General features: G+C 70.8%; 48 protein-coding genes, 1 tRNA gene and 1 riboswitch (2 of these 50 cut by a window edge). Of the genes, 23 read left to right on the plus strand and 26 right to left on the minus strand.

Annotation, left to right across the window (positions count from 1 at the left end):
- Together AOP78_RS00530 and AOP78_RS00535 are read left to right on the plus strand one after the other, a co-directional pair.
- Positions 1-383, plus strand: partial view of a YesL family protein gene (locus AOP78_RS00530; RefSeq protein WP_062200392.1) — the 3' portion only. It extends 334 nt beyond the left edge of the window; the window shows 383 of its 717 coding nt (coding positions 335-717); the start codon falls outside the window, past its left edge; its stop codon occupies positions 381-383.
- Positions 384-494: 111 nt separating this feature from the next.
- A complete protein-coding gene (locus tag AOP78_RS00535; protein ID WP_062200396.1) occupies positions 495-710 on the plus strand; it encodes a hypothetical protein in 216 nt (71 codons plus the stop codon).
- A gap of 30 nt (positions 711-740) precedes the next feature.
- Here the strand turns inward: AOP78_RS00535 and AOP78_RS00540 are convergent, their stop codons facing one another.
- From AOP78_RS00540 to AOP78_RS00565, 6 genes are all read right to left on the minus strand, one after another.
- A complete protein-coding gene (locus tag AOP78_RS00540; protein ID WP_083979625.1) occupies positions 741-1,766 on the minus strand; it encodes a LacI family DNA-binding transcriptional regulator in 1,026 nt (341 codons plus the stop codon).
- Complete coding sequence (locus AOP78_RS00545) at positions 1,766-3,691, minus strand: glycoside hydrolase family 127 protein (protein ID WP_062200400.1); 1,926 nt, start codon at positions 3,689-3,691, stop codon at positions 1,766-1,768. The genes AOP78_RS00540 and AOP78_RS00545 overlap by 1 nt, the downstream gene beginning before the upstream one ends.
- A gap of 69 nt (positions 3,692-3,760) precedes the next feature.
- Positions 3,761-4,846 (minus strand): FUSC family protein, encoded by a 1,086-nt coding sequence (locus AOP78_RS00550; protein WP_062200402.1) that lies wholly within the window; start codon positions 4,844-4,846, stop codon positions 3,761-3,763.
- Between the two features lie 147 nt (positions 4,847-4,993).
- Positions 4,994-6,067 carry a DUF998 domain-containing protein gene (locus tag AOP78_RS00555; RefSeq protein WP_062200405.1) on the minus strand — a complete coding sequence of 358 codons (1,074 nt, stop codon included), beginning with the start codon at positions 6,065-6,067 and terminating at the stop codon, positions 4,994-4,996.
- A gap of 159 nt (positions 6,068-6,226) precedes the next feature.
- Positions 6,227-6,317: transfer RNA gene (locus tag AOP78_RS00560), tRNA-Ser, on the minus strand.
- A 53-nt stretch (positions 6,318-6,370) separates the two neighbouring features.
- The gene (locus tag AOP78_RS00565) at positions 6,371-7,402 is read right to left on the minus strand and encodes a LacI family DNA-binding transcriptional regulator (RefSeq protein WP_160297573.1); all 1,032 of its coding nucleotides are present in this window, start codon (positions 7,400-7,402) and stop codon (positions 6,371-6,373) included.
- Between the two features lie 404 nt (positions 7,403-7,806).
- Between AOP78_RS00565 and yicI the strand changes: the two genes are divergently transcribed.
- Genes yicI through AOP78_RS00580 form a run of 3 tightly spaced genes read left to right on the plus strand, consistent with a single transcriptional unit; the run spans position 7,807 to position 14,107 of the window.
- The gene (yicI, locus tag AOP78_RS00570) at positions 7,807-10,086 is read left to right on the plus strand and encodes an alpha-xylosidase (RefSeq protein WP_062200413.1); all 2,280 of its coding nucleotides are present in this window, start codon (positions 7,807-7,809) and stop codon (positions 10,084-10,086) included.
- 2 nt (positions 10,087-10,088) lie between these two features.
- Entirely contained in the window at positions 10,089-12,182 is a 2,094-nt protein-coding gene (locus tag AOP78_RS00575; protein ID WP_062200416.1) for a glycoside hydrolase family 36 protein, read from the plus strand.
- The gene (locus AOP78_RS00580) at positions 12,179-14,107 is read left to right on the plus strand and encodes a glycoside hydrolase family 127 protein (protein ID WP_160297574.1); all 1,929 of its coding nucleotides are present in this window, start codon (positions 12,179-12,181) and stop codon (positions 14,105-14,107) included. Before AOP78_RS00575 ends, AOP78_RS00580 begins: the two co-directional genes overlap by 4 nt.
- On the opposite strand, the gene AOP78_RS00585 is transcribed toward AOP78_RS00580, so the two are convergent.
- Positions 14,104-15,246, minus strand: coding sequence for an FUSC family protein (locus AOP78_RS00585; RefSeq protein ID WP_062200419.1), 1,143 nt, complete (start codon positions 15,244-15,246; stop codon positions 14,104-14,106). The two genes, AOP78_RS00580 and AOP78_RS00585, sit on opposite strands and share 4 nt — an antisense overlap.
- Positions 15,243-15,710, minus strand: coding sequence for a nucleoside deaminase (locus AOP78_RS00590; RefSeq protein ID WP_236685249.1), 468 nt, complete (start codon positions 15,708-15,710; stop codon positions 15,243-15,245). Before AOP78_RS00590 ends, AOP78_RS00585 begins: the two co-directional genes overlap by 4 nt.
- Positions 15,711-15,762: 52 nt before the next feature.
- Here AOP78_RS00590 and upp point away from each other — a divergent pair, with 52 nt between their 5' ends.
- The 3 genes from upp to AOP78_RS00605 all read left to right on the plus strand — a co-directional run bounded on the left by upp (position 15,763) and on the right by AOP78_RS00605 (position 18,641).
- Entirely contained in the window at positions 15,763-16,404 is a 642-nt protein-coding gene (upp, locus tag AOP78_RS00595) for a uracil phosphoribosyltransferase (protein ID WP_062200422.1), read from the plus strand.
- 229 nt (positions 16,405-16,633) lie between these two features.
- Positions 16,634-17,935, plus strand: coding sequence for a multidrug effflux MFS transporter (locus tag AOP78_RS00600; protein ID WP_083979629.1), 1,302 nt, complete (start codon positions 16,634-16,636; stop codon positions 17,933-17,935).
- A 100-nt stretch (positions 17,936-18,035) separates the two neighbouring features.
- On the plus strand, positions 18,036-18,641 hold the full coding sequence (locus AOP78_RS00605) for a GlxA family transcriptional regulator (protein WP_062200426.1): 606 nt from the start codon (positions 18,036-18,038) through the stop codon (positions 18,639-18,641).
- Between the two features lie 47 nt (positions 18,642-18,688).
- On the opposite strand, the gene AOP78_RS00610 is transcribed toward AOP78_RS00605, so the two are convergent.
- Complete coding sequence (locus tag AOP78_RS00610; RefSeq protein WP_062200430.1) at positions 18,689-21,799, minus strand: sigma-70 family RNA polymerase sigma factor; 3,111 nt, start codon at positions 21,797-21,799, stop codon at positions 18,689-18,691.
- A 257-nt stretch (positions 21,800-22,056) separates the two neighbouring features.
- Here AOP78_RS00610 and AOP78_RS00615 point away from each other — a divergent pair, with 257 nt between their 5' ends.
- On the plus strand, positions 22,057-22,827 hold the full coding sequence (locus AOP78_RS00615) for a hypothetical protein (RefSeq protein ID WP_152659343.1): 771 nt from the start codon (positions 22,057-22,059) through the stop codon (positions 22,825-22,827).
- Positions 22,828-22,954: 127 nt separating this feature from the next.
- Complete coding sequence (locus AOP78_RS00620) at positions 22,955-25,288, plus strand: putative bifunctional diguanylate cyclase/phosphodiesterase (RefSeq protein WP_062200439.1); 2,334 nt, start codon at positions 22,955-22,957, stop codon at positions 25,286-25,288.
- A 23-nt stretch (positions 25,289-25,311) separates the two neighbouring features.
- On the opposite strand, the gene AOP78_RS00625 is transcribed toward AOP78_RS00620, so the two are convergent.
- The 4 genes from AOP78_RS00625 to dnaK form a co-directional block, all read right to left on the minus strand.
- Positions 25,312-25,722: a heat shock protein transcriptional repressor HspR gene (locus AOP78_RS00625; RefSeq protein ID WP_062200443.1), complete on the minus strand. Its 411-nt coding sequence runs from the start codon at positions 25,720-25,722 to the stop codon at positions 25,312-25,314.
- A gap of 17 nt (positions 25,723-25,739) precedes the next feature.
- Positions 25,740-26,681, minus strand: coding sequence for a DnaJ C-terminal domain-containing protein (locus AOP78_RS00630; protein ID WP_062200446.1), 942 nt, complete (start codon positions 26,679-26,681; stop codon positions 25,740-25,742).
- Between the two features lie 31 nt (positions 26,682-26,712).
- Complete coding sequence (gene grpE / locus AOP78_RS00635) at positions 26,713-27,312, minus strand: nucleotide exchange factor GrpE (RefSeq protein WP_062200449.1); 600 nt, start codon at positions 27,310-27,312, stop codon at positions 26,713-26,715.
- A 76-nt stretch (positions 27,313-27,388) separates the two neighbouring features.
- Positions 27,389-29,260 (minus strand): molecular chaperone DnaK, encoded by a 1,872-nt coding sequence (gene dnaK, locus AOP78_RS00640; RefSeq protein ID WP_062200452.1) that lies wholly within the window; start codon positions 29,258-29,260, stop codon positions 27,389-27,391.
- 469 nt (positions 29,261-29,729) lie between these two features.
- Between dnaK and AOP78_RS15445 the strand changes: the two genes are divergently transcribed.
- From AOP78_RS15445 to AOP78_RS00655, 3 genes are all read left to right on the plus strand, one after another.
- Complete coding sequence (locus tag AOP78_RS15445) at positions 29,730-31,418, plus strand: M15 family metallopeptidase (protein ID WP_062200455.1); 1,689 nt, start codon at positions 29,730-29,732, stop codon at positions 31,416-31,418.
- A gap of 67 nt (positions 31,419-31,485) precedes the next feature.
- Positions 31,486-32,007, plus strand: a complete 522-nt coding sequence (locus tag AOP78_RS00650) for a rhodanese-like domain-containing protein (RefSeq protein ID WP_062200458.1) — start codon at positions 31,486-31,488, stop codon at positions 32,005-32,007.
- Positions 32,008-32,126: 119 nt separating this feature from the next.
- Positions 32,127-33,128 (plus strand): TIGR03557 family F420-dependent LLM class oxidoreductase, encoded by a 1,002-nt coding sequence (locus AOP78_RS00655; RefSeq protein ID WP_062200462.1) that lies wholly within the window; start codon positions 32,127-32,129, stop codon positions 33,126-33,128.
- Here AOP78_RS00655 and AOP78_RS00660 read toward each other — a convergent pair.
- From AOP78_RS00660 to AOP78_RS00675, 4 genes are all read right to left on the minus strand, one after another.
- Positions 33,125-33,913, minus strand: coding sequence for an ABC transporter ATP-binding protein (locus AOP78_RS00660; protein ID WP_062201621.1), 789 nt, complete (start codon positions 33,911-33,913; stop codon positions 33,125-33,127). The two genes, AOP78_RS00655 and AOP78_RS00660, sit on opposite strands and share 4 nt — an antisense overlap.
- Positions 33,904-34,950 carry an iron chelate uptake ABC transporter family permease subunit gene (locus AOP78_RS00665; protein ID WP_062200464.1) on the minus strand — a complete coding sequence of 349 codons (1,047 nt, stop codon included), beginning with the start codon at positions 34,948-34,950 and terminating at the stop codon, positions 33,904-33,906. Before AOP78_RS00665 ends, AOP78_RS00660 begins: the two co-directional genes overlap by 10 nt.
- Before the next feature lie 3 nt (positions 34,951-34,953).
- Positions 34,954-36,000 carry a putative F420-0 ABC transporter substrate-binding protein gene (locus tag AOP78_RS00670; protein ID WP_062200467.1) on the minus strand — a complete coding sequence of 349 codons (1,047 nt, stop codon included), beginning with the start codon at positions 35,998-36,000 and terminating at the stop codon, positions 34,954-34,956.
- A 135-nt stretch (positions 36,001-36,135) separates the two neighbouring features.
- Entirely contained in the window at positions 36,136-37,524 is a 1,389-nt protein-coding gene (locus AOP78_RS00675; protein ID WP_062200471.1) for an aminotransferase-like domain-containing protein, read from the minus strand.
- A gap of 151 nt (positions 37,525-37,675) precedes the next feature.
- Between AOP78_RS00675 and AOP78_RS00680 the strand changes: the two genes are divergently transcribed.
- The 7 genes from AOP78_RS00680 to AOP78_RS00710 all read left to right on the plus strand — a co-directional run bounded on the left by AOP78_RS00680 (position 37,676) and on the right by AOP78_RS00710 (position 44,897).
- Complete coding sequence (locus AOP78_RS00680) at positions 37,676-38,524, plus strand: nitrilase-related carbon-nitrogen hydrolase (protein ID WP_062200474.1); 849 nt, start codon at positions 37,676-37,678, stop codon at positions 38,522-38,524.
- Between the two features lie 45 nt (positions 38,525-38,569).
- A complete protein-coding gene (hydA, locus tag AOP78_RS00685; protein ID WP_062200477.1) occupies positions 38,570-40,006 on the plus strand; it encodes a dihydropyrimidinase in 1,437 nt (478 codons plus the stop codon).
- 172 nt (positions 40,007-40,178) lie between these two features.
- Positions 40,179-41,195, plus strand: coding sequence for a TIGR03842 family LLM class F420-dependent oxidoreductase (locus AOP78_RS00690; RefSeq protein WP_062200482.1), 1,017 nt, complete (start codon positions 40,179-40,181; stop codon positions 41,193-41,195).
- Between the two features lie 8 nt (positions 41,196-41,203).
- Positions 41,204-42,082 carry an ABC transporter permease gene (locus AOP78_RS00695; protein WP_062200485.1) on the plus strand — a complete coding sequence of 293 codons (879 nt, stop codon included), beginning with the start codon at positions 41,204-41,206 and terminating at the stop codon, positions 42,080-42,082.
- Positions 42,079-42,885 carry an ABC transporter ATP-binding protein gene (locus tag AOP78_RS00700; RefSeq protein WP_062200488.1) on the plus strand — a complete coding sequence of 269 codons (807 nt, stop codon included), beginning with the start codon at positions 42,079-42,081 and terminating at the stop codon, positions 42,883-42,885. Before AOP78_RS00695 ends, AOP78_RS00700 begins: the two co-directional genes overlap by 4 nt.
- On the plus strand, positions 42,882-43,649 hold the full coding sequence (locus AOP78_RS00705; protein ID WP_062200492.1) for an ABC transporter permease: 768 nt from the start codon (positions 42,882-42,884) through the stop codon (positions 43,647-43,649). Before AOP78_RS00700 ends, AOP78_RS00705 begins: the two co-directional genes overlap by 4 nt.
- 48 nt (positions 43,650-43,697) lie before the next feature.
- Positions 43,698-44,897 carry an ABC transporter substrate-binding protein gene (locus AOP78_RS00710; RefSeq protein WP_236685250.1) on the plus strand — a complete coding sequence of 400 codons (1,200 nt, stop codon included), beginning with the start codon at positions 43,698-43,700 and terminating at the stop codon, positions 44,895-44,897.
- A gap of 302 nt (positions 44,898-45,199) precedes the next feature.
- Here the strand turns inward: AOP78_RS00710 and AOP78_RS00715 are convergent, their stop codons facing one another.
- The 4 genes from AOP78_RS00715 to AOP78_RS00730 form a co-directional block, all read right to left on the minus strand.
- On the minus strand, positions 45,200-45,904 hold the full coding sequence (locus AOP78_RS00715) for a GNAT family N-acetyltransferase (protein WP_201774736.1): 705 nt from the start codon (positions 45,902-45,904) through the stop codon (positions 45,200-45,202).
- Between the two features lie 168 nt (positions 45,905-46,072).
- A complete protein-coding gene (locus AOP78_RS00720) occupies positions 46,073-46,753 on the minus strand; it encodes an ABC transporter ATP-binding protein (protein ID WP_236685251.1) in 681 nt (226 codons plus the stop codon).
- A 37-nt stretch (positions 46,754-46,790) separates the two neighbouring features.
- Positions 46,791-48,425, minus strand: a complete 1,635-nt coding sequence (locus AOP78_RS00725) for an ABC transporter permease (RefSeq protein WP_062200501.1) — start codon at positions 48,423-48,425, stop codon at positions 46,791-46,793.
- Between the two features lie 40 nt (positions 48,426-48,465).
- Entirely contained in the window at positions 48,466-49,578 is a 1,113-nt protein-coding gene (locus AOP78_RS00730) for a thiamine ABC transporter substrate-binding protein (RefSeq protein WP_062200503.1), read from the minus strand.
- A 21-nt stretch (positions 49,579-49,599) separates the two neighbouring features.
- Positions 49,600-49,721, minus strand: a riboswitch (TPP riboswitch).
- 125 nt (positions 49,722-49,846) lie between these two features.
- On the opposite strand from AOP78_RS00730, the gene AOP78_RS00735 reads away from it, so the two are divergent.
- Positions 49,847-50,140, plus strand: a complete 294-nt coding sequence (locus AOP78_RS00735) for a hypothetical protein (RefSeq protein WP_152659344.1) — start codon at positions 49,847-49,849, stop codon at positions 50,138-50,140.
- 41 nt (positions 50,141-50,181) lie between these two features.
- On the opposite strand, the gene dcd is transcribed toward AOP78_RS00735, so the two are convergent.
- The gene (gene dcd, locus AOP78_RS00740) at positions 50,182-50,757 is read right to left on the minus strand and encodes a dCTP deaminase (protein WP_062200508.1); all 576 of its coding nucleotides are present in this window, start codon (positions 50,755-50,757) and stop codon (positions 50,182-50,184) included.
- A gap of 256 nt (positions 50,758-51,013) precedes the next feature.
- On the opposite strand from dcd, the gene AOP78_RS00745 reads away from it, so the two are divergent.
- Positions 51,014-53,437 carry a glycoside hydrolase family 94 protein gene (locus tag AOP78_RS00745; RefSeq protein WP_062200510.1) on the plus strand — a complete coding sequence of 808 codons (2,424 nt, stop codon included), beginning with the start codon at positions 51,014-51,016 and terminating at the stop codon, positions 53,435-53,437.
- A 51-nt stretch (positions 53,438-53,488) separates the two neighbouring features.
- Here the strand turns inward: AOP78_RS00745 and AOP78_RS00750 are convergent, their stop codons facing one another.
- Entirely contained in the window at positions 53,489-54,313 is an 825-nt protein-coding gene (locus AOP78_RS00750; protein ID WP_062200513.1) for an alpha/beta fold hydrolase, read from the minus strand.
- Positions 54,314-54,682: 369 nt separating this feature from the next.
- On the opposite strand from AOP78_RS00750, the gene AOP78_RS00755 reads away from it, so the two are divergent.
- Entirely contained in the window at positions 54,683-55,315 is a 633-nt protein-coding gene (locus tag AOP78_RS00755) for a phosphoribosyltransferase (protein ID WP_062200515.1), read from the plus strand.
- Here the strand turns inward: AOP78_RS00755 and AOP78_RS00760 are convergent.
- The 3 genes from AOP78_RS00760 to AOP78_RS00770 form a co-directional block, all read right to left on the minus strand.
- Positions 55,273-55,842: a hypothetical protein gene (locus AOP78_RS00760; protein WP_062200517.1), complete on the minus strand. Its 570-nt coding sequence runs from the start codon at positions 55,840-55,842 to the stop codon at positions 55,273-55,275. The two genes, AOP78_RS00755 and AOP78_RS00760, sit on opposite strands and share 43 nt — an antisense overlap.
- Before the next feature lie 121 nt (positions 55,843-55,963).
- Positions 55,964-56,590, minus strand: coding sequence for a hypothetical protein (locus tag AOP78_RS00765; RefSeq protein WP_062200521.1), 627 nt, complete (start codon positions 56,588-56,590; stop codon positions 55,964-55,966).
- Between the two features lie 63 nt (positions 56,591-56,653).
- Positions 56,654-56,958, minus strand: partial view of a DUF4349 domain-containing protein gene (locus tag AOP78_RS00770; protein WP_160297575.1) — the 3' end only. The gene runs 691 nt beyond the window's last position; 305 of the gene's 996 nt are visible here — the last part of the coding sequence; the start codon falls outside the window, past its right edge — the gene reads right to left on this strand; its stop codon occupies positions 56,654-56,656.

The raw sequence follows: 56,958 nt of genomic DNA on the forward strand, positions 1-56,958 counted from the left end.
CGCCGTTCATCCTCGTGATCGGCCTCTCGTGGTACGAGGTGCTGATCCTCCTGACGAACTCGGCCGGGACGATCGGAGCGATCCTCATCGGCGCGGTGCTCGCGGTCGGCGGCTACGCGGTCGCGTGCCTCGCCTACGCCCCGCACGTGCTGCGTCGGTACACGGATCCCGTGGGACCGTCGCTGCGCTTCGTGTCCGTGTCGGCGCTGCTGTCGCCGCTGACCGCCATCGGCTGCATCGTCACCACGGTGGCGTTGACGGTCATCGGCTTCAAGCTCCTGCCCGTCCTCGTGCTCGCCGGCCTGTCGATCCCGCTCCTGATGACCGGGCTCCTCGTGGACAGGTGGCTCGACAAGGTCGACGCGCGCGGGTCCGTGGCCTAGCGGGCCGAGGCCGTTCCCGCGTCGTAGAACTCCCTCCTACCTCCCCCTTTTCATCCGGTTTGCGAACCGCTAGGGTCGGAGCGAGCGGCGATTGCGTCCAAGGGAGGGCCGATGTTCGTGCGATGGGGCTGGGTTGCGGTCGCGTTGGGAACGCTGGCCCTCGGAGTGCTGCTCTTCTTCACACGGACCGCTCAATCGTGCGCGTCGGGAGGGTCCGACTCGTGCGGCGCGACGCCGGTCGACCAGCTCGGGACGGCCGTCATCGCGGTCGCGGTGTCTGCGGTGGTCCTGTACTCGCTCGGCCGGGCGTTCCGGGACCCGGACTGACGGCGCGCTACCAGCGCGCTCCCGCCGGCGTCACGCCTCGGTGGACTCGCGCGCGATCACCGAGTAGTCGGTGATGACGCGGCGGAACGGCTCGTCGTCACCCGCGATGCGCGACAGCAGCAGGTCCACGGCGGTCTCCGCGATCTGCTCACGACCGGGGGAGATCGTCGACAGCGAAGGCGCCGAGTACTGCGAGTCCTCGATGTCGTCGAAGCCGATCACCGCGATCTGGCCGGGGACGTCGATGCCGCGCGCGTGAAGCGTGCGCAGCGCGCCGAGCGCCATCGCGTCGTTGAGGCCGAAGATCGCGTCGACCTCGACGCCCGAGTCCAGCAGGGCCGCGGTGGAGTCCGCGCCGGTCTGGCGGTGCCACAGCCCGCCCTCGATGATGAGGTCGGTGTCGAGCGGGATCCCGTTGGCGGCGAGAGCCGCCTGGTAGCCGAGCATGCGCAGCGCGGCGGAGCCCATGGACTCGCCGTGGTGCGCACCGATCACGGCGATGCGTCGTCGTCCCTGGTCGATGAGGTGCTGCGTGGCCGCGCGCGCGGCGTCGACGTTGTTCATCGTGACGTGGTCCCAGTCGCCTCCGAAGATGCGCTCACCGAGGACGACGAGCGGGTAGTCGACCTTGAGAGCCTGGGCGTCGTCGGGGCCGAGCTCGAGGGGCGAGAAGATCAGGCCGTCCGTGAGCTGGCGACGGTCGGAGGTGAGGACGTCGAGCTCGTGCTGGCGGCCGCCGCTCGTCTGCTCGATGAGGACGACGATGCCGCGGGCCTCGGCCGCGCGGATGACCGAGTCGGCGAGCTCCGCGAAGTAGGGGAGCGAGAGCTCGGGCAGCGCGAGACCGATGATGCCGGTGCGGCCCTGGCGCAGGTGGCGGGCCGAGAAGTTCATGCGGTAGCCGAGCTTGTCGATCGCCTCCTCGACCTTGGCGCGCGTGGACGGACGGATATGCGGGTAGTCGTTGACCACGTTGGACACGGTCTTGATGCTGACGCCCGCCTCGAGCGCGACGTCGTTCATCGTGACGGTGCCGTTGGTGCCGGTGCCGGCCATCAGCGGCCCTCGTCCACGGGGATCCAGACACGCATCGCGCCCTGGCCGCGGTTCGCCCACCGCGCGTAGGGCACCGCGCGCAGGTCGAACTGCACCGGGTCCGGGTCCTTCGCCGCGACGTCCGTCAGTCGCAGGGACGTGCCCAGCGGCACGTGGGTGGCGGGCCTCACGACGCCGGTCGCGATCACGGTGGCACCGGCCCGGATGTCCTCCAGGGCGGGACCCACGCGGGGGGCCTCGGACGCGTCGATGCGCACGTCCTCGAGCACCACTCCCTCGGGGGCGTCGACGGTCTCGATGCAGTGCACGACGGGTCCGCGCTGGATCGCGACCGTGCCGCGGACGGCGTCGACGCGGGGGTGCGGCACCATCAGCTCGGCCGGCATGGGAAGGTCCAGCACGACGGTCGAGCCGTCGTGCACCGAGGCGCGCACGTAGCCGTCCTCGTCGGCGGTCGCGGCCGAGGTTGAGCCGTCGACCGTGAGCGTCGCATCGTGCGACCAGGCGGGGACGCGAAGCGCGAGAGACTCGAGCGGGCCCGAGACCTCGACGGTGATGCGTCCGTCCCACGGGTAGTCGGTCGTGACCTTCAGCGTCGTCGCGCCGAGGCGGACCTCGCCCGCCGCGTACAGGTGCAGGCGCGCGTCGGTCTCGGTGCCGGTCGCGACGTAGGCGCCGAGCGACGCCACCAGGCGCGCGAGGTTCGGCGGGCAGCATGCGCATGCGAACCAGTCGAGGCGCTCGGAGGGCTGGTACTCGCTCGAGCCGTCGTGGTCGGAGCGCAGCTGGAGCGGGTTCGAGTAGAGGAAGCGCGTGCCGTCGAGCGAGGTGGACGACGCGATGCCGTTGTACAGCGCGCGCTCCATCGCGTCGGCGTGCTTGGCCCGGCCGGTGGCCAGCAGCATGCGCCAGTTCCAGTGCAGCGAGCTGATCGAGGCGCACGTCTCGGCGTAGGAGCGGTCCGGCGGGAGCTCGAACGGGTCGCCGAAGGACTCGTCCTTGTGGCGCGAGCCCATGCCGCCGGTGATGTACTCCTTGGTGCCGTGCGCCGAGGCCCACAGGTCCTCGAGGACGTCGGCGAGCTCCGCATCGTCCGTCTCCGCGGCGACGTCGGCGATGCCGGCGGCCAGGTACAGCTGGCGGACGGCGTGGCCCGCGGCCTCGCGAGCCTCGCGCACGGGCAGGTGATCCTGGTGGTAGACGGACTCGAACGGTCCCTGGCCGAGCGCGCCGTGGCCGCGACGCTCGAGCATCGCCACGGTCGCGTCCAGGTACTTCTTCTCACCGGTGTGACGGTAGAGCTCGACGAGCGCGGTCTCGATCTCGGGGTGGCCGCCGTAGCCGTCGGGGCGCTCGCAGTCGGGGCCGAAGAGCTCGACCGCGAGGTCGGCGAAGCGGCGCGCGACCTCGAGCAGGTCGTCGTTGCCGGTCGCGCGCGAGCGGGCGACGGCGGCCTGGACAAGGTGGCCGAGCACGTAGAGCTCGTGGCCCCAGCGCATGTCCTCCCACGGTCCCTGGAACTTGCCGGACTGGACGTGGGAGTAGAGGTAGCCGTTCGGCTCCTGGACCTTGTTCAGCAGCGCGATGGCGTCGCGGGTGAACTGCTCCCAGGGCTGGTCGTCGGGGACGCGCGCGGCCTCCCAGGCGATGGCCTCGAGGGTCTTGTGCAGGTCGGAGTCGGCGAAGTTGAAGCCGCGGTAGTCCGCGTCGGACTCGCCCACGAGGCGGCGGAGGTTGTCCATGACGCCCGAGGTCTCGAGGCGCTCCACGACGTGCGGGATGGTCGCCTCGCGATTGAGGCGCTGCCAGGCTCCCAGCTCGCCTGTCGCGTCGAGCGTGGTCGCGCCGATGGCGAGCGGGGTGAGGTCTGCGGCGGAGGCCGCACGCGCGGCGGGTGCCACCAGGGGTGCTGAAGCGGTGTCCATGACGTCCTTGTCCTGACTCGAACCGTGACTTTCTATCGATGTAAATCTACAGCACGAACGCCGATCCGCCTATTCACGGGCGACCCGCGGGTCCGGGAGGAGCGCGGCGAGGACCCCGAGCCCGGCACCGACCACGGTGTCCACCAGGCGCTCCGGGGCGATCACGGAGCCCGACAGCCCGCTCGCTGACGACACGAGCAGCAGGACGAGCGGGGTGATCAGAGTCAGCGCGAGAGCGTAGTGCCGCACCACGATCAGCTCGATGGCCATCTGGAGCGCCCCGAGCAGGAGCGCGATGCCCACGGGGCCGAGCGGCAGGAGCGACAGGAGCGCGAAGACGCCCACGCCGACGACGGTGCCGACCACGCGGTGGAGACCGCGGGACAGGACGGCGTGCCGGCGCGCTCGGATGCCGACGACGGCGACGCCAGCGCACACGGTCCAGTAGGCGTGCTCGGGGTTGAGCAGCGCGAAGCCCAGGATCGTGCCGACGAGTCCGACGGCCGCGACGCGGATCGCGACCCCGGCGGCCTCAGGCGTCCACACCGGACCGGGCACGAGCTCGCGGTACGGGGTGGGGCGGATCCTGTGGCGGCGTTTGACGAGCGGGAAGGACGCGGCGCCCCACGCGAAGAGCACGCCCGTCGCCATGCATGCGAGATACAGGCCCGGCTCGACGTTGCGGACCCCGTCGACCTCCGCGGTGATGTGCGACGCGGCGCCGTAGACGAGCACGAAGAAGATCGGGCCGGGCGGTCCCAGGGCGAAGGCCTGGGTGCCGATGCCGGCGAGCGCCGTGACCGCGATGAGCCCGATCGCCGTCGCGAGCGGGGCCGCCGCCGTCGCGGTGCCCAGCGCGGCCGAGGCGAGCAGCATCGCGCCGATCACGGGCACGAACCTGGCCCGGTCGATGTGCTTCGCGCCCGCGAGGTACAGCGCCGCGAAGGCGCCCGTGCCGGCGAGGAAGCCGAGCTGGGGGTCCCCGAGCGCGGTCGCGATGAGGATCGGCGCCGCGAGCGTGAAGCCGGCCTGGAGGCCGAGCGGCCAGCGACGATGCGGGGCCTGGTTCACGTCGCCGAGGCTGCGGATCGCGCGGGTCGCAGCGGCCGTCAGCCTGCGGTGCGGCGCGTCCGGGTTGCCGCCTGCGATCGTCATCCGAGCCCTTCCCTCAGCCGCCGTACGGAATTCTCGCCGTACGCAACCATGGTGCCCGATCCGCGAAGCCACTCGGTGCCATCCCCGGCGTCGTGCGGCGACGGCGACCGCCGCGTCGTCCTGCCGACCGTCGCGTCGTCCTGGCGACTACCGCATCGTCCTGTCGGCGCGAAGAGCGCCCACGTTGCGCTGGAACAGGATGATCCACGTGTAGACGAGCACCCCCGCCACGAGCTCGACCGTGGTGAGCGGGTACACGCCGATCGCGAACAGCGCCGCCTGCAGGAAGATGAACGCGACGAACCCCCACCCGATGGGCAGGAATGCGCGAGAGATGCCGGGCACCCACGCGCGGAGCCGGATCGTGAGGACCGCGAACGCGATCGCCATGCCGCTCGCGACGAACGTGTGGATCCAGAAGTGCGTGTCGACGTGGAAGACGCCGACCAGGCCGAGGAACACGCCGACGACGATCATCGTGATCCTCACGCGGAGCGTGCCGCCGGGGCCCGCCGTCGGGATGTCGCGGGTCGCGACGCGCGCGAGCACCGACAGCAGGAATCCCGAGACGAGGATCGTGAGGTTGAAGGCGAGCGCGGAGACGTCGTGCGTGATGCCGAGCGAGCTCAGGTTCAGCTTCCACCAGTCAGGGTCGCTCGCCGTGAGCGCGCTCGCGAGCACGCCCAGGACCAGGAACACCGCGAGCACGATCGCGAGCAGCTGCGGGTCCATGTTGACGGCGGACAGGAACGCGACGTACGCCGACACCGCCCCGGTCGCGCCGGCGAGCACGATCGCCGCGAGCGGGTAGACGGTCGCGTCGATGAAGGCGTGCGACATGAGGACCGCGACCAGCGTCCAGCTGAGCAGCGCGATGACGCCGTGAGCGATCGCGAGGGCGACGACGTCGAGCACGTCGAGCACACTGTCGATGCGCGGTCGCCCCTGCAGGTGCAGGACGTAGCGACCGCCAGCGAAGGCGAGCATCGCGGTGACGGCTGAGGACATCGCGGCGCACTGGCCGACGGAGCCCGGGCCTGAGATCGGAGACGCGCTGAACCCGAGGATGAGGAGCGCCGCGACCGCGACCGCGCCGAACGCCACCGCGCCCAGCCAGGTCGCGGCGAGCTCGAGCGACGTGTTGACCCGGTCGTGGAGCGGGGACAGCGGGGCGGCCGCGTCGGCGCCGCCGTCCTGCGCGTCGGAGGAGCGGTCCGTCATGCGTCCTCCTCGCTCACAGTCCCTCGCTTCGGAGCGTACAGGGGAGGGCGGGGGATGTGCAGGGACGATGCGGTGGTCACGAGCCTCGACGCGGACGATGCGCGGTCGCCGGGGAACGACGAAGCCCGCCTCGCGAACTCGCGAGGCGGGCTTCCTCAGTGGCGGTGACGGTGGGATTTGAACCCACGGTACGGGGGTACCGTACACAGCATTTCGAGTGCTGCACCTTCGGCCGCTCGGACACGTCACCGCGAAAGAGGATACCGGTCGTTCACCTGAAAGACCTAATCGGGAGCTCGCGGCCTAGGCGGGCCCTCCTGTCGAGGCCCGGATCCGGAGCGTGGGCGGCACCAGGATCTCCTCGCCTTCGCTTTCGCGCGTGCCCTCGATGCGCTCGAGGAGCAGTCGGATCGCGGTGTCGACGATCTGGCGCATCCCGGGGTCGATCGTGGTGAGGGGCGGGGAGAGGTGGCTCGCCATCGCGATGTCGTCGAAGCCCGCGACCGCCACGTCGTCGGGCACCGCCGCGCCGCGGTCCTGAAGGGCGTGCAGCACCCCGACCGCGAGGAGGTCGTTCATCGCGAACACCGCGTCGAATGGCGCTCCGCGGCGGTCCAGCTCCTGCACGGCCTCGTAGCCGGAGCCCTGCGTCCACTCGAGGGTCCCGACGGCGAGTCCGTCGTCGGGCGTGACGCCGGCGGCGGCGTGCGCGCGCAGGTAGCCCTGGTACCTCGCCTCCCCGGTGAGGCCGTGGCGGGCGAATCCCGGTGCGGAGCCGATGACGGCGATGCGTCGCCTGCCGAGGCCGAGGAGGTGCTCGGTGGCCAGCTCGCTGCCCCTCGCATCGTCCATGGCGACGTGGTCGAACCCGGCGTCGACGCTGCGGGCGGTGAGCGCGACCATCGGGACCGGGCAGTCGTCGGCGGCGAGCGTGGTGCCGTCGAGGAAGGTGGGGCTGACGAGGATCCCGTCGGTCGACACGGCGAGGTCGCCGACGACGTCCGCGATCGCGTCCTCGCCGTCGGGCCCGAGCGTCTCGATGAGCACCTTGTACCCCGCGGTGCGCGCCGACGCGAACACGGCGTCGGCGAGCTCGGCGTAGTAGGGCTGCGAGAACTCGGGGAGGACGAGGCCGAGGGTGCGTGTGGAGCCCGATCGGAGGCTGCGCGCGCTGCGGTTGGGGCGGTAGCCGAGCACGGCGATCGCCTCCTCGACCTTCTCCCGCGTCGCGGTGCTCACGTAGTGGAAGTCGTTCACGACGTTCGACACGGTCCGCACCGAGACGCCCGCCTCGCGCGCGACGTCGCGCAGGGTCACTTGGCGGCGCGAGGGCATGGGCGTCCTTCCCGAGGGTGGCTCGTGCTCATGATGGTAGCGATCGTGCAACGAAGGCAAGCCGGGGTCCTCAGGGCATGTTGCAACGAACGCAAATCGGGCTTGCGGATTGTTGCAACGAATGCAAGTATCGAGACTGCCGAAGGTCGGTTCGGGTCGAGGCGGACCCGTCCAGGCGCCCGTGGTGACGCGCGGACGCACCCGTACCAGAGGCGAGGACCAGGCCCCGGCGCGGAGGTTGCGACCGAGGCCAAGGCGCCCGCGAATCCCCACCGTCGATGACGGCGGAGGATCCATGGGGCCATGTTGCAACGTTGCAACACCGCGAGTGGACGACGGCCCCGGACCGTCGTGGCCTCCCACGCGCTGCTCCAGTGCTCAACCCGGAAAGGAAGCGATCGACGATGAAGTTCACCGAAGGCTATTGGCGGGTCCGCGAGGGCTTCACCGCCCTGCACCCCCGGGTGATCCACGACGTCAGGGTCGCTCCCGACGGCCGGTCGATGACCGTCTTCGCGCCGACGAACCCGATCGAGCACCGGGGCATGACCCTGTCGAACCCCGAGTTCACGCTCTCGCTCGCCGCTCCCGCGGACGACGTGATCGCGGTGACGGTCGAGCACTTCACAGGACGACGCAGGGTCGGCCCGGACTTCGAGCTCGACGAGCCGGGCGCCTCCCGGGTCAGGGCGGACATGGACGATGCGTCCGTCACGTTCGCGTCCGGAGACCTCGAGCTCGTGCTCGACAGGGCGACGGCGCAGTTCGAGTTCCGTGGTCCCGACGGGCGCGTGCTCACGGGCTCGGGCTTCAAGGGGATCGGCTCGCTCGTCGGACCCGAGGGCGAGGAGTTCATCCACCAGCAGCTCTCGCTCGGCGTCGGCGAGACCGTGATCGGCCTCGGCGAGCGCTTCGGGCCCGTCGCGAAGAACGGCCAGGTCGTCGACATGTGGAACGACGACTCCGGCACCTCGTCGGATCGCTCCTACAAGAACATCCCCTTCTACCTCACGGAGAAGGGCTACGGGGTGTTCGTCGACCACCCGGAGGAGGCGTCCTTCGAGGTCGGCTCGGAGAAGGTCGGCCGCGTCCAGTTCAGCGTCCCGGGCCAGCGGCTCACCTACTACGTGATCCTGGGGCCCACCCCCAAGGAGGTGCTGACCCGCTACACGGCCCTCACCGGCCGCCCGCCGCGCCTCCCGCACTGGTCGTTCGGGCTCTGGCTCACCACGTCCTTCCTCACCGACTACGACGCCGAGACCGTGTCGGCCTTCATCGACGGCATGGCCGAGCGCGACATCCCGCTCGCGGCCTTCCACTACGACTGCTTCTGGATGCGCGAGTTCCAGTGGTGCGACTTCGAGTGGGACAGCCGCTACTTCCCGGACCCGGTCGCGCGCATCGCCGACCACCACGACAAGGGTGTGCGGGTGTGCCTGTGGATCAACCCCTACATCGGTGCGCGCTCCCCGCTGTTCGCCGAGGGGCAGGAGAAGGGCTACCTCCTGAGGCTCGCCGACGGCGGCGTCTACCAGACCGACTTCTGGCAGTCGGGCATGGGGCTCGTCGACTTCACGAACCCCGAGGCTCGCGAGTGGTACGCCGGCTACCTGGACAAGCTGCTCGATCAGGGCGTCGACGCGTTCAAGACCGACTTCGGCGAATCGGTGCCGACCAACGTCGTCTACCACGACGGCTCCGACCCGCAGCGGATGCACAACTACTACACGCACCTGTACAACCGCACCGTCCACGAGCTCATGGAGAGGCGCAAGGGCAAGGGAAACGCGGTCCTGTTCGCCCGGTCGGCCACCGCAGGCGGGCAGACGATGCCCGTCCACTGGGGCGGCGACTGCGAGGCCACCCACGTGGCCATGGCGGAGACCGTCCGCGGCGGCGTCTCCCTCGCATCGTCAGGCTTCGGCTACTGGGCCCACGACATCGGCGGCTTCGAGGGCAAGCCCTCGAACGACCTCTACAAGCGGTGGGTCGCCTTCGGTCTGCTGTCGAGCCACTCGAGGCTCCACGGCTCGCACTCGGTGCGCGTGCCGTGGGCCTTCGACGAGGAGGCCGTGGACGTGCTGCGCGAGTTCACGCACCTCAAGCTCAGCCTGCTTCCGACGCTCGCCATGATCGCGGAGGAGACCGTCACCCAGGGCGTGCCGATGATGCGGCACGCGATGCTCGAGTTCCCCGACGACCCGGGCGTCGCGCGCCTGGACCACCAGTACATGCTCGGCCCCGACCTGATGGTCGCGCCCGTGCTCACGCCCGACGGCAGCGTCGACTACTACCTGCCCGACGGCGGGTGGACGAACCTGCTGACCGGGGCGCGCGCGGAGCGTGGCTGGCAGCGCGAGGTCCACGACGTCCACTCGCTGCCGCTCATGGCGCGCGACGGAGCGGTGCTCGCCTTCCAGGACGGACGACGCGACACCGAGGGGAGCCTGCTCGAGGGGCTGCGCCTCAAGGTCTTCCCCGGATCCGACGGCACGCGCGTGCTCACGCTGCGCTCGGGCTTCGAGGAGGGCGCCGACGAGGCGGACGTCACGGTGACAGTCGACGGCGACACGATCACCGTTGCCGCGCCGAGCCTGCCCGCCGGCTGGACGCTCGACGTGGACGGCGTGGTCGTCGACTCCGCCGACGGCCGCGCGACCCTGACCCGAGCCGCGAGGGCCTGACGATGTACACGTTCACCTGGGGCTATGCGGGCGCCGAGCTCCGCATCGTCATCGCCGACGATGCGCCCGTCGCGATCGGCGTCTCCGACACCGTCGCCGGCCCGGCCGAGGCGAAGGCTCAGGCGCTCGTCGAGCTCGTCACCACCGACTCGGGCGTCATCTGCGCGAGCTCGAGCCACCGTCGCGGCGCGACGGGCGAGAGGCTCCGGTACATCGCGCACGAGGCGACCGAGGCGGAGCTCAGGATCGTGCAGCGCGAGGAGGGCGCGGGGCTCGAGGTCGCGACGGAGATCGTCGCGACGACGGGGTCGGGCACCTATCGCTGCCGCACCACGGTGACCAACCGCGGGGAGGCGCCGAGGATCCTCGAGGCGGTCTCATCGATCGGCCTGAGTGGGATCACGGGGCATCTCGGCACGATCGAGGCCACCCAGGTGTGGACCGCGCGGAACGAGCAGATGGCGGAGAACAGGTGGAGCGCGGAGGCGATGGCCGACCTGTTGCCGTACATCAACCCGCCGATCCACAGGCAGCCCGCGAGGGGCGTCGTCGAGCGCACCGGCGAGACCACCTGGCCGACGGGACGCTTCCAGCCGGCGGGGGTCCTCGAGGGTCCCGACGGCGCGCTCGCGTGGGAGATCGAGCACAACGGCCCGTGGCGCTGGGAGATCGGCTCGCTGTTCGAGCGCGAGGACTGGATGGGTCTGATCCTCATGGGTCCGACGGCGCTCCAGCACGGATGGTCTCAGGAGCTCGCTCCGGGTGAGTCGTTCGCGACCGTGCTCGCCACGTTCGCGCTCGGCTCCGATCTGACCGACGCGATCGGGCGCCTGACCGCGCACCGGCGGGCGGTCCACGGATCCCAGCCCGCCGACGCCTCGACCGCGCTCATCTACAACGACTACATGAACACGCTCATGGGCGACCCGACGACCGAGAAGCTCGAGCCGCTCATCGACGCGGTCGCCGCGGTCGGCGCGGACGTCTTCTGCATCGATGCCGGCTGGTACGACGAGGGCGGCGACTGGTGGCCGTCGGTCGGCCGCTGGGAGCCCTCGGTCAGCCGCTTCGGCGAGGGCGGCCTCGCGCGGCTCCTGGACCGCATCCGCGACCGTGGCATGCGGCCGGGGCTGTGGCTCGAGCCGGAGGCGGTCGGCGTGCGCTCGCCCGTCGCCGCCGAGCTGCCCGACAGCGCCTTCATGACGCGCGGGGGAGTGCGGATCGCCTCGCACGACCGCTACTTCCTCGACCTCACGGACGATGCGGCACGCGCCCACGTCGACGCGACGCTCGACAGGGTGATCGGCGAGTACGGGGCCGAGTACATCAAGTGGGACTACAACGTCACCCCGGGCGCCGGTCCCGACGCCGACGGCGTCTCGCCGGGAGCGGGACTGCTCGCGCACCATCGTGCGCTCCAGGACCTCGTCGCGCGCGCGAGGGAGCGTCATCCGCACGTGATCCTCGAGTCGTGCGCGTCGGGCGCGATGCGGCAGGACCGGGCGACCCTGGCGTTGTACGACCTGCAGTCGACCTCGGACCAGCAGGACGCGAGCCTCTATCCGCCGATCGCCGCGGGCGCGGGCATGGCCATGCCCCTCGAGCAGGCGGGCAACTGGGCGTATCCGCACTGGGAGATGACGGCCGAGGAGGTCGCCTTCACGCTCGTGACCGGGCTCGCGGGGCGGATGTACCTGTCGGGCTACCTCGACAGGTTCCCCGAGCGGTCGCGCGAGCTCGTCGCGCAGGCCGCAGCGGTCTACCGGGGCGTGATCAGACACCACGGCGAGTCGGTGCCGGTCTGGCCGCTCGGGCTGCCCGGATGGTCGGACGACGTGGTCGCGTCGGGGAGCCTCGCGTCCTCCGATGGCGTGACGCTCGTGTCCGTGTGGAGCCGCGCCGGCTCGAGCGCGGCGGACCTGTCGCTCCCGCACCTCGCGGGAGCCGACATCGAGGTGGTGCAGGCGTTCCCCGCGCCCGCGCCCGACATCAGCGCATGGACGACGACGTGGGACCCCGAGGCGGGCACGCTCGCGGTCTCAGGTATGGGAAGCATGGAGGCGCGGCTCTACGCGCTCAGGAAGGCAGGGGAATGATGACCGGACAGCTCGAGGTGTCCCGCGCGCGGAGCATCGCCGGGCCGGTGCGCCTGCGCGACGCCTTCGCGTACCGGCAGCGCCCGGTCGACCTCTCGGCCATCGCGCTCGACGCGTCGGACGAGCTCGGCCGGTGGCAGGACCTCAACGCGTCGGCGACCCTGCCGCACGTCGTCGCCCAGATGGAGACCAGCGGGGTGCTCGACAACCTCCGCAAGGCGATCGCGGGCGAGGGCGAGTTCGTCGGCCCGCCGTTCGCGGACTCCGACCTCTACAAGACGCTCGAGGCGGTCGCCTGGGAGACGGCGCGCTCGGGCGCGAACCCGTTCCCCGACTTCCTCAAGACCTCGATCGACCTGCTGTCGCGTGCCCAGCGCGAGGACGGCTACCTCAACAGCCACTTCCAGCTGCCCTCGACGCCGGAGCGGTGGAGCGACCTCAGGATGGGCCACGAGCTCTACTGCGCGGGGCACCTGATCCAGGCCGCGGTCGCGTGGAACCGCGCGAACGGCGACGACCGGCTGCTCACGATCGCCCGCCGCGTCGTCGACCACATCCTCGACGTGCTCGGCCCCGACGGACGCGTGGGCTTCCCCGGGCATCCCGAGATCGAGACGGCGCTCATGGAGCTCTACCGGGAGACCGGGGACGAGCGGTACCGCGAGCTCGCGGCCCTGTTCCTGGACCGACGCTCGCACCTGCCGATGAGTGGGCCCGCGGGGTTCTCCTCGGCGTACTACCAGAACGACGTCCCCGTGCTCGAGGCGACGACCGCGGTCGGCCACGCGGTGCGTCAGCTGTACCTGAGCACCGGCGTCGCGGACCTCGGCCTCGAGACCGGCGACCAGCGCACCCTGGACGCCGCGGTCCGCGTGTGGACGGACGCGATCGAGAACAAGACGTACCTCACGGGAGGCCAGGGGTCGCGTCACCGCGACGAGTCCTTCGGCGACGCCTACGAGCTGCCCCCGGAGCGTGCCTATGCGGAGACCTGCGCGGGCATCGCGAGCTTCATGCTGTCGTACCGGCTCCTGCTCGCGACGGACGATGCGCGCTACGCGTTCGAGATGGAGCGGGTCCTTCGCAACGGAGTCCTGTCGGGCGTCTCGCTCGACGGCGAGCACTTCTTCTACTCGAACCCCCTGCAGATGCGCACCGGCCACCAGGCGGACGCGGAGGACTCCCCGGCGGAGCGACTGTCCTGGTACGGGTGCGCGTGCTGCCCGCCCAATCTCGCGCGACTCGGCTCGTCGCTTGCGGCCTACGTCGCGACGCGCGACGAGCGCGGGCTCACCGTGCAGATCCCCGTCGCCGCGTCCTTCGACGTGAGCGGCGAGGGCTTCTCCGCACGCGTGTGCACCGAGACCGACGCGCCCTACGGCGGTCGCCTCGGAGCCGTGATCCAGGAGAGCTCCGGCACGTGGCGCCTGCGGCTGCGCGTGCCCGCAGGCGCCTCAGCGGTGGCCGCCACGGTGAACGGCGAGGCGGTTCCCGCCGACATCACGGGCTATGTGGAGATCGAACGCGAGTGGGTGCCAGGCGACAGCGTGATCGTGGAGGCGACGGTCCCCGTCCGTGCGGTCCACCCGCACCCGTACGTGGACGCCGTGCGCGGCACCCTCGCGATCACGAAGGGCCCGCTCGTGTACTGCCTCGAGACCGCCTCGGCGGAGCGAGAGGCGATCCTCGAGGACCTTCGCGTGACGGCCGATGGCGTCAGGGCCGCCGTGCCCGCGCCCGTGCCCGAGCTCGAGACGACGGGGCTGGTCCTGACGGCGCACGAGGTGAAGGCAGGCGACCTGCCGATGTACGGCGAGGAGCCCGCGCCGACCGCGAGCGAGCCCGTCCGGGTGACCGCGATCCCGTACGCCCGGTGGGCGAACCGCGGCCCGACGGCCATGAGGGTGTGGGTGCCCGAGCTCTAGGTGTCCGAGCTCGAGGCGTCTGAGCTCGAGGAGCCCGCCACCGCATCGTCCGGGAGCGGCGGAGGGTTGACGCTCGGACGGCCCGCCGGGCCGGGCGGGTGGATCAGCGCGGTGAGCACGGCGACGCCCGAGCCGACGAGCGTGTCGAGGATGCGCTCCCCGACGACGGCGGGCGTCCCGAAGTCGCCGACGGACGTGGTGACGATGATCAGCGCGAGGGGCGTGACCGCCGCGACCGCGATCGCGTAGTGCCGCGTGATGGTGAGCTCGGTGATGAACTGGAGCGCGCCGAGGATGAGGGCGAGCACCCACGGGTTCGGAGGAAGCGCGCCGACGCCCATGTAGATGAGCGCACCCACGACGGTTCCCACGGTGCGGTGGAGGCCCCGGTGCACCGCGATTCCACGCCCGGGGATGATGCCCACCACGACGACGCCGGCGGCCACGGTCCAGTACGCGCGTTCGGGGTCCGTGTAGAGCAGGCTCACGCCGGTGCACACCGTCGCCGTGATCGCGGTGCGGATCGCGAGGTCGCGCGCGCCACGATCCCACTCGGGCGGGGCGAGCAGCACCTTGAGGGGGCGGGGCGTGACCTGCCAGTGCACGCGCCGCACGAGCGGGACGATGCTCGCGACGACCGCGAACGCGCAGCCGGCGGCGACCCAGCCGACGAGATGGACGGCGTTCGCCCCCTCGGCCGTCGCGTGCGCGGACATGCCGTAGACGATGACGGGGAACAGCGGCCCCGGCGGGCCCAGGCGGTAGCCGTGGACGGCGGCGCCGACGGCGCTCGCGACCGCGATCAGCCCCAGCCCTGCGGCGAGGGGGTAGGGGCCGAGCAGGGCGCCGAGCACGGACGACGTCACGAGCACGAGCCCCGCGAGCGGGCGCAGGCGCAGCCGCTCGAGCCGGGGCAGGGCCGCGAAGTAGGGCACCGTGAACGCGCCGACGCACGCGAGCAGCCCCGCCTGGAAGTTGTCGGTGGCCGCGCCGATGAGCAGCGGCACCGTCATGACGACGGTCGCCTGGAGGGCGATCGGCCAGCGCGGCTGCCCGGGCGGGGCGACGGTGCCGAGCGTCGCGACCGCGCGCCGCATCCCGTCGGCCCAGATGTCGCGCCGACGCGCAGTCGCGTTCACCTGCGGGACTCGAAGAAGTCGCGCAGCACGTCGGCGCACTCGTCCCCGCGTACCCCCGCGACGACCTCGACCTTCGCGCCGACCCGCGCGTCGCGGACCACATCCCACTGGGAGCCCGTCGCGCCCGCCTTCTCGTCCCACGCGCCGAGGACGACGCGGGGGACGCGGGACTGGAGGACGGCTCCCGCGCACATGAGGCAGGGCTCGAGCGTGACGACGAGCGTGCAGCCGTCGAGCCGCCACGACCCACGCGAGGCAGCGGCCTCCCGCAGCGCGAGGATCTCCGCGTGCGCGCTGGGGTCGGCATCGGCCTCGCGACGGTTGCGGCCGACGCCGATCACCGCGCCGGTCTCGTCGAGCACGACGGCGCCCACGGGGACATCGCCCTGAGCGGCCGCCTCGCGCGCGAGCGACAGGGCGGCGTCCATCGCCGTTCCGTAGGCGTCGTCCTGAAGGCTGCTCATGGCGGCCACGGTAGCGCCCCACGCGCGGTCCGCGCTGGGTAGGCTGTCCCCCATGGAGCTGCACGTCGCGAATCACCCGCTCATCGACCACAAGGTCACGATCCTGCGGGACAAGGACACGACGTCGCCCGTGTTCCGGCTGCTCGTCGACGAGCTCGTGACGCTGCTCGCGTACGAGGCGACGCGCCACGTGCGCGTCGAGGAGCGCGAGGTCGAGACACCGCTGACGAAGACTGTCGGCATCCGGATCTCGGACCCGCAGCCCATCATCGTCCCGATCCTGCGCGCGGGGCTCGGCATGCTCGACGGCATGACGCGGCTCATGCCGAACGCCGAGGTCGGCTTCCTGGGCCTCAAGCGCGACGAGGAGACGCTCGAGGCGATCACCTACGCGAACCGCCTGCCCGACGACCTCACCGGTCGGCAGGTCTTCCTCATCGACCCGATGCTCGCCACCGGCGGATCGCTCATCATGGCGATCGACTACGTGCTCGAGCGCGGCGCCAAGGATGTCACCTGCGTGTGCCTGCTCGCCGCGCCCGAGGGCATCGAGAACGTGCGCGAGGCCGTGGGTGACCGCGCCAACGTCAACGTGGTCGTCGCGAAGGTCGATGAGAAGCTCAACGAGGTCGGCTACATCGTCCCTGGCCTCGGCGACGCGGGCGACCGCCTCTACGGCATCGTCGACCACTAGACCGGTCCTCCCGCCGGCTCTGACCGGCGTGTGAATCTGCCCACTTGCGGGGTTTCTTTTCACGACACGTGGAATACACTGAACGGGACGACCGTTGGTGTGCCCTGGAGGGGCCCGCGCGCACCGGGGCCGCCGGTCGCCCCCGCGACCGAAGTCCGCACCGTCCCCGCCCCGCCGCCACGACGACGTGGAACCACACACTCATCTTCTTCAGGAGTACTGCGTCCGCATGACCACCGACCTCAACGCGCCCCAGTGCGAGCCAGCCGTCGCATCGTCCACCGTCGCCTCGTCCACGGCCGGGCACGCTCACGATGAGCACCCCGGCGACGCGCTGTCGCGCGGGCGGCGCGGGATGCTCATCATCCTGCTGGGCGCGGCCGTCGCGCTCGGTCCCTTCACCGTCGACATGTACCTGCCGGCGTTCCCCGACGTCGCGGCGTCGCTCCACACCAGCGACGCGGCGATCCAGCTCACGCTGACCGCGACCATGATCGGCTTCGGTCTCGGTCAGCTCATCATCGGCCCGCTGTCCGACGCGGTCGGGCGCCGCTGGCCGCTGCTCATCGCGACCACCGTGCACGTGCTCGCGTCGATCTTCGTGATCTTCGCCAACGACGTCACGGGCGTCATGATCGGGCGCATCTTCCAGGGCCTCGGAGCGTCCGGCGCCGCCGTCGTGGCGATGGCGACCGTCCGCGACCTGTTCTCCGGGCAGAAGCTCATCCGCACGCTCGCCCGCATGGCGCTCGTCACGGGTCTCGCGCCCGTGCTCGCCCCCGTCGTCGGCGCTCAGGTGCTCCAGTTCGTCGAGTGGCGCGGCGTGTTCGCGGTCCTCGCCTGCTACGGCCTGATCGTCACCGTCGCCTCGGCCATCCTCCTGTGGGAGACCCTGCCCACCGAGGACCGCGGCACCTTCGACCGCCGCATCGTCCTGCGCCGCTACCGCGTCCTGCTGTCCGACGCCAAGTTCGTGGGCGTCCTCGTCGTGGGAGGCATGACCTTCGCCGCGCTGTTCTCGTACCTGTCCTCGGCGTCGTTCGTGCTGCAGGACCTCTACGGGCTCAGCTCGCAGCAGTTCGCGCTCGTGTTCGGCTCGAACTCCGTGGGACTTGTCTTCCTCAACCAGGTGGGCGCGCGCATGATGCGCCGCCACCCTCCCCGCACGGTGCTCACCGTCGGCGTGACCCTGCAGTCGTTCGGCGCGCTCGCGCTGCTCGCGACCGGTCTGATGGACCTCGGCCTCACCGGAGTGCTGGTGGGCCTGTTCCTCGCGGTCGCCCCGGTCGGACTGAACGGCCCCGCGATCCAGGTGCTCGCGCTCGCCGATCACCCGCACGAGGCCGGAACCGCGGCCTCCATGCTCGGGGCCTCCAACTTCGCCATCGCCGGGATGATCTCGCCGATCGTGGGGCTGCTCGGCATCTCGGTCGTGGCGATGGCCGCGGTGATGGTCGCGACGCTCATCGTCGCGCACGTGTGCCTGTGGCTCATCGTGCGTCCTGGTGTCAGTCGCGAGGTGCTCGTCTAGCCGCAGCGCACCGGGAGCCCGTGCGCGCCGGGGCCCCGCCCGCGTCAGCAGGTTCCAGATTCGCCTTACTGGCGACGTGTCACCGGGTTACCTTGGGGCCATGCGGCGCATCGGCATCCTGCTCTACGAGAACTTCGACCTCATCGACGCGGGTGGACCCTACGAGGTGTTCCTCACGGCCTCCCGCCTCGCCATCCGTGACGGAGAGGCTCCTCTCTACGACGTGGTCCTCATCAGCGCGGGAGGGGACGACGTCGAGGCCTTCGGCGGCATGACGCTCACGGGACTCGTGCCCGTGGCCGAGGCCGGCGACCTCGATGTCGTGCTCGTCCCCGGGCTCGTGGATCTCGCCGCCGCGCGCGCCGACTCGCGCATCGCGGAGGCCGTCACGGAGCTCGCTGAGCGCAGCAGCCTCGTGACCTCCGTCTGCACAGGCGCCTTCCTGCTCGGCGACGCCGGGCTGCTGAAGGGCCGGCCCGCGACGACCCACTGGGAGGACGTGCCCGAGCTCGGCGCGCACGACGGCGTCGGGGAGGCCGTGGCTGGGGTCCGCTGGGTGGACGACGGCGACGTGGTCACCTCAGGCGGGCTGACCTCGGGGATCCACATGGCGCTGCACCTGGTCGCGCGCGACCAGGGAGTGGAGATGGCTCAGCGCACCGCGCGGCAGCTCGACCTCGACTGGAGCCCCACGCCCGAGCGCTGAGAGGCGCGGCGGTAGCGGAGGCGGACAGCCCCCGAGGAGGTCGTCCGCTAGCCGCGGACGGCGGTGATCGTCACCGTGCTGAGCAGGTAGCTGTCCTCATCGGTGCGCGCCGTGAGGGTGTGCAGCCCCGAGTCGACGGTCTTCGCACGGAACGGCTTGGCGTCCACGCCGAGCGTGTTGGGCAGCGCGTAGCCGAACGCGGTCGAGTCCATCGCGTTGCCGGAGTCGCCCGTCGACACGGTGCCGTTCTTCCAGTGCAGCGGGGCGAGGGTGTCGCCGTCGACGTCGATCCGGTCGCCGACGCGGCCGCGGTCGCCTCCGAAGCCCACGACGCCGATCGTCACGTCGGAGCGCCGTGCCGCGAAGAGGTCGAAGGACGACGAGTCATGACCGGACAGCCACTGCTGTCCCGCGTAGACGGCGACGGAGGCCTCCGGGAGCGACGCGTCCTCGTAGACGACCGTGAGCGCGAAGCCCGCGAAGTAGTCGCGAACGTCGCCCGAGTCGTCGTAGGAGTCGGCAAGCGCGATGCCGCCCAGCCCGTACTCGCCCGAGCCTGCCGCGGCCACGAGGTCGGTGACGTCGATGCGTGCCTGGTAGACCGTGTGGCCGGAGCCGTCATCCGAGGTCTCGACGCTGTCCGCGGTGATGTCGACCGCGTCTGCGGCGCCGGGGAGCAGGAGCTGCGCCGCCGCAGTGTCTCCCGAGAACTCGCCGCTGCCGTAGGAGGCGCTCGCCGCCCACTCGAGCGAGGCGTACGCGACCGTCGCATCGTCCGGGATGTCGAGCGTGGTGACGTTCGATCCCGTGAGGCCGGGGATGCCCTCGGACGGGCGCATCGCGTAGTACTCGTTGTTGAGCCAGGAGTTGGTCGCGTTGCCGTTGAACTGCATCGCGGTCGTGCAGTGCGACGCCGAGGCCGGGCACTCGAGCAGGGGCGCGCCGACCTGGGTCGCCGCAACGGTGCCAGAGGTCGCGAACACCGGCGTCAGATCGCTCGACGCGCCCGACAGCCCCGTGCGGACGGAGTACTCGTGGACGTTCTCGCCGGCCGCCACCCTGAAGCGGGTGGTCGCGTCGGCGGCCAGCGTTCCGGTGATCGTCACGTCGAGATCGAGGGTGGTCGAGGCGCCGGGCTCAAGGGCGTCGAGGGAGCACGAGGCCCCCGAGCGGTCGTCGGTGAGCGTGCAGTCCCAGGCTCCGGCGGTGAAGGTGCCGTCCTCCGCGAACGCCATGTAGTCGTCGAGCCGCGAGGGCACCGAGGCGAAGAAGGCACCGACCCCCGCATCGGGAGTCGAGAACGTCAACCCGTCGGGAAGGGTGATCTCGGCGGTCACATCGTCCGCCGAACCGTCCCCGCCGTTCGCGAGGGTCATCGCGATCGCGGGCGCGGTGGAGGAGATGCCGAGGAAGTCGAGCGGCGCCTGGCGGATCGAGAGGCTCGCGGCCAGGACCGAGGCCGGGGTCGTGCCATCGCCGTCGCCGCTGTCCGTCCCGTCGTCTCCGGTGTCCGTCCCATCGTCACCGCTGGTGTCGCCGGAGCTGGACGAGCCGGAGTCGTCGGAGTCGTCCGACGAGGTGCCGGCGCCCGTGGAGGAGCCTGTGTCAGTCGAGCCGCCGGACGTACCGGTGCCGCCGCCCGTGCTCGTCCCGCCGGACGTCCCGGTCGGCGTGGACTTCGTCTCGACGAGCCCTGCTCCGGTGAGCGGAGCCGCGCCGGGGACGACGATCCCGGCATCCACCGCATCGTCCGTGGTCGCGTCGGACCCAGACCCAGACCCAGAGCCAGACCCGGTCCCGGTCCCGGTCCCGGTCGAGCCGGTCGTTCCCGTGTTCGTACCGTCGGACTGGTCGGCCTCGTCCACCGCGGTGTCCGCGTCGTCGGCTGCATCGGAATCGTCGGCGGAGCCGTCATCTGCGGCCGCGCCCGCCGAGCTGTCGGAGGCGGTGCCGTCGCCTGCGTCGGTGGTCTCGACCACGGCGGCGTCGTTCGCGGCAGGGGAGTCGTCGGGGCCGATGAGGCCGAGGTAGGAGGCGCCGGTCGCGGCGAGCGCGACCACGCCGATCGTCGCCGCGACGGGAAGAGCGAGCGAGGCCGCTCCACCCAGGAAGGAGGCGACGGTGCCAGCGGTGGCGGCGGCTCCCGCCGCGCCGGTCGTGCCGACCGCGCCAGCCACACCCGCGGCGCCGGCGGCGACACCGCTCACCGCGGTCGCCGTGGAGGCGCCGGTCGTGGCTCCTGCGCCGACGGCGGTGGAACCCGCACCGCCCGCGGATGAGGCGCCCGCGCCCGAGGCCGCGCCGGATCCGGCGGCCGCGCCTGCGCCGGCCGCGAGGGCGCCCCCGATCGGGAGCCCACCCTCGAGGGCCCCTACTCCGAGGACGCCCATCACAAGAGGGGCGATGATCCCCCGCATGCCGCGGTTGACGTCCTCGAGCTCGAGTATCAGCGCCTGGCATCGCTCGCACGCCTGCACGTGCGAGTCGACCCTCGTGGACTCGCGCTTGCTCAGTCCGCCGCGGACGTAGGCGCCGAGCTGAGCGTTGGCCTCGAGGCAGTCGACCTGGTCGGCTGAGGTGAGATGCTGCTGCAGGTAGGCCTGACGGAGCGCCTCGCGCGCGCGATACGACAGCGCGGCGACGCCGTTCGCGCTGAGGCCGAGCAGCGGCGCGATCTCCTTGGGGCTCTTCTTCTCGACCTCGGTGTACCAGAGCACCGCCTGCCAGCGCTCCGGCAGCGAGCGGAAGGCCGCGGCGACGAGGCCCTGCTCGAAGCCCTCCATCGTCGGCTCCTCCGAGGAGGCCTCGTAGCCCATCGTCGACTCGTACTCGGACATGTCGTCGCGCGGACGGGTACGGATGCCGCGGTTGATGATGTCCATGCCGGTGCGACGGACGATCGTGAAGAGGTAGGCGCGGAAGGCGAGGTCGGGGCCGTCGCCGCGCTGCAGGGCGCGCAGGACCCGCGAGAACGACTCGGACACCACATCGTCGATGTCCGACGGTGCGTTCGTGTACTGCGCCGCGACCTTGCGCGCCGCGTCGACGTGACGCTCGTAGAGCACACCGAAGGCCCCCGCATCGCCGGCGCGCACGCCTGCGATGAGCTCGGGGTCGCTGGACGCATCCGTCCACAGCGCGATGGCCTCGTGACTCATGGGTTCCTGTCGTCGTCTCTTCTTTACGGCTTGCGCACCATTGTCCTGTGTGGGCGATGGGTGGGACAAGTGTACGAACTGCGCAATTGATCACACCTCGACAGGCGTACGAGAGGTCGTGCGGGGCGTCCCCGGTGGTCCCGGAGAGGTGCGCGCGCACCGTGGGGAGGGAAGGTTCGCGGACGGTCTCTATCGGATTCCGAGAAAAAAGTGGCGGAACCGCGTCATAGGCGTGTCGGTGCCCCCTCTCATGGGGCATGAGCAGCGATGTGAACATCCCGAGGGCCACCGGCCGCTCGCTCCTGCGCCAGTGGGAGTCGGCATCGGTGGACTCGGTGTGGCTGCGCCCCGGCGACTGGTACACCCCGGCCGCCGAGGCCCTGGTCGAGGCGCTCGACGCGCGCCTCGACACCGCGCCCGCCGCGTACCGTCTCGGCCAGGCCCGCGCTCAGGCGGGGGTCGGGATCACCGAGGCGATCGACGACATGGCCGTCCTGTTCCGCTCCGCCGGCTACGAGTCCGCGCCGATCCGCTCGATCCGCTCCCTGTGCGAGGGCTGGACCGACGGGGACTCCGCCACTCAGGTGGCCACGCAGATGCACGACCCCGAGTCGGGGCTCGGCACCGCGGACTACCTGATCCAACGCCTCGCCGAGGTCTACGGCGCGGCCGAGCGTCACGGTCTGCGCGTGCCCGACACGCACGCGCTCGTGATGGTCGACGTGTCCGTCGAGGACAGCGACCCGTGGCAGCGCATGGCCCGCAACGCGGCCGTCGGCCAGGCGCTCACCGGCGCCTACGGCACCGGTTACCCGATGGCGCGCCTGAGCGACGGCCTCTACGCGGTGCTCGTCGAGCGCGGCGCAGGGCTTGGCATGGGGATCGCCGAGCTGCGTGACCACATCGGCGACAAGGCCGTTCAGATGCGCGTCGCGAACCTGGTGCGCCAGCCCCCGCGTGTGTGGATCGAGTCGCTTCCCGCCACCCACCGCTACGCGCACGACCTCGTGGAGTCGTTGCAGCGATAGCACCTACAGACTTGCGGCGCGTGACGAGCTGAGGGCGTCACGCGCCGCAACTTTTTTGGGGGGCACCGCTGTGAGGGCTGCGTGCCGCGGGCCTCAAATCCGGCGCCTCCCCGCCGATAGGAACCGCATGACCCGAGGCATCGACTCGGCGCGCGGTGCGTCGCGCGCCCCAGGTCTGCGAAGCGCGCCCCCGCTCGCGCTCGCAGCGTTGGCGGCGCTTGGGCTGGGCCTGATCCTGTACCTCGTCGCGCTCGTGGTCGAGGGACCGGTCCTCGATCCGTTGCGCGATGAGGCCTTCTACAACCTGCTCATGCTCGGCGGGGCCGCGCTGATCGTGGTGCGCGGCGTCCGTGGCGGGCCCGATCGAACCGTCTGGCTGCTGCTCGGAATCGCGCAGCTGTTCTCCTTCTTCGGTGACGCGCTCTACACGCTTGTGGTCTCGGGTCACGACGCAGAGACCTTCCCCTCCGTCGCCGACGCCTCCTATCTGGGCTACTACCCGTTCGCGATCGCCGCCGTCGTGGTGTTCGTGCGCAGCAGGGCGCGGCGGATCCCCCGCATCGTCTGGGTCGACTCGATCACGCTCGGACTCGCCTTCGGGGGTCTCATCGGCGGGGTGTTCCTCGCGCCCCTGACGGGCACGCTGTCCGGCGGCCCGTGGGCCGTCATCGTGGGATCCGCCTACCCCATCGGCGACACCGTCGTCATGCTCATCGCGCTCGTCGGCATCGCGCTCGTGGGGCGCCGACGAGCCGGGTCGCTCGTGCTCATCAGCATCGCCATGGTCGTCGCCGGGGCGGTGGACCTCTGGTACTGGAACCAGCTGGCGACGGGCTCGTATGTCGAAGGAAGCTGGACGGACGTGCTGTGGCCGCTCAGCGGGTTCCTCCTCGCGGCGGCGGCGTGGATCCCCGCCCACACGCGGGCCGACCATGCGGCGAGCTCGCGGGGGCTCCTTGCCGTTCCTGGCGTGACCCTCGTCATCGCGACGACGACCCTGACGATCGGAGCGCTCGGCGGCATGCCGATCCTCGCCGTCCTGATGGTGCTGACCGCGATGGGTGGCGTCCTCAACAGGCTGAGCGGGACAGGCAGACGCACGCTCGAGCTGATCGATGCGCAGCGCGACGCCATGACCGATGAGCTCACCGGGCTCCTCAACCGTCGCGGCTGGACGGCCGAGGCCGAGCGGGCGCTCCGCGGCCTCGCGCATGGCGGGCGAGCCGCGCTGCTGCATGCTGACCTCGACGGCTTCAAGGAGGTCAACGACAGCCTGGGACACGATGCGGGCGACCAGGTCCTTCGCGCGGTCACGGGGCGGCTCGCGACGGCTGTCGGGTGCGACGAGGCTCTCATGGGCCGACTCGGCGGCGACGAGTTCGCGGTGCTGGTGCCGGACGCGTGCGTGGAGGACGCGACCGAGGTGGCCGCACGGATGCGCGCCGCGCTCGTTCAGTCCTTCGAGGTCGCCGGCACCTCGGTGACGCTCGACGTGAGCATCGGCATCGCGTCCGCGCCCGAGGACGGCCGCGAGATCTCCGATCTCCTGCGCCGCGCGGACATCGCGATGTACCGCGCGAAGGCGGGCAATCTCGGCGCAGCCGTCTTCGACCCGACGGTCGACATGGCTGGCGAGGACCACCTCCAGCGCGTCGCGGAGCTGAGGGAGGGCATCAAGGCGGGTGAGCTCGTCCTGCACTATCAGCCGAAGATCACGCTCGCGACGGGGGAGGTCGAAGGCGTCGAGGCGCTCGTGCGCTGGGAGCGTCCCGGGGCCGGGACCGTGTACCCGCAGGCGTTCCTCCCGCTCGCGGTGCAGGCCGGCCTCATGACCGCTCTCACCACCTGGGTGCTGCATGCGGCCGCCGTGCAGGCCGCGCGGTGGCAGGCGGACGGCAGCAACCTGCCGATCGCGGTGAACCTTCCGGCGCAGACCTTCGCCGGCAAGGGGCGCGTCCGCGAGATGCAGCAGCACCTCGCGTCGTACGGGCTGCCGGGATCCGCGATCCAGTTGGAGATCACGGAGCAGGCGCTGCTTGAGGACCGCGAGCAGGCGCGCACCGTCCTCACCCAGCTGCGCGCGATCGGGGTCAGGTCGGCGATCGACGACTATGGCACGGGCTACTCCTCGCTGACGTACCTGCGTGAGCTCGACGTCGACGAGGTGAAGATCGACCGCTCGTTCGTCGTGCAGATCCTCGACGACGACCGTTCCGCCTCGATCGTCAAGTCCACGATCGACCTGGTGCATGCGCTCGGCATGCGCGTGGTCGCGGAGGGGATCGAGGAGTCCTGCATCGCGGACACGCTGGCGCGCATGGGCTGCGACTCGGCTCAGGGCTATCACTGGACCCGGCCGCTCCCGGTCGAGGACTTCGAGGCCTGGCTCGACACCTACCGGTCCGGCCTGGCGGCCACGGTCACCATGCCGTGGGTCGGGGCGGAGTCGGACGTCCTGTAGAGCGACCGGCGAAGCGGGCCGGTTCAGCCCTGGTGGCGCCAGACCACGAGCGAGCGGCCCTCGTCGCGCCGCGCGCGCTTGCCTCGCTCGACGATGACGACGTTGCCGCTCGGGCCTGTCGTGAAGATGCGTGACCCGACGTCGGCGCGGGGTCGGAGGCGCTCGACCTCCTTCTCGAGCCGCTGCACCTCCTGCGCGAGGTGCATGATGCGCTTGATGCCGGCGAGGTTGATGCCCTCCTCCTGGCTCATGCGCTGGATCTCGCGGAGCATCGCGACGTGGCGCAGGGAGTAGCGGCGCCCGCCGCCGGGACGACGCTGCGGGACCACGAGGCCCAGCCGGTCGTACTGGCGCAGGGTCTGGGGGTGCATGCCTGCCAGCTCCGCCGCGGCGGAGATGAGGAAGACCGGCTCGTCGACGTCCGGTTGCTCCATGGCCTGGCTCCTTCAGATCAGCGGGCGGCGTCCTTGTAGAGGTCCTTGCGGGGGTCGTCCTTGGACGTCTCGAGCGCGAACTTCTGAAGCAGCTCCCTCGCGAGCTTCGACAGCTTGGACGGCGCGGCGATCTCGACGGTCGCGAGCAGGTCGCCGGTGCCGTCCTTCGTGGCGAGCCCCCGTCCCTTGACGCGGAGCGTCGTCCCCGAGGAGGTGCCCGCGGGCACCTTGACCTTCACGCGCTGGCCGTCGAGCGTGGGCACCTCGACGGCGGCGCCGAGCACGGCCTCGTCGTAGGAGATGGGGAGCCGGACCTTGAGGTTCTTGCCGTCCATGCTGAACACGGGGTGCTTGGCGACATGCACGGTGAGCAGCAGGTCCCCGGCGGGGCCGCCGTGGACTCCGGGGCGACCCTTGCCGCGCAGGCGGATCTTCTGGCCGTCCTTGACGCCGACCGGGAGGCGGGTCGAGACGCTGCCGGTGTCCATGCGCAGCGACACGGTCGCGCCCTCGGCGGCCTGGCGGAAGGTCACCTCGGTGGCCGCGGCCACGTCGTTGCCCTTCTGCGGGCTGCGCCCGCCGCCCCCGAACAGGTTGCCGAGCAGGTCCTCGAAGCCCTGGGCGCGGAACTGGCCGTTGCCTCCTCCACCGAAGAGCCCGGAGAACGCATCCTCGTAGTTCCCGCCGCCACCGCCGGGGCCGCCCGCCTGGAAGCGAGCGCCCCCGCCCATGGCGCGCACCGCGTCGTACTGCTTGCGCTGCTCGGCGTCCGACAGGACGCCATAGGCCTCGCCGACCTCCTTGAACCGCGTCTCGGCGGCCGCGTCCCCAGGGTTGCGGTCGGGGTGGAGGTCCTTCGCGAGCTTGCGGTAGGCCTTCTTCACCTCGTCGGCGGAGGCGTCCTTGGACACGCCGAGCACCTTGTAGAAGTCCTTGCTGAACCAGTCCTGGCTCGTCATGTGTCGCCTCCTTCCCTGAGGGTAGCGGGTGTTATGCCTGGTCCTCGGGCTGCGCGACGATGACGCGGGCCGGGCGGATGACGCGGTCGCCGATGCGGTGGCCGGGCTGCGCGACCGTGATGATCGTGGGCTCGGTCACGTCGGTGCTGGGCTGCGACAGCAGGGCCTCGTGGTGCATGGGGTCGAAGACCTCGCCGATGGAGCCGAAGCTCGTCCAGCCGAGGCGGCCGAGCGTCGTCTCGAGCTTCTCCGCGATCGACGCGAAGGGGCCGTCGGCGAGGTCGCCGTGCTCGCGCGCGGCGGCGATGTCGTCGAGGACGGGGATGAGCGCCTCGACGGCCTTGGACGTCGCGTTCGTGGCGATGAGCTCGCGGTCGCGGTCGACGCGCTTGCGGTAGTTGACGTACTCGGCCTGGAGGCGCTGGAGGTCCGCGAGGTGCTCGGCGGCCTTGGCCTGGGCGGCGTCGAGCGCGTCGTCCGCCGCGGCCTCGTCGGCCTGGAGGTCGTCCTTGCCGTCGGCGTTCTCATCGAGGAACGTGCCCTCGGGCACGCTCGCGGCCGCGTCGTTGAGGATGCGCTCGGCCTGGGCCAGCGGGTCCTCGGACTCGGGGGTGGGGTTCTCGTCGGTCATGTCTGCTCCTTGGGGACCTAGAGGAAGAGCGGAAGGCGGGCGCCTCGGCGTTCAGCCGTGGCGCCCGCCGATCCGCTTACTTCGTGGAGTCCTCGTCGTCGACGATCTCGGCGTCCACGACATCGTCGTCGGACGACGGCTGGCCGGACGCAGCCTGGGCCGCGGAGTCGGCGTCGACGTTCACGCCCTCGGCCTGCTCGGCCGCGTAGATCGCCTCGCCGATCTTCTGCGCCTTCTCGACGAGCGACTCGTGCGACGACTTGATCGCGTCGATGTCCTCGCCCTCGAGCGCGGTCTTGACCTCGGCGATCGCGGACTTGACGTCCTCGGCGACCTCGGCGGGGACCTTGTCCTCGTTGTCGGACAGGATCTTCTCCGTCGAGTAGGCGAAGGTCTCCGCGTTGTTGCGGGTCTCGGCGTCCTCGCGGCGCTTCTTGTCCTCCTCCGCGTGCTCCTCGGCGTCCTTGACCATGCGGTCGATGTCGTCCTTGGACAGGGCCGAGCCGCCGGTCACGGTGATGGACTGCTCCTTGCCGGTGCCGCGGTCCTTCGCGTGGACGTGGACGATGCCGTTCGCGTCGATGTCGAAGGTCACCTCGATCTGCGGCATGCCGCGGGGGGCCGGGGCGATGCCGGACAGCTCGAAGGTGCCGAGCAGCTTGTTGTCGCGGGCGAACTGACGCTCACCCTGGTAGACCTGCACCAGCACGGAGGGCTGGTTGTCCTCGGCGGTCGAGAAGACCTCGGAGGACTTGGTCGGGATCGCGGTGTTGCGCTCGATCAGGGAGGTCATGACGCCGCCCTTGGTCTCGATGCCGAGGCTCAGCGGGGTGACGTCGATGAGCAGGACGTCCTTGCGCTCGCCGGAGATGACGCCGGCCTGGAGGGCGGCGCCCACGGCGACGACCTCGTCCGGGTTCACGCCCTTGTTGGGCTCCTGGCCGCCGGTCAGCTCCTTGACGACCTCGGTCACGGCGGGCATGCGGGTCGAGCCGCCGACGAGGACCACGTGGTCGATGTCGCTCAGCTTGATGCCGGCGTCCTTGATGACCTGGTGGAACGGCGCCTTGGTGCGCTCGAGCAGGTCCTGCGTCATCTGCTCGAACTGCGCGCGGGTGAGGCGGCTGTCCATGTGGACCGGGCCGTTCTCGCCGATCGACAGGTACTGGAGGGAGATCTGCGTGGACTGCGCCTGCGACAGCTCCTTCTTGGCCTGCTCGGCGGCCTCGCGGAGGCGCTGGAGGGCGGCCTTGTCCTTGGACAGGTCGACGCCCTCGGAGTTCTTGACCTCCTTGACCAGGTGGTCGACTATGCGCTGGTCCCAGTCGTCGCCGCCGAGGCGGTTGTCGCCCGCGGTGGCCTTCACCTGGATGGTCGAGAAGTCGTCCTCGTCCTTGCCGACCTCGAGCAGCGAGACGTCGAAGGTGCCTCCACCGAGGTCGAAGACGAGGATGAGCTCGTCCTCCTTGCCCTTGTCGAGGCCGTACGCGAGGGCTGCGGCGGTGGGCTCGTTGACGATGCGCTGGACCTTGAGGCCCGCGATCTCACCGGCGTCCTTGGTGGCCTGACGCTCGGCGTCGTTGAAGTACGCGGGGACGGTGATGACGGCCTCGGTGACCTTCTCGCCCAGGTACTCCTCGGCGTCGCGCTTGAGCTTGCCGAGGATGCGCGCGGAGATCTCCTGCGCGGTGTACTTCTTGTCGTCGATCTCCTGCGACCAGTCGGTGCCCATGTGGCGCTTCACCGAGGAGATGGTGCGGTCGACGTTGGTGACGGCCTGACGCTTGGCGATCGCGCCGACGAGGACCTCGCCGGTCTTGGAGAACGCGACCACCGACGGGGTGGTGCGCGCGCCCTCGGCGTTCGCGATGACGGTGGGCTCGCCGCCCTCGAGGACGGCGACGCACGAGTTCGTGGTGCCCAGGTCGATTCCCACTGCACGGGACATGTGTTGTACCTCCATCGGCGGCCCTGTGCCGCCACGTTGACTGCTCGCTCGATAGTTGAGCGACCTGCACTCAAGTTATCCACAGGGACGATGCGTGTCAAGCCGGCGACGGCAAAGTTGAGTCATCTCTGCTCAAGTTCTGCACGGACGTTCCGGCGCGAGGGTCGTGGCGCCCCCGGGCCGCATCGCCACATGTCGCCGATTCCAGACATTCAGCAGTTGTGACGTACAGCACGCACCCTTGCCGGAGCGCATGGGGGTCGCGGATCGTTGAAGGCGAAGCAACCGTGAAGGTGGGCGGCCAGCCAGGCCGTCCCTGTATCGCATCGCTGGACCTTTGGGTGGGCACACGCTTCGGCGTGTTGCGTTATCAAATTTGGACCAGACGGCGATCTCGGTTAGTGTTGTCGCTTTCGTCTATCCCCCAGGAGAGCATTCGCCCGTCCCCCGCGGGCATGTTGTTACGCCTATGAAGTTCCCTCAGTCACGCCTGTTCAACGTCGCGACCGCCTCGGTGGTCGCGTTCCTCGGTCTGGGAGGCGGCGCCGCCGCAGCCCACACCGCCACCGTCGAGGCCGCCCTGCTCGAGGCGAGCCAGGCAGCGCGCGAGGTTCAGACCAAGCGCGACGGTCTCGCTCAATCGCTCGACCGGGCCCGACTCGCGAGCGGTGCCGCCAATGCGCACCTGTCCGCGGAGCAGGTCTCGAACGCGGTGGGCGAGCTGGACACCACCGTGGACGCCGCCACCGCGGCCGCCGAGATCTACAGCGTCGTCCTCGAGGTCCCCGAGGCTCCCTTCTTGACGAAGACCGTGGACGCTCCCGGCGTCGTCGCGGACATCGAGACGACGGAGGGCCAGGCCGAGCAGGCCACCACCGGCGAGGCCACGACCGCCGCGGCCGTCGCGACGACGGAAGCCTCCGCCGACGCGGAGCCCTCGGCTGCGCCCACGGTGACGACGTCGGGCGCCACCCTGGACGTCGCGTCCGGAACCGCGCTCGAGGTCTCGAACGTGCGCCAGATCGACGCCTCGCTCGAGGCGAGGCACGCCGTGGACACCACCATCGAGGAGACGGTCTCCGAGCAGGTCGACACGCAGGTCGTCGCCGACCCTGAGGTGCAGAAGGTGCTCGACGGCGAGGAGCGCAACCTTGAAGCCGTTCTCCAGGCCACCGCCGAGCTCGAGCGCGCGGCAGAGGCTCTCGACGAGGCCGCGCTCGAGGTGACGCGCGTCGCGGACGAGGTCAGCGTCGCGACCGAGCAGGCCGCGCTCGAGGAGGCCCAGGACAGCCTCGACGGCGACGTCGACGGCGCGCGCGCGGGACTCCAAGAGGCGAAGACGGTGATCAACGCGGTCGGTGACGACGTCGCGGACTTCGCCGCCGTCGATGCCGCCCAGCTGGCTCGCATGGAGCTGAAGGCGGCGGTCAACGAGGAGGTCGACCGCGAGGACGTCGACGCCTTGGCCGCCCACGCGACCAAGGTGAGCGACGCGGAGAAGCTGCTCGACGAGGCTCTCCAGGACGTGCGTGCCTCGCACCGGAAGTGGGTCAAGGCCGAGAACAAGCGCATCGACGCCAAGAACGAGAAGCTCAAGCAGGAGTACGAGGACGCCAAGAAGGCCGCCCAGGCGGCCGTCGTGGCCAACTACCGGGCAGCGGTCGCCGCGAACCAGGGCGGCTGGTCCGGCCAGCCGGCGGGCGTCACCGGATCGAACGGCCGCGTGGTCTCCTCCGAGCTGTGCAGCCTCCCGTTCGCGCCGGGTCACATGCTCCACTGCGACGCCGCCGATGCGCTGACGCGCGCGAATGCCGCCTACCACGCTCAGACCGGCAGGACCCTGTCGCTCACGGACTCCTACCGCTCGTACGCGAGCCAGGTCACGACCAAGGCGCGCAAGGGCCGCCTCGCGGCCGTGCCCGGCACCTCGAACCACGGCTGGGGCATGGCGGTGGACCTCGATGCCGCCTCGGCCGCGTGGCTGACCGCCAACGGCGCCGACTACGGCTGGGTCCACCCGACCTGGGCCCGTTCGGGCGGCTCCAAGCCCGAGTGGTGGCACCTCGAGTTCGTGGCGCCCGGCGTCGCGGACGCGCAGATGCCCGACGAGCCCACCTACCTCGAACACGTGACGAGCTCGCTGCCCAAGAGCGACTGAGCCAGAGGGACGATGCGGGGCCGGTCGGGTCTCGACCGGCACCGGGCCCCGCGCGTACCGTCGTGGCATGGAGAACCTCCCCGCTCCCGCATCGTCCCCGGCCATCCGCGCCGCAGCGGCGCATTTCGCCGCGCGCCTGTCCTTCGAGACCGACTGCTCCGACGTGCACGCGGCGCTCGAGTCCGGCGACCCGGGCTTCGTGCTGATCGACACGCGCAACGTCGAGGCGTGGGAGCAGGGGCACGTGCGAGGCGCCCTCCACATGCCCAAGCCCGAGATGCCCGAGCGCATCCCCGCGTACCCGGCGGGCACGTCGTTCGTCGTCTACTGCTGGGGACCCGGCTGCAACGGCGCGACCCGCGCCGGGCTCATCATCAGCGAGCTCGGCTACGCCGTGAAGGAGATGATCGGCGGCTTCGAGTACTGGGCGCGCGAGGGGCTGCCGGTGGACCGCATCGTCCGCGACTCCGCGACCGGCGTCGCGGTGACCGTCGACGCGACCCGCGCCCCCGACCCGCTCACGTCGCCGGTGGCCGGCGCGGGAGGCGCGGCTGGTGCGTCGGGCACGCGCATCGCGTGCGACTGCTGAGCCGCAAGGGTCGCCGCATGCGTCCTCGTGGGAACTGAGCGCACGATCCGCGTCACATCCGACACTCAGCTCCCACCAGGGCGCAATAGGATCGGGCGATCGGCTGCTGAGGAGGGACGATGCGGGACATGACGATCGGCTACACCGCCATGCTCGCGCAGTTCCCGCCGCGCGAGGCGGTCGAGCTCAGCGCGTACGCCGAGTCCCGCGGCTTCAGCGGCACGATGGCCGCCGACCACTTCCAGCCGTGGACGCCGCAGCAGGGTGAGGCCTCGTTCGCATGGAACGTGCTGTCCGCGATCGGCGAGCACACCACGGGCGACCTCGGCCCGGGCGTCACGACGCCGACCTTCCGCTGGCATCCCGCGATGGTCGCCCAGGCCTCGGCCACGCTCGCGGCGCTGCACCCCGGGCGGCACTGGCTCGGCCTCGGCAGCGGCGAGGCGATCAACGAGCACGTCGTCGGCGAGTACTGGCCCGAGCCGCCCGAGCGCATCAACCGGATGTTCGAGGCCGTCGACATCATCCGCAAGCTCTTCGAAGCGTCGGTGGCAGGCCGCGACACCCGCTACACGGGCACCTACTACCGGCTCGAGTCGACGCGGCTGTGGACGATGCCGGAGGTCGCCCCGCCGATCCTCGTCGCGGCCAACGGCCCGGTCGCCGCGCGTCGCGCGGGCCGCAGCGCCGACGGCCTCATCACGGTGGGCGCGCCGCTCGACCGGCTCGAACCGCTGCTCGCTGCCTTCGACAAGGGCGCGCGCGAGGCGGGCAAGGACCCCGCCGCGAGCCCCAAGGTGCTCCAGCTCCACCTGTCGTGGGCGCCCTCGCTCGAGGAGGCGCTCGCGAACGCGCTGACCGAATGGCCCAATGGCGCCATGCGCTTCTCGCACTCCGACGTCCGCTCGCCCTACGAGATGCAGCAGCTCGCTCGCCTCGTCCGCCACGAGGACTTCGAGGGTCGCGTGCTCGTCAGCGACGACCTCGACGAGCACCGGGCGAGCATCCAGCGCTACCTGGACCTGGGATTCGACCGTGTCTACCTGCACAACGTGGGCCGCAACCAGCGCGAGTTCCTCGACGCCTTCGGCGCCGAGGTGCTGCCGGCATTGGCGCGCTAGTCCAGAGGCGGTCGCCCGCCCGTCGTCCCGTCGAAGGCGATCACCGGTCGCCCGTCGCCGGGGTGCGTCATCACCGTCGCGTGCACCCCGTAGACCTCGGCGAGCGTCTCCTCGGTGAGCACGTCGGCCGGCGCGCCCTCAGCCGCCACGCGGCCGCCCGAGAGCACGACGACCCGGTCGCACCATCGCGCCGCGTGATTCAGATCGTGAAGCGCCGCGACGACCGTGATGCCGAGCCCGGACACGAAGTCGAGGGTGTCGAGCTGCGCGGTGACGTCCAGGTGGTTGGTCGGCTCGTCGAGGAGCAGCAGCCGCGGGCGCTGCGCGAGCGCACGCGCGACGCTCACTCGCTGGCGCTCGCCCCCGGACAGCGTCCGCCAGCGGCGATCGGCCAGCGCCGAGGCCCCGACCGAGGCCAGCGCCGCGCGCGCCTCGGCCGTGCGAGCCGCGTGGTCGGCGCGACCGAGCGCGTGGTGGGGGAGCGAGCCGAGCTCGACGATCTCGAGCGCTGTGAGCGGGACGTCGCGGTCGGCCTGCTGCTCCATGAGGGCGACGCGCTGGGCCATCTGCTTGCGTCCGGCGCGATGCGCGACGAGGTCGCCGACGCGGACCTCTCCCGAGGATGGGGCGAGCACTCCGGCGACAGCCCCGAGCAGCGTCGACTTGCCCGCGCCGTTGGGACCCAGCAGTCCGACGACCTCGCCGGGCCCGGCGGAGAAGGTCACGTCGGTGAGCACCTCGCGGCGACCGCGTGCGACCGAGAGGGCGGAGACGGTCAGGTCCATGACGACCTCCCCGAGCGCCACAGCACGAGCACGAACACGGGCACGCCGATCAGCGCCGTCACGACGCCGACCGGGATCTCGCGAGGGTCCAGCACGGTACGCGCGAGCGTGTCGGCCCACACCAGGAAGATCGCGCCGCCGAGCGCGGCCGCGGGCAGCACCCGTCGGTGCAGTCCGCCGGTGACCGCGCGGACCACGTGCGGCAGCACGAGGCCGACGAAGCCGATCGCTCCGCTCGTGGACACCATCGCTCCCGTGAGCGCGGCGACGAGCACGAACAGCACCACGTAGGCGCGCCGCGTGTTGATCCCGAGCGCCTGCGCGGCGGGCTCGCCGAGCGCGAAGGCGTCCAGGCGGGAGGCGTAGAGCCGCAACAGCGGGTAGATCGCGACGAGGGCGACCAGGGCGACCACCACCGTCGTCCACGAGGACCCGGCGAGCGATCCGAGAAGCCAGTTGAGGACCTCGCGGTACGAGTCGCCCTTCGCGGCGACGACGATGACGAGCGACGTGATCGCGGCGAACAGCTGGGACATCGCGAGGCCGGCGAGCACGGCCGTCGTGGGCGTGATCGCCCCCGCGAGCCGCGCGACGCCGAGCGCCGCGACGAGCGCGACGAGCGCCCCGAGGAATGCGGCCACGGGCAGCGCGACCGTGGTCGCGACGGCCGAGCCGATCCCGAGCAGCAGCACCGCGACCGCGCCGAGTGACGCCCCCGAGGACAGCCCCAGGAGGTACGGATCGGCGAGCGGGTTGCGCGTCACGCCCTGCATGACAACTCCAGCGACCGCGAGGCCGGCCCCGACGAGCGCGGCCGTGAGCACGCGCGGCAACCGGATGCCCCACACGATCGCGTCGTTCGTGTCCGACGGGGCGGCCGCGGGGGACAGCCCAGCGTGGGCGAGGATCACCTCCCACACCTGGCCGGGCGTGAGCCCCGCGACGCCGATCGCGACGGCGACCACCACGGAGACGGCCAGCAGCGCCGCGAGCGCGGTGGTGACCACCGCGGGCGAGCGCAACCGGCGCGTCTCCATCTGTCAGCCGACCTCGATCTCGCCGAGCTGGTCGACGATGTCGAGCACCGCGGCGGCGTTGCGCACGCCCGCCTCGGCCGCGGGGAACGGCACGATCACGTAACTCTCGTTCTTCACGGCGGTCAGGTTCGCCGTCGCGGAGTTGGCCTCGAGCGCGTCGATCTTGGACTCGGCGGTGTTCCAGCTCGCGTCGACGAGCACGATCACGTCGGGGTCGGCCGCGACGACCGACTCCCAGGTCACGGAGGTCCAGGTGTCATCGACGTCGACCACGTTGGTGAGGCCGGCGGCCTCCATCATCATCTCGGGCGCGCCGAGCTGGGCGCCGACGTATGGGGAGTCGTCGCCTGACGAGTACCAGAGCGCCGTGAGGCCGCGGTCGTCGGGCACGACCGAGTCGAGGTCGGCCTGCATGTCGGCGACGAGCTCGGCCGCGGCGTCCGAGGCGCCGAAGACCGCGCCGGCCTCCTCGATCTCGGAGAACAGCTCGTCGAACGTGAGGGGATCGGGCATGTAGCCCTCCTCCTTGCACGCCGACGGCGCGACGTAGGACCCGATGCCGCGCTCCGCGAGGACCTCGCGCTCGCCCACGCCGTCGGCCGCGAAGTTGGACTCCCAGCCTCCGAAGATCATGTCGGGCTCGAGGGCGAGCGCGGCCTCCTGGCCCGGCAGGAACTCCGAGATCACGTTCACGTCGGGCACGTCGTCGGTATACGGCAGGTCGATGTCGCCGTCCAGGAACGCGGCGCCGACGATGCGGTCGCCCAGCCCCAGGGACAGCAGCAGCTCGGTGGTCGTGGACTTCACGGTGACGATGCGCTCGGGCGCCGAGTCGACGGTGAGGTCGAAGCCGCAGTTGTCGACCGTCACGGGGTAGGCGTCGCCCGTCTCGTCCTCGGCGGAGGACGATGAGGACGGGGACGATGCGGTGGTGACCGCGGCGCTCGAGGAGGCGGTCGCATCGTCCGTGTCCGCGGCGGAGCAGGCGGTCAGCGACAGGGTCGCGAGGCCCGTGAGGGCGACGAGCGTGGGCAGGGAGGGGCGTGGCATGCGGGGTCCTTGAGTTCGTGATGACGATGTCGGGAACGAGGACCTGCCGTCCCATCCTGGACGACGCACCATGCCACACCCGGCTGGGGCCCTGGGTGTCAGCATAGACACCCCGTGTGTCGGCCGTGTTGCGCGTCAGCCCTGCCCGGCCGCCTGGCCGATGACCGCCGCGAGGCCGGGGAAGCCCTCGCCGTACTGGCCGAGGCTCACGCGGATGTGGTCGCCGCGGTGCGGGCCGTCGATCTGCGCGAGCGGGCCGTCCGCGTCGCCCACCTGGAACGCGCTGCCGAGGCTCACGCTGATCCCGTGCGCCGCGAGCGCCACCTGCGCGGCGCGTTCGTCGCGCACCGGCACCCAGATGTTGAGCCCATCGGACGGGGCGACGTCGATGCCGACGGCGCGCAGCCCTGCCGTGAGCTCGCGCTGACGCGTGAAGTAGACGTAGCGCGCGCGCCTGACCGTGGCGACGGCGTCCCGGTCCTCGAGGAGGTGGTGGAGCATCGCCTGCGTCATGCGGGAGGTCCAGCCGGGCCCGAGCACGCGGTGGGCGACGATCCGGTCGATCGCCCCCGTGGGCCCGCCGAGCGCGGCGATGCGCAGGTCGGGACCATGCGACTTGGAGAAGCCGAGCACGTGGAGCGTGCGGTGCGGCAGGTGCTGCCCGAGGCTCACCTTGGGCGCGGCCGTGATGAGGCCGCTCGCATCGTCCTCGATGACGACGGCGTCCCTGCCGTAGCGGTGGCGAGCGAGGATGCCCGCGAGCTCCTCCGCGCGCGCCGCGGTGAGGGAGGCCCCCGTCGGGTTGTGCGCGCGCGGCTGCAGGACCACCGCCGCGGGACGCGAGCCCAGCGCCGACTCGAGCGAGTCGGGGAGCATCCCGCTGCCGTCCATCGCAGCGGGGACGGCCATGAGGCGCAGGTGCTCGAGCAGGTCGAGGAGCATCGGGAACGTCGGGGTCTCGACCACCACCCGGTCGCCGAAGCGCGCGACGGCGCGCAGCGCGCGCTCGAGCCCGTCCATGGCGCCGTCGACCACGGTGAGGCTCGGCGGCGAGTACGGCCACAGCTCGCGCAGGGGACCCTCGAGGTCGGGGATGAGCGGCGGCTGAAGGTAGGTGGTCACGCTCGCGTGACGGGGCAGCGCACGGTCGAGGCTCGCCTTGAGGTCGGGAAGGAGCGCGGGGTCGGGCATGCCCGTCGCGAGATCGAGGCTCGGGGGAGCGCCGGTCGGGGACGGCGCGCGGTCGGCGAGCGTGTGGGAGCGCGGGGTGAGCCACGGCGTCGGCTGCTCGAGCACGAAGGAGCCGGCGCGTCCTCGCGTGGTGAGCAGTCCCGCTCCCGCGAGGCCGTTCCAGGCGGCGCTGACCGTGCCGGGGCTCACGCCGAGCGCGGCGGCGACCGCTCTCACGGTGGGCAGCCGGGTGCCCGGCGCGAGCTCGCCCGTGCGGATGAGCATCGACAGCGCGGAGGCGATCCCATGAGGGCTCGGCTCGTCGATCTCGCGGACGAGCTGGTCGATCTCCATGCCGCCACCTGGGGTTTCGTGGTCGTTCCGTGTCCTCGGCGTAACGAGACATTTCGCGGCGAGTAACGCGGAAGAAATGTTCAAGCCACAGAGTAACAGTCATCGCTCGAGGCGCTGCCGCGCCGCCACCAGCACACGGAGAAGGTGAAGCATGACTGTCATCAAGGCAGCGATCACGCAGACCACTTGGACCGGCGACAAGGAGTCGATGCTCGACAAGCACGAGCAGTTCGTGCGCGACGCCGCGGCGCAGGGCGCCCAGGTCATCTGCTTCCAGGAGCTGTTCTACGGCCCCTACTTCGGCATCACCCAGGACAAGAAGTACTACCGCTACGCCGAGCCGGCGGACGGCCCCATCGTGCAGCGCTTCGCGGCGCTCGCGAAGGAGTTCTCGATGGTGATGATCCTCCCCATCTACGAGGAGGACATGACGGGCGTGTACTACAACACCGCCGTCGTGGTCGACGCGGACGGCAGCGTCGTCGGCAAGTACCGCAAGAACCACATCCCGCACGTCGACAAGTTCTGGGAGAAGTTCTACTTCCGTCCCGGCAACCTCGGCTACCCGGTGTTCGACACCGCGGTCGGCAAGGTCGGCGTCGTCATCTGCTACGACCGCCACTTCCCCGAGGGCTGGCGCGAGCTGGGCCTGAACGGCGCGCACCTCGCGTTCAACCCGAACGCGACCAAGCCGGGCCTGTCCAACCGCCTGTGGGAGATCGAGCAGCCCGCCGCCGCGGTCGCCAACGGCTACTTCGTGCTCGCCCCCAACCGTGTGGGCCTCGAGGACAACGAGTACGGCGACGAGGCCGTGGACTTCTACGGCAACTCGCAGATCGTCGACCCGCGCGGCAACTACGTCGGCGAGCTCGGCTCGGGCACCGACGAGGAGCTCCTCATCCGCGAGCTCGACATGGACCTGGTCCAGCAGATGCGCGACGACTGGCAGTTCTACCGCGACCGCCGCCCCGACTCGTACGGCGAGATCGTCGCGCCGTAGGTCCCCGCCCACCCCACCACTCCTCATCCTCAGTCAAGGAGCACCATGAGCATCACGCTGATCAAGGGCGGAACCGTCGTCTCCGCCACCGGCCGCGTCCTCGCGGACGTCCTGATCGACGGCGAGACCATCGTCGCGGTCCTCGACCCCGAGTCGACGCTGCTCGGGCACGACCTCGCCTCCACCGCGGACAAGGTCATCGACGCGACCGGGAAGTACGTCATCCCCGGCGGCATCGACGCGCACACCCACATGCAGCTGCCGTTCGGCGGCACGTTCGCGGCCGACACGTTCGAGACCGGCACCCGCGCCGCGGCCTGGGGCGGCACCACCACGATCGTCGACTTCGCGGTCCAGACCGCGGGCGGGCGCATCGAGGACGGGCTCGCCTCCTGGCACGAGCAGGCGGCGGGCGAGTGCGCGATCGACTACGGCTTCCACCAGATCGTCGGCGGCGTCGACGCGGACTCCCTCAAGGCGCTCGCGAAGCTCCCCGACGAGGGCGTCACGTCGTACAAGATGTTCACCGCCTACCCCGGCGTGTTCATGTCGGGAGACGGCGAGCTCCTGCGCGCGATGCAGGTCGCGGGCGAGAACGGTCTGCTCACGATGATGCACGCGGAGAACGGCCCCGCGATCGACGTCATCGCCGAGCAGCTCGTCGCCGCCGGCAAGACCGACCCGTACTACCACGGCAAGGCCCGCGTCTGGCAGATGGAGGAGGAGGCCACGCACCGCGTGATCATGCTCGCCGACGTCGCGCGCGCCCCCCTGTACGTCGTGCACGTCTCGGCCAAGCAGGCCGCGGCGCAGATCGCCGCCGCCCGCGACGAGGGCAAGAACGTCTTCGGCGAGACCTGCCCCCAGTACCTCTACATGTCGCTCGAGGAGCACCTCGGCGCCACGTCCGAGGAGTGGGGCGCGTTCGAGGGCGCCAAGTACGTGTGCTCCCCGCCGCTGCGCGACTCGGGCGAGCGGCACCAGGACCACATGTGGCGGTCGCTGCGCACCAACGACCTGCAGATGGTCTCGACCGATCACTGCCCGTTCTGCCAGGCCGACCAGAACGAGCTGGGCCGCGGCGACTTCCGCAAGATCCCCAACGGCATGGGAACGGTCGAGCACCGCGTCAACCTCATGTACCAGGGCGTCGTCACCGGCGAGATCTCGCTCGAGCGCTGGGTCGAGCTCATCTCGACCACGCCGGCCCGCATGTTCGGCATGTACGGCAAGAAGGGCGTCATCCAGCCCGGCGCCGACGCCGACGTCGTGGTCTACGACCCCAACGGACACACCAGCATCGGCTACGACAAGACGCACCACATGAACTTCGACCACTCCTCGTGGGAGGGCTTCGAAATCGACGGCCACGTCGACGTCGTCCTGTCCCGCGGCCGCGTCCTGATCGAGGACGACGAGTACCACGGCGAGAAGGGCCACGGTCAGTTCATCAAGCGCGGCCAGTCCCAGTATTTGATCTGAACAGCCTGATCTGAGGTCGTGGTGCCTGCCCCGCGGAGCGCGGGGCAGGCACCATCACCCACCCGGCCAGGGCATCGTCCCTGTCCCTCCACCCGTCCCGCCCACGCATCGTCCCGATGCCTCAACCGACCTCCCCGCGCCGAACCCGGCGGCAACCTGAGAGGAACCACCCATGGACTTCGGAGTCGTCCTCCAGACCGACCCACCCGCGCAGCGGACCGTCGCGCTCGCCAAGCTCGCCGAGACCTACGGCTTCGGCTACGCGTGGACGTTCGACTCGCACCTGCTGTGGCAGGAGCCCTACGTCATCTACAGCGCGATCCTCGCCGAGACCCACCGCATCAAGGTCGGCCCCTACGTCACCAACCCCGCGACGCGCGACTGGACCGTGACCGCCTCGACCTTCGCGACGCTCAACGAGATGTACGGCAACCGGACCGTGTGCGGCATCGGCCGCGGCGACTCCGCCGTCCGCGTCCTCAACGGCAAGCCCGTCTCCGTGCGCGAGATGCGGCAGTCGATCGAGGTCATCCGCGAGCTCGCGAACTGCCGGTCCGTCGAGCACAACGGCTCGACGCTCCGTTTCCCGTGGGCCCGCACGAGCGAGCTCGAGGTGTGGGTCGCCGGCTACGGTCCGCTCGCGCTCAAGGCCGCGGGCGAGGTCGGCGACGGCTTCATCCTCCAGTGCGCGGACGTCGACATCGCCAAGTGGATGATCGACACCGTCAAGACCAACGCCTCCAACGTGGGCAATGACCCCGAGAGCCTCGAGTTCTGCATCTCCGGACCCATGTACATCGGTGACGACTGGGCGCACATGCGCGAGCAGTGCCGCTGGTTCGGCGGCATGGTCGGCAACCACGTGGCCGACATCGTCGAGAAGTACGGCAACGAGGGCTCGATCCCGACCGCGCTGTCCGAGTACATCGAGGGCCGCAAGGGCTACGACTACAACGAGCACGGCCGCGCGGGCAACTCGCACACCGAGTTCGTGCCCGACGAGATCGTCGACCGCTTCTGCGTGCTCGGCACCGCCGAGGAGCACATCGCGAAGCTCGAGGCGCTGCGCGACGTCGGCGTCACCCAGTTCGCGGGCTACCTCCAGCACGACAACAAGGAGGAGACCCTGCGCGTGTACGGCGAGAAGGTCATCCCCGCGCTGTCCGAGGCCATCACGGCGAAGATCTGAGAAGAGGGATGACGATGTCGAAGCGGGCGAGCGGGGTCCTGTGGGGGATCGCGGGCATCGTCGCCGCCTTGGGTCTATGGGAGGGCTACAAGTGGCTCGGCCCGGACGACGGGGTCATGATCGGCGACCTCATCGTCCTGCCCCGCACCACCGACATCGCGATGCCACACACCTGGGACGTCGTCGCCCGGCTGTTCGAGCCGGTCACGCGCGCCGAGGGTGCCGACGTGCTGTGGTGGGCCGTGCTTCAGGCGGCCGCGTTCTCGCTTGGCATCGCCGCGCTCGGCTGGCTCATCGGCGTCACGTTCGGGCTCGCGCTCGCACTGCTCATGCAGCGGTGGATCACCGCGGAGTCCGCGGTCCTGCCGTGGGTCGTGCTGAGCCAGACCGTCCCGCTCATCGCGATCGCCCCGCTCGTCAAGCGGTGGGGATCCGAGATCACGATCGGCTCCTTCCAGTGGGAGAACTGGATGTCGGTCGCGGTCATCGCGTCCTACCTCGCGTTCTTCCCCGTCGCCGTCTCGGCTCTGAGGGGGCTCAAGTCCCCCGAGGCGGCGGACGTGGACCTGTTCACCGCCTACTCCGCGTCATGGTGGACGACGCTGCTCAAGCTGCGCCTGCCCTCGTCCGTCCCTTACCTGATGCCGTCGCTGCGACTCGCCGCCGCGAACGCTGTCGTCGGCACGGTCGTCGCCGAGGTCTCGATAGGCCTGGGCGGCGGCATCGGCCGCATGATCATCGAGTTCGCCGCGACCGCGAGCGGCGACCCGGCCAAGACCTACGCGCCCATCCTCGGCGCCGTGCTGATCGGGCTCGTCTCCGCGGGCCTCGTCGCGCTCATCGGGGTCGGACTGAGGCGCTACATGAGAGGAGAGGTCCCCGCATGAGCGAGGCCCGCATCGCCGTCCACGTCGACAAGGTCGACAAGATCTTCACGAGCCGCAAGGCCGGGGAGGTCCACGCGCTGTCCGACGTCAGCCTCGACGTCGCGGCGGGCGAGTTCGTGTCCCTCATCGGGCCCTCGGGCTGCGGCAAGTCGACCCTCATGCGCCTCGTCGCCGACCTCGACTCCATCACGTCGGGCGAGATCACGGTCTTCGGCAAGACCCCCGAGCAGGCGCGCAAGGACCAGGACTACGGCATCGCGTTCCAGCAGGCAGGCCTCCTCCCGTGGCGCTCCGTCCGCGCCAACATCGAGCTGCCGCTCGAGATCCACGGCTGGGAGGCGCGCGACAAGAAGGAGCGCTCGGACGAGCTGCTCGAGCTCATCGGCCTCGCCGACTTCGCCGACCACCGCCCCGACCAGCTCTCGGGCGGCATGAAGCAGCGCGTCGCGATCGCCCGGTCCCTGGCCGAGCGACCACGCCTGCTGCTCATGGACGAGCCGTTCGGCGCGCTCGACGAGATCACCCGCGAGCACATGCAGAACGAGCTCGTCGCGCTGTGCCAGGAGACCGGCGCGGCCGTCATCTTCGTCACCCACTCGATCCCCGAGGCCGTGTTCCTGTCCGACCGCGTCGTCGTGATGTCGCCCCGACCAGGGCGCATCACCGAGATCATCGACGTGAAGCTCGGCGAGCGTGGCGAGGACCTGCGCGAGGCCGCCGCCTTCTACGACGGCGTCACCGCGGTCCGCACCGCGCTTCACGGCGAGACCCCCGCGGGTGCGCGAGGGGTGGAGAACCGATGAACGCCGGCTCGACCGCACGCACGTTCCTCGCGCCCGTCGCGCTGGGCGTGCTCGCGATCGCGCTGTGGCAGGCCCTCGTGGTCGCCTTCCATGTCGAGCCCTTCCTCGTTCCCAGCCCGTTCGGCATCGCCGGAGCCTTCACCGACGGCGCCTCGAACATCCTCACGGCGAGCATGGCCACGGGCCTCAACGCCCTGATCGGCCTCGCGATCGGCGCTGTGTCCGGCGTCTTCGTCGCGATCATGGCGAACGCCCTCGGCTTCCTCGACCGCATGCTTGTGCCGCTCGTCGCGGCGCTCGCGGTCATCCCCATCGTGGCGCTCGCGCCCATCTTCTACGCGATGTTCGGCGCCGCCGCCGAGACGGGCCGCCAGCTCGTCGCGGCCGTCGCCGTGTTCGTCCCCATGTACCTCAACACCCTGCACGGGCTCCGCCAGGCGGAACCCGTGCACCGTGACCTCATGCGTTCGTACGCTGCGACGAAGGAGCAGACGAACCGCATCCTCCTCATCCCGGGCGCCGTTCCGTACGTGCTCACGGGCCTCAAGATCGGATCATCGCTCGCCGTCATCTCCGCGCTCATCGCCGAGTACTTCGGAGGGCCCGCCAAGGGCCTCGGCCGTGCGATCACCTCGTCCGCAGCCGCGAGCAACTACACCGTCGCCTGGGCCTACGTGCTCGGCGCGGTCCTGCTGGGCGCCGTCTTCTACGGCGTCACCGCGGCACTTGAGAGCTTCGCGCACCGGAGACGGAGCGGGAGATAGGCCCCCGGCGCACGACGGGGACTTCATTGGGGATAACAGGGAGAGAACATGATTCAGATGGCACGACGCGGTCGCCGCGTCACCGCTGCGGCGGCGCTGGCGGTCGCCGGCACGCTCGCGCTCACGGCCTGCTCGGGCGGCACTGACGACGAGGCGTCGGCGGACTCGTCGTCCTCGGCGGGCGCGTCCGAGGACACCGGCGTCACCGAGCTCAAGGCCGTCTCGGTCCAGCTGCAGTGGCTCACGCAGGCGCAGTTCGCCTGCTACTACTCGGCGCTCGACCAGGGCTACTACGAGGACGAGGGCCTCGACGTCACGATCATCCCCGGCGCGGTCGACATCGTTCCGATCGACGTCCTGACCTCGGGCGGCGCGGACTTCGCCGTGTCGTGGGTGCCGAAGGTGCTCGGCTCGATCGAGCAGGGCTCGGCCGTGACCGACGTCGCGCAGATCTTCGAGCGCTCGGGCACGATGCAGGTCGCGTTCGCCGACTCCGGCATCACCTCGGCCGCGGACTTCGCGGGCAAGAACATCGGCTCGTGGGGCTACGGCAACGAGTGGGAGCTCATCGCCGGCATGCAGGCCAACGGCGTCACGCTCGCGGACCTCAACGGCGGCTCGACCGTCCAGCAGGCCTTCGACATGAACGCGTTCATCGCGGGCGACATCGACGCCGCTCAGGCCATGACCTACAACGAGTACGCGCAGGTCCTCGAGACCATCAACCCCGACACGGGCGAGCTGTACACCGAGGACGACCTCGTCACGATCAACTGGAACGACGAGGGCACCGCGATGCTCCAGGACGCGATCTGGGCCGACTCCGACCGCCTCGCGTCCGACGAGGACTACCAGGCGACCACGACGTCGTTCATCAAGGGCACCATCAAGGGCTGCGTCTACGCGAAGGACGACCCCGAGTCGGCCGCCGACATCGTCACGGCCGCGGGTTCGACCCTCGGCACGTCGCACCAGCTGTGGATGGCCAACGAGGTCAACAAGCTGATCTTCCCATCGACGTCCGGCGTGGGTCACATCAACGAGGACCAGTGGGACCAGACCGTCGAGCTCGCCATGACGACGGTCAACCCCGAGGGCTCGACCATCATCACGACCGAGCCGCCGGAGACCGCGTACACCAACGACTACGTCGACGCGGCGCTCGCGGAGCTCACCGACGAGGGCGTGGACGTCTACGGCGAGGACTTCACGCCGATCGAGGTCACACTCAACGAGGGTGGCGAGTGATCTGACTTGAGCCCGGCGCTGAGTCGGGTCCAAGCCTGACCGGCTGACGGTCCTCCAAGGCCAGCCGGTCGGAAGCGGAACGGGCGGGGCGATGCGCAAGCATCGTCCCGCCCGTTCTGCGTGTGCCGCGTGCCTCACGTTCGCGCGGCGCCCGCCCTGCTGTGCGCCTGCCCTGGCGGTTGTGTCCTAGCGGGACATCAGGGTCGGATCCGTGCCAGATCCTGCACTCATGTCCCGCTGGTGCGCGGCGGCAGGGTGGAACGGGGACGATGCGGGAGTCGCCCGGGTGCGAAGGGCTCGATTCAGGCCACCCGCGGGCGCACCACCTGCACGCGGTTGTCCGCGGTGCGGACGGTGAAGCCCAGGTGCACGTACAGCTGGATCGCGGTCACGTTCGTGGCCGCCGCGTGCAGGAACGGCGTGCGGTCCTGTGCCCAGACGCCCGCGGCCACGGCGGACATGAGCCTCGTGGCGAGCCCGCGCCCGCGGTGCGACTCGCGCGTGCACACCGCGCTGATCTCGGCCCACGAGGGGGTGGTCAGGCGCTCGCCCGCCATCGCGACGAGCGCGCCGTCCTCCCACACCCCGTAGTAGGCGCCCATCAGCGGGGTCTCGGCCGCGAAGGGTCCGGGATGGGTCTGCTCGACGAGGTCCAGCATCGCCTTGGAGTCATCGGGGCTCAAGGGGACGATGCCGTCGCGAGCCGGGTCCGCCGGTTCGAGTCCGAAACCCTGCGGCGCGACCATCTGGACCGCATCGATCTCCTCGAGCGTCTCCCAGTCGTCCGGTACGTCGTACGGCAGCCCGAACAGTGCCACGGCGTCGTCGTCGCCGATGAGCGCGCCGAGATCCGCCCAGTCCTGCGCCGAGGCGTCGGCCGGCAGCGACGCGAACGGCGCCACGGTTGAGCGGTAGCGCGCGACGCTCCCTCGAGTGACGCCGAGGTCGCGGTGAGGCCCGGCGAGTGCGTGCGCGGCGGGGTGATCCAGCTCGGTTGACGAGTCCACGATTCTCAGGTTAGGTCGCCGCCCGCGGTTCCGCGCGCGGTCCGCCCCGCCTCAGGCCATCCCGCCAAGGCTGGCACCGTCAGTCCGGCCGCGGCGTCGTAGCGGGACATGAGGGTCGGATCTGAGTCAGTACCTGCACCCATGTCCCGCTAGCGCGCGGGGGCCGCCTCAGACCAGTCGGCCGTCCTCCATGCGCAGGACCCGGTGCGCCATCGTCTCGGCCTCGGCAGGGTCGTGGGTCACGAGCAGCGCCGAGACGCCCTGCGAGCGCAGGATCGCCTTCACGTCCTTCGCGAGCCGGGTCCTGAGCTCGGAATCGAGCGCGGACAGCGGCTCGTCGAGCGCGAGCAGCCGCGGCTTCGCGGCGAGCGACCGGGCGAGCGCCACGCGCTGGCGCTGACCTCCCGAGAGCTCCGACACGTCGCGCGCGCCCAGCCCCTCCAGGCCCACGACGCGCAGCAGCTCCTCGACGCGCGCCGCACGGGCTTCGACCGAGACGCCGGCCATGCGCGGGCCGAAGGCGATGTTCCCCGCGACATCGAGATGCGGGAACAGCTGCCCGTCCTGGAACACCATCCCGAACCGGCGCTTGTGGATGGGCACGCGGGTGAGCTCCTCGTCGTTCCACGCGACGGTGCCCGAGGCGGGCTCAACGGTGCCGACCACTGCTCCCAGCAGGGAGGACTTGCCGCAGCCCGAGGGGCCGAGCAGCGCGACCGTCTCGCCGTGCCCGACGGTGAGCGACACCCCGCGCACCGCCTCGACGGGGTTGTCCCCGGAGTAGGTGACGACGAGGTCGGTCACCGTGAGCCCGCCGGGCATGGTCTCGTAGCCGTTCGGTCCGTACATCAGTGCATCCTTCCGGGCGGCAGCGTCGTTCCGAGACTCACAGTCCACCCCCTGATCGTGCCCGCCAACGTTCAGAGGCGAGCATCACGGCGGCGACGAGCACCGCCAGCATGACGGACGATGCGTAGGCCAGTCCCACATTCTCCGCGCCTGGACGGGACAGCAGCCGAGCGATCGCGGTGGTGAGCGTGGGCCGGTCGGGGCGGGCGACGAACGCGGTCGCGCCGAACTCGCCCATCGCGATCGCGAACGAGAAGGCGAGCGAGGCCGCGACCGCGGGACGCAGCAGCACCGCGTCCACGTGCCATCGCACACGCCACGGGCTCGCGCCGAGGCTCGCGGCGGCGGCGCGCAGCCGCGGATCGAGAGACCGTACCGCGGGAAGCATCGCGCGCACCATGAGCGGCAGCGCGACGATCGCCTGCGCGATCGGCACGAGCCACCATGACGCGCGCAGGTCCACGCCGAGCACGGACGTGTTGAGCGTCAGCAGCATCCCCAGGCCGACCACGACGGCCGAGACCCCGAGCGGCAGCATCGTCAGCCCTTCAAGCAAGGAGCCCCGCCGCGAGCGCCGGGCCACGAGCGCGGTCACGAGCAACCCCATCACGGCGACGATCACCGTCGCGATGGCCGCGGTCACCACGGAGTTCAGCGTCGCCTGCGCGACCGAGACCGGCAGCACGTTCCGCGCGGGCACGGAGAAGATCGCCGCATAGTGATCGAGCCCGTAGCCGTCTCCCACGCGCAGCGAGCGCTCGATCAGGGCCGACAGCGGCAGCACGAGCAGCACGACCGCAGGAACCAGCGCCCCGACCACGGCGAGCCGCTCGAATCGGCGAGGGCCGCGTCGTCCCTGGACCGCCTGGGTGAAGCCGCGCGCCCCGCCGACGCGCGCGCTGATCCACAGCGCGAGCGCGACGATCGCGACCTGCACGAGAGCGAGCACGGAGGCCGCGCGCAGGTCCAGGAACTGGTTGACCTGGAGGTAGATCTCGGTCTCCACGGTGCGCACGCGCGAGCCGCCGAGCACCAGCACCAGGGCGAAGGAGGTGGAGCAGAACAGGAACACGACGGCGGCCGCGGACGCGATGGTCGGCGCGAGCGCGGGCAGGGTCACGTTCCAGTAGGCGCGGGCGCGCGAGGCGCCCAGGGTGCGCGCGGCCGCGGCGAGCGAGGACGGCATCGTCTCCCAGGCGTTGCCGACCAGCCGCACCACGACGGACACGTTGAAGAACGTGAGCGCGAGCACGATCGACGCGGGCGTCTGGTCCAGCCCCCAGGATCCGAGCAGCCCCGACGAGGAGAACAGCGCGGAGAACGCGGCGGCGACCACGAGCGTCGGCAGGACGAAGGGCGTCGTCAGCAGGGCGCGCACGGTGCGCCGCCCGCGCCACTCGAATCGACCGAGCGCCCACGCCGCCGGAAGCCCGACCGCGAGCGACCCGAGCGTCCCGAGGAGCGCCAGGTACAGCGTCGTCCAGATCGCCTCGAGCGTGCGCGAGGAGGTCAGCACTGCCCAGCCCGCAGCCATGTCCCAGTCCTCGAACAGCCCGCGCACCAGCACTGACGCAACCGGCCACAGGAAGAACAGCCCGAGGAAGGACAGTGGCACGACCGCGACCGCCCACCATGCCAACTGGCGGCGGACGGTCGCGGAAGGGGTGCTCACGGGTTCAGTCTGGTGCGTTGAGGTCGGTGATGCTGACCGGTCAGTCGAGGACGATCGACGTCCACTCGTCGATCCACGCGTCGCGGTTCGCGTCGATCTCGGCGGGGTCGACCGTCACCGGCGAGGAGGACAGCGTCGCGTACTCGGCCCAGTCGGCGGGCACCTCGACCGAGGAGGACACCGGGTAGACGTACATGTTCGTCGGCAGCCCGGCCTGGAACTCGTCGGAGAGCATCCAGTCGACGACGAGCTGCGCGCCCGCGGGGTTGGACGCGCCCTCGAGCACGCCCGCGTACTCGACCTGGCGGAAGCAGCCGTCGGTCATCGATGCCGTGGTGGGCTCGCCGTCGATCACCTCGTAGGGCGGGGATGACGCGTAGGACAGGACGATGGGGTAGTCACCGCCGTAGTTCGGCGCCGAGAAGTCGGTGTAGTACGAGTCGCCCCACGAGGCCGTCACCCGCAGGCCGTTGGCGGCCATGTCGGCCCACCACTGCTGCCAGCCGTCGCCCAGCTCGCCGATCGTGGCGAGAAGGAACGCGAGACCGGGGGAGGAGGTCGCGGGGTTCATGACGGAGACGAGGCCCGCATACTCCGGGTCGGTGAGGTCCTCGAGCGTCTCGGGCACCGCGACGTCGTTGTCCTCGAAGTACGCGAGGTCGTAGTTGAGGCACACGTCCGAGTAGTCGATCGCGGTGAGCTGGTCCTCGGCGCCCTCGATCGCGTAGGCGGCGGAGTCCGTCGCAGCCGGGGCGGACGACGTGTACGACGCGAGGACGCCGTTCTCGACCGCGCGCGTCGCGAACGTGTTGTCGATGCCGTAGACCACATCGCCCAGCGGGGCGTCCTTGGTCAGTACGAGCTGGTTCACCAGCGTGCCCGCGTCGCCCGGCGCGACGAACTCGACCGTCATCCCGGTCTCCTCCTCGAACGCGGCGAGCGCCGCATCGTCCACGTAGAAGGAGTCGTGGGTGACGACGGTGACCGTGGTGCCGGCAACATCGTCCAGGGACGATGCGGTCGCCTCGGTCGAGGCGGACGCGTCGGTGGACGCGGACGACGATGGGTCGTCGCCGGTACCGGAGCTGCAGGCCGTCAGGGCCAGCATCGAGATGGCGGCCGCCGACGCGGCCAGGGTGCGCGAGATGCGCATGGGTTTCCTCCCATGGATAGGAGGGGACGAGACTCGACTCCCTACGCCGGTGCTAGCCGGATCAGGTTCGAGGGTCTGCGGCTGGTCCGCACTCTCAGCGCCCTCACCCCGGTCTCCCGAGAGGCGCTCCCCTGTCGTGGGACCCACCCTAGCGCGCCCTGGTGCCGTCGAGAATCCTCACGCATCCGCTCCACCGGCCGATGGTGAGGACAGATCAGCCGGGCCAGGCATGCCCGCGCCCACCCCCGACGGAAGGACCGCCGTGTCGATGGACAAGATCCCCATGCCCCTGAAGTTCGACAAGGCTCCCGACCCGCGCCTCGCGCAGGAGGCGGCCGCGTATCACGGCTTCCACTGGGGGCCCAACGGCATGATCCTGGACCACAAGAACGGCTACCTCGCGGACAGCCTCGCCGACCTCGCGCGCCTGATGCGCGACCTGGGCTGGTTCACGGGCTACCGGGAGCCGACGTCGGCCGTCCTCTACAACGAGATGCCTTCGAAGGCCGACGAGGCCGTGCGCGAGATCTGCGTCAAGCAGCGCCGCTACTCGGCGATCTAGGGAGTCTCGCCGTTCAGATCGCGCCGTTCAGATCGCGCCGTTCATATCTCCGTGCGGTGGAAGCTCTGGAAGCTGCGTGATGCCGTCGGCCCGCGCTGGCCGCGGTAGCGCGACCCGTACTTGTCCGACCCGTACGGGTGCTCGGCCGCCGAAGACATGCGGAAGAAGCACAGCTGGCCGATCTTCATGCCGGGCCACAGGTTGATCGGCAGCGTCGCGGTGTTGGACAGCTCGAGCGTCACGTTGCCCTCGAAGCCCGGGTCGATGAAGCCCGCGGTCGAGTGCGTCAGCAGGCCGAGCCGGCCGAGCGAGGACTTGCCCTCGAGCCTGGCCGCCACGTCGTCCGGCAGCGTGACCGACTCGTAGGTCGCGCCGAGCACGAACTCGCCGGGGTGCAGCACGAACGGCTTCCCGTCCGCGACCTCGACCAGGCGCGTGAGCTCGGGCTGATCGATCGCGGGGTCGATCGCCGCGTACTTGTGGTTGTCGAACACGCGGAACAGCTTGTCGAGGCGCACGTCGATGGACGCGGGCTGGATCATCGTCGCGTCGTAGGGGTCCAGGGCGACCCGGCCCGACTCGATCTCGGCGCGGATGTCGCGGTCGGAGAGCAGCATGAGGCCAGCGTACTGGGGCGGGGCCGACGAGTCCTCGGCTGCCTCCAGGAGACATCTGCCGCGCACCAGGGTGCGTGAACGTCCCCCAGGAGACAGGGACGATGCGGGCGCGGCCAGGTGCGTACCGGTTTCCTGGCCGCTGACAGGCATTTGTGACCGGTCACTGGGTCTTTCGGGCGCCTCGCACCCCCACCTGGGGGCTACCCTGTGAGAGCGCTCTCCCGGCGCGTCAGCGAAGACTTGGAAGGCTTGACCCATGCGATACGGACACTTCGACGATGAAGCCCGCGAATACGTCATCGAGACGCCGCACACCCCGTACCCCTGGATCAACTACCTCGGCTCGCAGGAGTTCTTCGGCCTCGTCTCCAACACCGGCGGCGGCTACTGCTTCTACCGCGACGCGAAGCTCCGCCGCCTCACGCGCTACCGCTACAACAACGTGCCCGTGGACGACGGCGGCCGCTACTTCTCGATCAACGACGGCGGCGACGTGTGGAGCCCCGGCTACCGCCCCTACAAGCGGGACCTGGACTTCTACGAGGCGCGCCACGGCATGGGCTACACCCGCATCACGGGTGCGCGCGGAGGCCTGAAGGCCTCGGTGCTCATGTTCGTGCCCGTCGACGTGAACGCGGAGATCCACCGCGTCTCGCTCACCAACGAGTCCGACGCTCCCAAGTCCATCGACCTGTTCAGCATGGTCGAGTTCGCGTTGTGGAACGCCGAGGACGACCAGACGAACTACCAGCGCAACCTGAGCATCGGCGAGGTCGAGGTCGAGGGCAGCGCGATCTATCACAAGACCGAGTACCGCGAGCGGCGCGACCACTACGCGATGTACTGGGTGAACAAGGACGTCGCGGGCTTCGACACCGACCGCGAGGCGTTCCTGGGACTGGGCAACGCGTTCAGCGAGGCCGTGGTGCCCCACACCGCGCAGTCGACGAACTCGATCGCGTCGGGCTGGTACCCGATCGGCTCGCATCACCTCAAGGCGGAGCTCGAGCCCGGTGAGACGAAGTCCTTCACCTTCGTCCTCGGCTACCTCGAGAACCCGCGCGACGACAAGTGGGAGTCGCCGGGCGTGATCAGGAAGGACGGCGCGAAGAAGCTGATGCTGCGCTTCGCGACCGACGGCCAGACGCTCGCCGAGTTCGCGCGCCTCAACCAGTACTGGGAGGACCTGCTCGGCTCCTACACGGTGTCCTCGAGCGACGAGCGGCTCGACCGCTCGGTCAACATCTGGAACCAGTACCAGTGCATGGTCACCTACAACATGTCGCGCTCGGCCTCCTACTTCGAGACCGGCATGGGGCGAGGCATGGGCTTCCGCGACTCGTCGCAGGACCTGCTCGGCTTCGTCCACCTCGTGCCGCAGCGCGCGCGCGAGCGCATCCTCGACATCGCCGCGACGCAGTTCGAGGACGGCAGCGCGTACCACCAGTACCAGCCGCTCACCAAGCAGGGGAACCACACGCTCGGGTCGGGCTTCAACGACGACCCGCTGTGGCTGATCCTCGGCGTCGCCGCGTACATCAAGGAGACCGGCGACACCGGCATCCTCATGGAGAGCGTCCCGTTCGACAACGACGAGTCGAAGGCGCAGCCGCTCATCGAGCACCTGCGCCGCTCCTTCAACTTCACGCTCGAGAACCGCGGCCCGCACGGCCTGCCGCTCATCGGCCGCGCCGACTGGAACGACTGCCTCAACCTCAACTGCTTCTCGACCGAGCCCGGCGAGTCGTTCCAGACCACGGGCAACAAGACCGGCGGCGTCGCCGAGTCCGTGTTCATCGCCGGCATGTTCTGCGCGATCGGCCCCGAGTACGCGGCGCTCGCGAAGATCGCGGGCAACAAGGACGAGGCCAAGCGCGCCAAGAAGGCCATCAAGGAGATGGAGAAGGCCGTGCTCGACCACGGCTGGGACGGCGCGTGGTTCCGCCGCGCCTACGACTACTTCGGCAACCCGGTCGGCTCGTCCGAGAACACCGACGGTCAGATCTGGATCGAGCCCCAGGGCTTCTGCGTCATGGGCGGCATCGGCGTCGAGGACGGCCGCGCGGCCATGGCCCTCGACTCGGTGCGCGAGCGGCTCAACACCCCTCACGGAATCGTCCTGCTCAACCCGGCCTACCAGGAGTATCACGTCGAGCTCGGCGAGGTGACGAGCTACCCGCCCGGCTACAAGGAGAACGCCGGGATCTTCTGCCACAACAACCCGTGGGTCGTCATCGCGGAGACCGTGCTCGGCCGCGCCGAGAACGCGTGGGAGTACTGGAAGCAGATCGCGCCCGCCTACCGCGAGGAGATCTCCGAGCTGCACAAGACCGAGCCGTACGTCTACGCGCAGATGATCGCCGGCAAGGACGCCGTCCGCCACGGTGAGGCGAAGAACTCGTGGCTCACCGGCACCGCGTCGTGGAACTTCGTCGCCGTCTCCCAGCACCTGCTCGGTGTGCGACCCGACTACGACGGCCTCGTGGTGGACCCGTGCATCGGCTCCGCGATCCCCGAGTTCACGGTCGAGCGCACCGTGCGCGGCGCGAAGTACGTCATCCATGTCACCAACTCGGGCACGAAGGGCGCGATGCTCACCGTCGACGGCACCTCCATCGAGGGCAACGTCGTCCCCTACGCCGAGCCCGGCTCAGTCGTGCACGTCGAGGCGGTCGTCTAGCCGCCGCCCATCCGGCGGCCGCCGCCGACAAGTCCGACGCCCTCGGGGACCTCAGGCCTCGGGGGCGTCGGCACGTCCGGGGCTGGGTGCGGGGCCGGACACGGGGTCGAGGTCGGGTGCGGGGTCGGGGCGCGGAGAGTCGAGTGTCGCACCCGGCGCCGCGAGCCATCGCAGGACCTCGGCGGTGAACGCGGCCGGGTCGTCGCGATCGATGTTGTGCCCCGTTCCCGCGACCGTGACAACCTCGTGCCCCTGCTTCGCGAGGAGCGCAGCACGGTCCGCGCTGACCGCGGTGTCGTGCTCGGCCTTGAGGACCAATGACGGGCACATCGGACGCGTGTCGGGCTCCGCGTAGCCGGTGTCGAGCAGCATCGTCAGCACGGTCGGGTCGAAGTGATCGCGCCCGCGCAGCTCGTGGAGGCGCGCCTCCTCGGACCAGCGAGGGTTGTCGCGCGCGAGGTGGTCGGGGTCGACCGGGATCCAGCTGGTCATCAGCTCGAGCGTCGCCTGCCGTGCGTCCTCGGTGGGGCCGATGATGTCGAACGCTGGATCGACGAGGATCTGGCGCTCGGGCCGCAGCCGCGGTGCCGTCGCCTGCGCGAGGTACCCGCCCAGCGAGTGGCCGAGCAGCAGCGCGGGCGCCTCGGGGACTGCCGCGACGACGGATTCCACCATGAGGTCCTTCGGGTAGGCGCTCGAGCGCGGGCTCTCGCCGTGACCGGGAAGGTCCACCGCGACGGCCCGGTATCCGGAGTCCGCCAGGGTCCTGGCGAGCGGCGCCCACGCGCCTCCGTGGTTGTACATCCCGTGGAGGAGCACGACGACGCGGTCGCCGGAGCCCCATGCGTGAGTCGCGAGCGGCAGCGGTTCGGTCATGCCTTCATCCTGCCTGGTCGCTGCACCGCGCGCCGTGTGCTGGCCCCGGATCCGTGCGCCGCGCCGCATGCCGCGTCCCAGCTGCTCGTGCCACGAGCGCCGAGCCATGCACCGGGGACCCGCCTTCCGCGCCTTCCCAGGCCCTCCGCGGACACTTTCTGACACATCGCGCGCGTGGCCGGCGGCGTGTCCCGCGAGACACGCCGCGCGAGCGCCGTGCCGTGTGTCAGAGAGTGTCCGCCGCGGGGTCGGGCTCGGCGAGGTCGGCGGTGCCGGGGGCGTCGGGCGGAGAAGCGGCGCCCAGGTCGCCGAACGGGGGCTCACGGCGGGCACTGGGCATCCCGGCCCGCGCGTGCCTACCCTGGAGGCATGGTCCTCCTGCGTGATCGCGCTGAGGCGGGGGCCGCCGTCGCACGGCTCGTCGAGCCGCTGCTGGACGGCGAGGACGCCCTCGTCCTGGGGGTGCCGCGCGGTGGGGTGATCGTCGGCAGGGCCGTCGCGGACGCGCTCGGCCTGAATCTTGACGTGGTCGTGGTGCGCAAGCTCGGCGTACCGGGGCACGAGGAGTTCGGCTTCGGCGCCATCGGCGAGGAGGGCGTCGAGGTGCTCGACTACGCGACGCTCGCGATGATCGGGGTGAGCGACGAGTCGATCGCCGCGGTCGAGGCGCGCGAGCGACTCGAGCTCGACCGTCGGGTGCTCGCCTACCGCGACGGCAAGGAGGCCGCCCCGATCGCAGGGCGCAGCGTGGTCCTGGTCGATGATGGCATCGCCACCGGAGGGACGATGCGCGCCGCTGTCGCCGTGTGCAGGGCCAGGGGAGCCGCGAAGGTGATCGTCGGCGTCGGTGTCGCGCCGCCGGACGTGCTGGAGTCGCTGAACCACGAGGCCGATGCGGCGGTCGCCGCTCTCATCCCCGAGCCGATGGACGCGGTGGGGCTGTGGTACCTGGACTTCCGTCAGACGACGGACGAGGAGGTCGCCGCGGCGCTCGCGACCTGACGGATGATCCGCTGCAGCGCGAACCACGAGACGACGATCGCTGCGGCGGAGATGAGGGCGGGTTCGGTCGGGTCGAGGGCATCGTCTCGCGCGTAGACGAGAACGGTGGCGAGCAGCCACGGGAGCCACCAGGCAAGCAGGAGGCTTCGGCTGATCGATCCTTGCGCGAGTCGGCTCATCGTCTTCGCGGGGGAGAAGAGGTCGACGATCGGGATCAGCCACGAGAACCAGATCCAGCCGCGCCCGGGAACCTCCATTCCCTGACCGCTTCGCACGGACGCGACCGAGGACATCCATTCGCTGAGCAGCATCCACGACGCGATCCCCGTGAAGACCATGGCGACGCCGAGGGCATTGGCGGCCGTCAGCATCGCTCCGGTGCCATTGCCCGACAGGACGTAGGTGACGTTGAAGCAGGCCCACGCCGCGGCGTGAAGCCCTGTGCTCACCAGCGCGTTGCGCGAGCCTCTCGCCACGATCGCGTTGTCCACGGCCTCACCGCCGGCGTCGGCGATGGCCGCTGCCATGACGTCCCTGCGCACTGTGCCCCCTGGCGTTGTCCCCGAACACACTGTAGGGCACTCGGTGCCGCGATGTGCGGTCCTGGATCGCTCTGCCCGGTCCTGGATCGCTCTGCCAGGTCCTGGATCACGCTGCGCGTGAGGGCACACAGGGGTAGGTCGGGGCGCTCGCGACCTGACGGATGATCCGGTCGAGCGCGAACCACGCGATGACGATCGCCCCCGCGTCGACCGCGTAGCCGACGCGCTCGGACACGAGACTCGGCTCGATGTCCCCGATCGCCACGAGGAACGGGAGCCACCACGTCATCAGCAGTGTGGTGCTCACGGATCCGTGCGCGAGGTGCTTCATGGTCTTCGCCGGGGAGAACAGGTTCGCGATCGGAACGATCCACATCCACCAGATCCATGCGTTGGACGGCACGCGCAGGCCCTCGCTTCGCCGCACGTAGGCGACCGAGCACATCCACTGGCTCAGCAGCATCCACGAGACGACACCGGCCAGGAGCATCGCGCTGCCGAGCGCCTGGAGCAGCGGGCTTCCGAGCGTCGTCCCGACGTCCGCGCTGACGGAGAAGCCGGGGAGCGACTCGTCGCCCGGCTCGGCCGCTATGGCGAGAGCGCTGGTCACGACCCACAGCCCGGTGAACACCCCTGTCGACCAGCGGGCGTTGCGCACGTAGCTCGAGCGCAGCGTGTCAGGCGCGACAGGTGAGTCGCCTGGCGGCATCGCGCCCGCAGCGTCCATGGTCATCGCCGATCCCCCTTCGGTCCCCGAATGCTGAGCGTACGGCAGTCGGCGCCGCAGGCGCCGTGATCACCTCGGCTCGGGCGGCCCCGTCGTCTCGAACGGATCCGCGGCTGCGGGCGCGGCGGGTGCAGCCGCGGCGGGCGCGGCAGACGCGGGAGCCGGAGCCTTCCGCGCCTTGCGCGCGCGGACCAGCAGGATCACGCCGACGGCGATCAGGGCTGCGAGCGCGAGCCACGGCAGGAGCACGCCCAGGATGACGAGCGCCGCGGAGAGGAACGTGATCAGCCCGTTCCAGCCGGAGACGAGCCCGTCCCAGAAGTTCGAGGGCGAGTCCTCCTCGATGATGACGACGGGCTCGGTCGTGAGCGACA

The organism is Demequina salsinemoris (assembly GCF_000974805.1).
Lineage (GTDB): Bacteria > Actinomycetota > Actinomycetes > Actinomycetales > Demequinaceae > Demequina > Demequina salsinemoris.

Excerpts from the sequence above, each read along its gene's own strand:
- upp (WP_062200422.1), top strand. The coding sequence starts at position 15,763 with ATGGAGCTGCACGTCGCGAATCACCCGCTCATCGACCACAAGGTCACG.
- AOP78_RS00600 (WP_083979629.1), top strand. The coding sequence starts at position 16,634 with ATGACCACCGACCTCAACGCGCCCCAGTGCGAGCCAGCCGTCGCATCG.
- AOP78_RS00590 (WP_236685249.1), bottom strand. The coding sequence starts at position 15,710 with ATGAGCAGCCTTCAGGACGACGCCTACGGAACGGCGATGGACGCCGCC.
- AOP78_RS00630 (WP_062200446.1), bottom strand. The coding sequence starts at position 26,681 with ATGACGAGCCAGGACTGGTTCAGCAAGGACTTCTACAAGGTGCTCGGC.
- AOP78_RS00550 (WP_062200402.1), bottom strand. The coding sequence starts at position 4,846 with ATGACGATCGCAGGCGGCAACCCGGACGCGCCGCACCGCAGGCTGACG.
- AOP78_RS00705 (WP_062200492.1), top strand. The coding sequence starts at position 42,882 with ATGAACGCCGGCTCGACCGCACGCACGTTCCTCGCGCCCGTCGCGCTG.
- yicI (WP_062200413.1), top strand. The coding sequence starts at position 7,807 with ATGAAGTTCACCGAAGGCTATTGGCGGGTCCGCGAGGGCTTCACCGCC.
- AOP78_RS00655 (WP_062200462.1), top strand. The coding sequence starts at position 32,127 with ATGCGGGACATGACGATCGGCTACACCGCCATGCTCGCGCAGTTCCCG.
- AOP78_RS00605 (WP_062200426.1), top strand. The coding sequence starts at position 18,036 with ATGCGGCGCATCGGCATCCTGCTCTACGAGAACTTCGACCTCATCGAC.
- AOP78_RS00680 (WP_062200474.1), top strand. The coding sequence starts at position 37,676 with ATGACTGTCATCAAGGCAGCGATCACGCAGACCACTTGGACCGGCGAC.
- AOP78_RS00675 (WP_062200471.1), bottom strand. The coding sequence starts at position 37,524 with ATGGAGATCGACCAGCTCGTCCGCGAGATCGACGAGCCGAGCCCTCAT.
- AOP78_RS00665 (WP_062200464.1), bottom strand. The coding sequence starts at position 34,950 with ATGGAGACGCGCCGGTTGCGCTCGCCCGCGGTGGTCACCACCGCGCTC.
- AOP78_RS00720 (WP_236685251.1), bottom strand. The coding sequence starts at position 46,753 with ATGTACGGACCGAACGGCTACGAGACCATGCCCGGCGGGCTCACGGTG.
- AOP78_RS00620 (WP_062200439.1), top strand. The coding sequence starts at position 22,955 with ATGACCCGAGGCATCGACTCGGCGCGCGGTGCGTCGCGCGCCCCAGGT.
- AOP78_RS00545 (WP_062200400.1), bottom strand. The coding sequence starts at position 3,691 with ATGGACACCGCTTCAGCACCCCTGGTGGCACCCGCCGCGCGTGCGGCC.
- AOP78_RS00610 (WP_062200430.1), bottom strand. The coding sequence starts at position 21,799 with ATGAGTCACGAGGCCATCGCGCTGTGGACGGATGCGTCCAGCGACCCC.
- AOP78_RS15445 (WP_062200455.1), top strand. The coding sequence starts at position 29,730 with ATGAAGTTCCCTCAGTCACGCCTGTTCAACGTCGCGACCGCCTCGGTG.
- AOP78_RS00750 (WP_062200513.1), bottom strand. The coding sequence starts at position 54,313 with ATGACCGAACCGCTGCCGCTCGCGACTCACGCATGGGGCTCCGGCGAC.
- dnaK (WP_062200452.1), bottom strand. The coding sequence starts at position 29,260 with ATGTCCCGTGCAGTGGGAATCGACCTGGGCACCACGAACTCGTGCGTC.
- AOP78_RS00695 (WP_062200485.1), top strand. The coding sequence starts at position 41,204 with ATGACGATGTCGAAGCGGGCGAGCGGGGTCCTGTGGGGGATCGCGGGC.
- AOP78_RS00765 (WP_062200521.1), bottom strand. The coding sequence starts at position 56,590 with ATGACCATGGACGCTGCGGGCGCGATGCCGCCAGGCGACTCACCTGTC.
- AOP78_RS00735 (WP_152659344.1), top strand. The coding sequence starts at position 49,847 with ATGGACAAGATCCCCATGCCCCTGAAGTTCGACAAGGCTCCCGACCCG.
- AOP78_RS00565 (WP_160297573.1), bottom strand. The coding sequence starts at position 7,402 with ATGCCCTCGCGCCGCCAAGTGACCCTGCGCGACGTCGCGCGCGAGGCG.
- AOP78_RS00690 (WP_062200482.1), top strand. The coding sequence starts at position 40,179 with ATGGACTTCGGAGTCGTCCTCCAGACCGACCCACCCGCGCAGCGGACC.
- AOP78_RS00710 (WP_236685250.1), top strand. The coding sequence starts at position 43,698 with ATGATTCAGATGGCACGACGCGGTCGCCGCGTCACCGCTGCGGCGGCG.
- AOP78_RS00580 (WP_160297574.1), top strand. The coding sequence starts at position 12,179 with ATGATGACCGGACAGCTCGAGGTGTCCCGCGCGCGGAGCATCGCCGGG.
- AOP78_RS00575 (WP_062200416.1), top strand. The coding sequence starts at position 10,089 with ATGTACACGTTCACCTGGGGCTATGCGGGCGCCGAGCTCCGCATCGTC.
- AOP78_RS00555 (WP_062200405.1), bottom strand. The coding sequence starts at position 6,067 with ATGACGGACCGCTCCTCCGACGCGCAGGACGGCGGCGCCGACGCGGCC.
- AOP78_RS00535 (WP_062200396.1), top strand. The coding sequence starts at position 495 with ATGTTCGTGCGATGGGGCTGGGTTGCGGTCGCGTTGGGAACGCTGGCC.
- AOP78_RS00745 (WP_062200510.1), top strand. The coding sequence starts at position 51,014 with ATGCGATACGGACACTTCGACGATGAAGCCCGCGAATACGTCATCGAG.
- AOP78_RS00670 (WP_062200467.1), bottom strand. The coding sequence starts at position 36,000 with ATGCCACGCCCCTCCCTGCCCACGCTCGTCGCCCTCACGGGCCTCGCG.
- AOP78_RS00755 (WP_062200515.1), top strand. The coding sequence starts at position 54,683 with ATGGTCCTCCTGCGTGATCGCGCTGAGGCGGGGGCCGCCGTCGCACGG.
- hydA (WP_062200477.1), top strand. The coding sequence starts at position 38,570 with ATGAGCATCACGCTGATCAAGGGCGGAACCGTCGTCTCCGCCACCGGC.
- AOP78_RS00730 (WP_062200503.1), bottom strand. The coding sequence starts at position 49,578 with ATGCGCATCTCGCGCACCCTGGCCGCGTCGGCGGCCGCCATCTCGATG.
- dcd (WP_062200508.1), bottom strand. The coding sequence starts at position 50,757 with ATGCTGCTCTCCGACCGCGACATCCGCGCCGAGATCGAGTCGGGCCGG.
- grpE (WP_062200449.1), bottom strand. The coding sequence starts at position 27,312 with ATGACCGACGAGAACCCCACCCCCGAGTCCGAGGACCCGCTGGCCCAG.
- AOP78_RS00760 (WP_062200517.1), bottom strand. The coding sequence starts at position 55,842 with ATGGCAGCGGCCATCGCCGACGCCGGCGGTGAGGCCGTGGACAACGCG.
- AOP78_RS00700 (WP_062200488.1), top strand. The coding sequence starts at position 42,079 with ATGAGCGAGGCCCGCATCGCCGTCCACGTCGACAAGGTCGACAAGATC.
- AOP78_RS00660 (WP_062201621.1), bottom strand. The coding sequence starts at position 33,913 with ATGGACCTGACCGTCTCCGCCCTCTCGGTCGCACGCGGTCGCCGCGAG.
- AOP78_RS00650 (WP_062200458.1), top strand. The coding sequence starts at position 31,486 with ATGGAGAACCTCCCCGCTCCCGCATCGTCCCCGGCCATCCGCGCCGCA.
- AOP78_RS00615 (WP_152659343.1), top strand. The coding sequence starts at position 22,057 with ATGAGCAGCGATGTGAACATCCCGAGGGCCACCGGCCGCTCGCTCCTG.
- AOP78_RS00625 (WP_062200443.1), bottom strand. The coding sequence starts at position 25,722 with ATGGAGCAACCGGACGTCGACGAGCCGGTCTTCCTCATCTCCGCCGCG.
- AOP78_RS00540 (WP_083979625.1), bottom strand. The coding sequence starts at position 1,766 with ATGGCCGGCACCGGCACCAACGGCACCGTCACGATGAACGACGTCGCG.